Below are 56,284 nucleotides of genomic sequence, written 5' to 3' on the forward strand. Positions count from 1 at the left end.
CGCGCGTCATACGCGCGTGCGGTACGAGCGCCGTTGCGTTACGTTCGGAATCGGTCGCGCAGCTCATCGCGCGTCGGGCTGCATCGGCAGCGGGATCAGGTTGCATCGCAGCGAAACCAGCAGGAAATTCACGCAGTGGCGCAGGCGGGGCGCCGCGTCGCGACCGAGTGCCGCGAGCGCATCGACCGCCGCCTGCTCGGCCGCGCGCAGCGCATCGGTCGACGGTTGCGCGAACAGTCGGGAAATCGACGCGCACAGCGCGCGTTCGTGCGCGGGCCACGCAGGCGGCGGCGACGGCGCGGCAGCGCTCGCGATGCGCAGATCGACGATGCTGCGGCCGATTTCGAGCGACGCGAACGTCCACGCGAACAGTTCGTGCTGGCCGAGCCGCCCGGTTGCCGGTCGTGCAGCGATTTGCAGCATGAAGTCGCGCACGCCGGCATCGAAGCGCGGCATCAGGCCCGTCAGTGCGCCGAAGCACGCATCGTCGGACACCAGGCGCCGCAATCCCCGCAGATAGCGCGTAGTCGCCCAGTCGCCCGCATACGGCGCGACGAGCGAATACGCGAGCGACGCGGCGACGATCCCGAGGATCGACGAGAAGCCCGCATCGAGCGTCGCCGTCGGCGCATAGACGCCCGGATTCATGATGTTGGTCAGGAAGCAGAAATAGATGCTGAAGCCGAGCCCGAACGCGGCAGTCTTCGGAAACGAGTTCAGATACGAGCCGAGCGCGACGAACAGCGCGAGCGCCGCGGCGAGCGGCGCGAAGCCGTCGAGGCGCGGCATCAGTGCGAAATCGAACGTCAGGCTCGCGAGCCACGCGGCGGTACAGCCGAGCGCGACCTGACGCGTCGCGGCCGCGGGTGCCGGCATGATGGAGTAGAGTGCGCTCGCGATCGTCGCGGAGACGACTGCGCCGGCTGCGCCGGTCCAGCCGGACACGATCCAGAACAGCGACACGGCGGAGACCGCGAGCGCCGCGCGCAAGCCAGCGGCGGCCGACACCATCCGGTTCGCCGTGGTCGCGATTCGCGCCGGGCGTACGCTGTCGGGCTGCGGCGCGGCCGGCGCATCCGGGTGCCGGCGCAGTGCGATGAAATCGGTCAGATACGCATGCAGGCTGCCGAGCGCCTGCCGCAGCAGGAACAGGCCCGTGATCGCGTCGCGCGCGACTACCGGATCGGGAAGCGTGCGCTCGAGCGTCGCATCGTCCGGAAGCGTGGCGAGCTCGCGGCCGAGCGCATCGGCAACCTGTTCGACAGCACGCAGCTCGAACGGCCGCGCCGGATCGTCGGGCGGCAGCACGCGCGCGGCCGATTCGCCCAGCGCGTCGAGGAACCGTGCGGTGCGTGCGTCGCCCGCGCGCGCGATCCGGTCGCGGTACTGGTGCAGCGCATGAAAGCGCGCGCTGGCGTCGAGGAATTCGCCGGCGAGGCGCGTCATGATGTCGTTGCGCGCGCGCAGGTCGGGATCTTCGAACACGGCCGCGCTTCGCAGGTTCTCGAGTTGTGCACGTGCCGCGATCAGCCGCAGATAGCGGCGGTTGCGCTCGTCGTCCGGTACGCGCTGCATCAGCGCGACGCGTACGAAGCCGACGAAATCCGCGTAGTGGTCTTCGCCGGTTTTCAGCAGCACCGCACGCACGTGGCGCGGCAGGAGCAGCGCGCTGACGAGGCCGGCCGACACGATGCCGATCGACACCTCGCTCAGCCCGGTGACGACGTTCGCGATGATATCGTACGGCCGGTCGATCGACGGAATCGCCGCGATGCAGGTCGCGTAGCCGGCCAGCACGAATCCGTACGACTGATAGTTGCGGAAGTATGCGGCGCCCCACGTGCAGCAGCCGATCCACAGCACCAGCGCGGACAGGAACAGCACGCGCTCCTGCGGAAACGCGCCGATCAGCACGAGCGCTGCGAGATTGCCGACCAGCATGCCGACGCCGCGATAGAAGCCGCGCGCCATCACCATGCCGCTGTGCTGGTGCATCATCAGAATGACGACGGTCACGAGTGCGGTGCGCGGCGATGCGAGTTCGATACGCATCGATACGCCAAGCGCGAGTACCGCGGCGAGCACCGTCTTCGCGACGTGAATCAGTCGCGCGCCATCCATGCGCCAGAATTCGCGCATCATCCCGCCGAGCGCGCGTGCGAAGCGCGACTCGGGACGATTCGACGACAGCGGTTGCGGAGCGCCGGCCATGATCGTTACGCAGGATCTTCGGACAGCATGTTGGCACGCCGCGCATCGCGCCCGTGTGGCGGTCGCAGCGGATCGAGCAACGCGACGCGCACGTGCTCGATGAACAGCTTCAGCTTGTTGCTGACAAACGGACTGCGCGCGTAGACCGCGTAGACGATCTCGTCCTGCGGTGACGCATCGGCGAGCACGCGCGCGAGGCGTCCGTCGCGCAGCGCGTCGTCGACGATGTAGCGCGGCAGCAGCGCGATGCCGACGCCGTGGATCGCGGCGTCGCACAGCGTTTCGCCGTTGTTCGACAGGAATGCGCTCGTCGGATTGATCGCGCGCGGCTTGCCGTGGCCGTCCGGTGCGGCGAACGACCACGTCGCGGACGGGGCAGCCGTGCTGTAGTTCAGGCAGCGATGCTTGAGCAACTGGTCGATCGATTTCGGCTCGCCGTGCTTCGCGATGTATTCCGGGCTGCAGACGATCACGCGCTCGCACGACCCGATGCGGCGCGCGATCAGTGCGCTGTCCGGCAGGCGCGCGGAGCGGATCGCGACGTCGAACCGCTCGACGTCGAGATTGACGATCCGGTCGTCGGTCTCGAGCGTGACGCGCAGCGGCGGATGCGAGGCCGCGAATGCGGCGATCGCTGAACCGAGCCAGCGGCGCGTGAGGCTCACCGGCGCCGTCACGCGCAGTTCGCCGCATACGCCGTGCGCGCGTTCGGCGATCGCTTCGGACACGTCGACGAGCTGCCGCATCGCTTGCGATGCGACCTGATAGAAGGCTCGACCGGCTTCGGTCGGTATGACGTTGCGTGTGGAGCGCATCAGCAACTGAACGCCGAGCGTGCGTTCGAGATCGCTGATGCGTTTGCTGACGACGGATTTGGACAGGCCGAGCCGACGCGCGGAGTCGGTGATGCTCTGCCGCTCGACTGCGAACAGGAAGGCCTGGATATCGTCCATGTTCAAGGATGTCATGTTGCGTTGTGAGGGTCGTCGGACGCGAATCGGAAGCATGCGTATGCACCGATTCCGTACTGTCCGGATCGAATGCGCCCGGTTGCGTGGCAGGTCGGTTCCGATGACCTTCGCCGCATCGCGCAGCGGTGCGGCGGCGATACGGTGGTGAACGATCGATGGCGCCGCGGTGCGCGTGCGGCCTGCGCGGCGGCATCGTTGTTTGCGTGGTGCGCGGGGCGCGCGCGACGTCACGCGATCTGGCTCAGCCGGTACACGTCGACGTGTTCGACGGCATCCCAGTCGCGCGCCTGAAACGCCTGGATGTGCGGTCCCTCGTTGTGATGCCGTGCATGCGCGTCGGCGGTTTCCCAGCGTTCCACCAAAACGAGGCGGCGCGGATCGGCTTCGTCGAGCAGCAGCTCGTAGCGCAGATTGCCGGGCTCCTGCCGCGACGGTGCGACCAGCTCGGCGAGCCGCGTGCGCAGGCGTGCTTCCTGGCCCGGCTTCGCGTACAGCACGGCGACGATGTGAAGATGGCTCATGGTGTTGTCCTCGATGGCACCGGTGCGGCCGCGGGAATCGGCACGCGCTCAGAGATGGGCGGCCAGACGGCCGGGACCGGCGGCGATCAGCACCATGAAGCCGCCGATGATGCTGATGTGTTCGAGAAAGCCCGTCAGCATCAGCGTGCGCTGCGTGCCGCGCTGGTTCCAGAAGTCGTAGAACACGACAGCGGTCGCGAGCGTGAAGACGGCGAGCAGCGCGGACGCGACGGCGGTATGGAAGCCGATCATGATCGCGAAGCCGCACACGAGCTGCACGACGATCGTGCTCGCGAGCGCGAGACGCGGGAACGGCAGGTTCTTCGCACGCACTTCATCGAGACCGTGGTTGAAAAACAGGAATTTGTTGATTCCGCTCAGTACAAACATCAGCGCGATGAAGAAGCGGCCCGCGAACAACAGGTAATCGGCCATGAACTACTCGTGATCGGACGGAAGGAAAACGACGACGGCAGGCGCGGGTCGCCGGTGCATCGCCGGGTGCGATATGCGGTTGCGGCCGACGTGCGGACGCGCAACCGCGTGGGACGGCCGAGGCTGTCGCCTGTCAGCTCTTGTCGTACGAGAACTGGATGCCGGCCGTGCCGCCGGTTTCGATGAACAGGTTCATGAACGCCGGCACCGTTTCGCTGCGAGCCCAGTCGCGCTGCAGTTCGCAGAACAATTGCGCGACGCTGATCATCTTGCCGCCTGCCTGTTCGATGCGGCGCAGCGCGGCCTCGTGTGCGGCGACCGACGTGCCGCCAACCGCGTCTACGACCACGTACACTTCGTAGCCCTCCTTCAGTGCGTCGAGCGCCGGGAAGGTCAGGCACGCTTCGGTCCACAGCGCGGTCATGATCAGTTTCTTGCGGCCGGTGGCTTCGACGGCCTTGCGGAACTCGACGTCTTCCCACGAATTGATGCTCGTACGGTCGTACGTCGGGATACCTTCGAGCGCCGCGCGCAGTTGCGGGATCGGCGGCTTGTTCAGACCGGTCTTCACGTTGACGGTCGAGTGAATGATCGGCAGCTTGTACGCGATTGCTGCCTTCGATGCGCCGACGATATTGTTAATCAGCAGTTGTCGATCCATCGATGCGATCGAATTGACCTGGACCGGTTGGTAATCGATGACGATGAACGCCGCATTCTGCGGGGTGAGCAGGTGATCGTTCGCGGGGTCGCGAATCGGTTCGCTTGCCATGGTTTTCTCCAGTTCAGGGTGGGTGGAGGGTCGGGAGTGGCTCGCGCCGGCCCGTTATGCGTGCGAGGCGAGGCATCTCCGTGTCGGCGCGAGGTTGACGCGGTCCGGACGCGCAGGGCGCGAAACCGGTGCCCGATGCGTCGCCGGATCGGAACCTTACCGGCGACTGACGTTAGCTTATGCGATTCGCCGTGCGGTGCGTAGCACACGTATCGAGAACATTGTGTTCTGGTTCATCGAACGGGGCGGCTCTCGCGCGCGGCGTGCACGCGTACCGTCGTCGCGGCACGCGTGTGGTAAGGAAGCCTGATGGCTGCGATCGCGCAAGCGATGCGCTCTGACGCGGTGCAGCAGCATGAGGGCGATGGCCGGTTGCGATCGAAAGCGATCGGCATGACGCCTGCGTGTCGGCGTTGCCGTTGTTCGATGCGCAGGCGAGTGCGTGTGTTCGCGTCGTCGGTTGGTCATCGACGAGCATCGGTGACGGCATCAATGCCGAGCCCGGTTGTCGACGTGCGATGAGCCGTGGCCAAGAGGGTGGCGGACGCAATGCGCGGACTTTCGCTGCCGTGCCGGGCGCAACGCTTTCTTTGTCCGCCGCGCGCGATATGGTGCCGACGACGGAGAAGATCGACGTCGGCTTTCGACGTCCGCTTCGCGTCGATGACGACGCACGGGACGGAAAGCATTTCGTAATTTAGCGGGCGGCATCGATCACGCTTATCGCGCGTCCGTCACGCCGCGTGGGCCGCCCGCGCCACCCCAGCCTGCGCGCATGGGGTGCGTCCGCGCCCGCTGCGCTGTCGGCGCCGGCGAAATAGGAGAAAAAATAACATATTGAACATGCTGTTCATATGAACTAATTTCTCGAAAGCCGATACCAAAGCGGCCGGCGGAGCGACCCCGCATCCCATTGCATATGAGCGCCAATTGCATATAAGCGGCGCTCGTGCGGCGGCCGGGGCACCGGGTCGAAACGCCGACATACAAAACGGATCGCGTCGCGATCCCCACAGGAGACACCACTGATGAGCAGCGTTATCGATCCAGGCGCCCGTGCGGGCGCCGCGCCGTTTTTTTCGAAGGAAGCGACCATCGCGCAGCCGGGGTTTTCGCGCTGGATGGTGCCGCCCGCCGCGCTGGCCGTCCATCTGTGCATCGGGCAGGCCTATGCGTTCTCGGTCTTCAACGGCCCGCTCACGAAAGTCATCGGCATCACGGAATCCGCGCCTGACGATTGGTCGCTGACCACGCTCGGCTGGATCTTCTCGCTCGCGATCTTCTTCCTCGGACTGTCCGCGGCATTCGCCGGCAAGTGGCTCGAACGCGTCGGCCCGCGCCGCACGATGTTTACCGCCGCCTGCTGCTTCGGCGGCGGCTTCCTGATTTCCGCGCTCGGCGTGAAGCTGCACCAGATCATGCTGCTGTACCTCGGCTACGGCGTAGTGGGCGGCATCGGGCTCGGGCTCGGCTACGTGTCGCCGGTGTCGACGCTGATCCGCTGGTTTCCCGACCGCCGCGGGATGGCGACCGGGATGGCGATCATGGGCTTCGGCGGCGGTGCGATGATCGCCGCGCCGATGTCGGTCGCGCTGATGAATCACTTCAAGACCGCGACGAGCGTCGGCGTGGCCGAGACGTTCGTCGTGCTCGGCATCGCGTACTTCATCTCGATGTCGATCGGCGCGCTCGCGATCCGCGTGCCGGCCGCCGGCTGGAAGCCGGCAGGCTGGACGCCGCCTGCCGTGACGAAGCACAAGATGATCACGTCGAATCACGTGCACATCGACGAAGCGCTGAAGACGCCGCAGTTCTACCTGATCTGGCTCGTGCTGTTCCTGAACGTGACGGCCGGGATCGGCATCATCGGGCAGGCATCGGTGATGATTCAGGAGAGTTTCAAGGGCGCCGTGAGCGCGGCGGCCGCCGCCGGCTTCGTCGGGCTGCTGTCGCTGTTCAACATGGGCGGGCGCTTCGTGTGGGCGTCGGCATCCGATTGGGTCGGACGCAAGAACACGTACTTCATCTTCTTCGCGTTCGGTGCGGTGCTGTATTTCTGCGCGCCGCTGTTCGCGTCGTCCGGTCAGATCGCGCTGTTCGTGCTCGCGTTCTGTCTGATCCTGTCGATGTACGGCGGCGGTTTTTCGACCGTGCCCGCGTATCTCGCCGACATGTTCGGCACGGCGTACGTCGGCGGCATTCACGGCCGGCTGCTGACCGCGTGGGCCGCCGCCGGCATCGCGGGGCCCGTGCTCGTCAACTACATCCGCGCATATGAAGTCGCGCACGGCGTCGTGAAGGCCGACGCATACACGATGACGGTGCACATCATGGCATCGCTGCTCGTGATCGGCTTTATCTGCAACCTGTTCGTCACGCGCGTGAACGAACGCCATCACATGACCGACGCGCAGCTCGACGCCGGCAAGTAAAACGAGGAGACACGAAACATGAACGAGACCGTTGCTGCCGCTCGGCCGACCAACAAGGCGTTGCTCGCGGTGTTCTGGTTATATGTGCTGATTCCGCTTGCGTGGGGTGTCGTGAATACGCTCGCGACGGCGATGAAGCTGTTCGAGTGAAGGCGGGAATTGCGCGCGTGCCCGGTGCGGCACGCGTGCTGGGTCTAATTTCGCCATCTGGCTTCTATTGCGTAAAGAAGCCCGAGTTCGGTGCGGGTGGCGCCGAGAAGGAATTCCTGTGACCGCTCGAGTTTTGCGTCACAGCGGCTACGAACATCCCGACTGTGCGCTGTCACTGCCCCGATGCCGCCGCCGCGCTTGCTGCCTTGGCCTTTTTCGCTGCCTGATGATGGCCGATGGCGCAGCCTGCCGCCGCGCCTACCGCACCGTGATGACCTGCGACGTGGCCTGCGACGCCGCCGACTGCCGCGCCTTTCAAACATCCCGCTGCCTGTGCAGAAAAGGATGCGGCCATCAGAATGACACTCGTTGCTGCAATCGAAAGGATCTTCATCGTCAATACGCCTTATAAGGAAGTTTCATGCGCGAGCTCTGCCGCGCAGGTGTTTAGCGAAAATCACATACGCCAGCACGAATGGCAGCCGCATTCCGCATGCCCGTGCTGCGATGCTGCGCTAGGCCTGCTGAGCGCATCGGTCAGCGCGACCCGCCGTCGCATCAGATTGCGGAAGCTCGCCTCGTCGACGGATGTCTGATCCGATGATCCCGTGCCCCAAATCGCAGAGAAGCGTGCGATACCGTTCGCGCATCTTGGAGCGGATCCGTTCATGTGCCACGTCGTCGGCGTCGGCCAGGTTGGCGGCGATTCGACCGTTTGCGTGGCACAAACATCGGCTGTAATGGAAGGTGTGCATGCGAGCGGTCAGCGTCAACGAATAGGGTTGTCATTCATCCCACGCCACGACAAAACCGCGCGACCGCTACGCATCAGCGAGCGTCGCATGCATGCGAAGGTAGTCGTTCCGGTAGTGCTTCGCGAGCGCCGTCTTCTCGGATGCCCGCAGAATCTTTCCCGAGATCTGGAAGAATATCTTTTCCTCTTCTTTCAGATGATCGTGCAATTCGGCAGACAGTTTCCTGAGCGTCGCGAGCCACCCGCGCGAACCCGAATCGCGGCCGCGCAACTCGTCGACGATTTCGTCCATCCGGTGATGATCCGCGAGCGCATCGCGGGAGGGGTGGAGGCCGCGATCGTCCATCAGCATCGGCACATACAGGAAGCGTTCCTCGGCCGCTTCATGCGCACCGAGCTCGATGCGCAACTGTTCGAACAGCGCGCTGCGCACTTCACCGGGCTGCGACCGTAACAAGCGGCGCATCATTGAGCGCTGGATTTCGTGACTTTCGCGCAGTGCGTCGAATATCGTTTCCGCCATACGAGCCCCTTTATCTGATTCAAACGCCGAGGCCCCCGAAGAAGCCTCGGCATCGACATCACGCCAGCAGCCGAAGCTTCGGCTCGCGATCCCATTGACGCGTGGCGGCCGCTTCGAGAAATGCTCGCGTGTCGCTTGCCGCCACCACGCCCGCGTCCTCGACTATGCTGCCGGCGTTCAAAAGCGCCTGTCCGCCTTCGTCGCTGGCGATCGCCTTGAGGTGGCCGTATGCGTCGCGCACCCAGTCGACGGCTGCCGCCTCTTTCGCCAGTTGCTCGCCCGCAGCGGCGGACAGCAGCACCGCCACGGCGTCAAACACTACCGACGGCGTGCCGGCGAGTTGTCCGTCCGCGGCGATTCGACGACCGTCGCTGAGCTTGGCGCCGCCCACCTTCGGGGCGACGATCTTGACCGCCGCGCCAGCCGCTTCGACTGCCTTGCGCAGCGCGCCCAGCGTCGCGGCGTCGGTTCCGTCGTCGATCAGTATGCCGACGCAGCGGCCCTGCAGCGTGGGCTTCATCTTGCCGATCAGTTGCAGCGCGGGCGACGGCGGCATATCGATCGGCTCCACGGCGGCAGGCGGTGCAGGCGGCAGTGCGTCCAATCCCAGTCCGGCGGCGACCCGTTTCGCGAGGCTCTCGTCGATATGCCGAAGGTGGCCCACCACGGCCGTGCGTACGTGCTCGGTCTCGACCTTCGACAGTTCGAACACCAGCGCCGAAGCGAGATGCGCTTGCTCCGGCGCAGTCTGGCTGCGGTAGAACAACCGGGCCTGGCTATAGTGGTCGGCGAAGCTTTCCGCGCGCACGCGGCCCTTGGCCCCATCGTCCGCCTGCTGCGGGAAACTGCGAAAGCCGTGCGGCGTTTCGCGCGGACTGTCGGGCATCAGCGAACTCGGCTCGTAGTTCACGCGGCCCTTGGGCACGTGGACCTGCATGTGACCGTCCCGCTGCAGGTTCGCGAACGGGCACTTCGGCGCGTTGATCGGGATCTGATGGAAGTTCGGCGAGCCAAGCCGCGACAATTGAGTGTCGAGGTAGGAAAAGAGCCGCCCCTGTAGCAGTGGATCGTTGCTGAAGTCGATGCCGGGCACGATGTTAGCCGGGCAGAACGCGACCTGTTCGGTCTCGGCGAAGAAGTTGTCCGGCCAGCGGTCCAGCACCATGCGCCCGATGACGGTCAGCGGCACCAGTTCTTCCGGAATCAGCTTGGTCGGATCGAGATGGTCGAACGGGAATTTGGCGGCCTCTTCTTCGGTGAACAACTGCACCGCGAGCTCCCATTCCGGGTAATCGCCGCGCTGGATCGCCTCGAACAAGTCGCGCCGATGGAAATCCGGATCGGCGCCGGCGATTTTCACGGCCTCGTCCCACACGGTCGATTGCAGTCCGAGCTTCGGGCGCCAATGGAACTTCACGAACGTCGACTCCCCTTTGGCGTTGATCAGTCGGAAGCTGTGGATGCCGAATCCTTCGATCATGCGAAGCGAGCGCGGGATCGCGCGATCCGACATCGCCCACATGATCATGTGCATCGACTCGGGCGTCAGCGAGATGAAGTCCCAGAACGTATCGTGCGCGCTCGCTGCCTGCGGAAAGCCTCGGTCCGGTTCCATTTTGACCGCGTGAACGAGGTCGGGGAACTTCATCGCGTCCTGGATGAAGAACACGGGGATGTTGTTTCCGACGAGATCGAAGTTGCCTTCCGTCGTATAAAACTTGACCGCGAAACCGCGTACGTCGCGAGGCGTATCGATCGAGCCCGCACCGCCTGCGACGGTGGAGAAGCGCGTGAATACCGGCGTCTTCCGGTCGGTTTCGGTAAATAGCTTGGCGGTGGTGTAGCGGCTTAGCGAGCGCGTCAGCTCGAAGTAGCCGTGGGCCGCCGAGCCGCGCGCATGCACGATGCGTTCGGGAATCCGCTCGTGGTCGAAATGCGTGATCTTTTCGCGGAGGATGAAGTCCTCGAGCAATGTCGGACCGCGCGGGGTGGCGCGAAGGGAGTTCTGATTATCCGAGACCGGAACGCCCTGATTGGAAGTCAGAGGGGGATGTTTGCCGCCGGCCGTCTGATGCAATTCGTCTCCCGTTCCGAAATGGCTATCGCTGTTCTCGTTGTTCTTATTGGAACGTGTATCGGATCGACTCTTGGCTATCTTTGCCATGCGCAGCTCTCCTTGAATCGGGTTGTTGAAATAACCCATATTTAGATGAAAGCTGATTGAATATACATGGCCTCGCTTCGGTGAAACACCTGCAAATGCACTAGGTAGCCATATGGCACAAGCCGAAATTCGACTGGTGGAGTCTTGTGTCATTCAGACGCGGAGTCCCGGCCGGCGCGGTCGTATCGTCCGGCAGCAAGCGTTTCGCCGACGTCGCGCTTGTACCAGAGTCGCGTGTCAATGAGCTTGCGTTGACATTCAATATCGGACGCGCACGATCGGTCTGTGCCGAACACGCTGCCGCGATTCGGTATGGCAAATACAGGCGGATTGACGTCTGATTGCGGAGAGAATGGAGTCTCGCTTCATAAATTAAATAATTTCGAGAATTATTGTTCAAATATTGGTGTTAGGCCGATGTGCTATAAATAACGCGGCCTTCCGCGTCGCGCGTACGTCCGAGGAGGACAGCGAACGTACGTGTCTCGACGGTGGCATGGCGATGTTTCGTGTCGCGGCTGCCATGCGGCGCCGGCGCCAGATCGGCTGACGGGCACGTTACGTCCAGGCGTCGGCAGCGACGCATCGTCATGCCGTGGAAGGAAGGTGAAGCAGGTGGACGAAGTGCGACTGCAAATCACACTGACATGGAGAGGAAAATGGCAAAGATCGCAATGATGGTGTTGGCTCTGACCGTTGTGTTGACGGGCTGCAATACGATCGCTGGTGCCGGGCAGGATGTATCGGCCGGCGGTAAGGCCATTACGAACACGGCCGAACAGGCGAAGTGACAGACGCTGTACATCGGCTCGATTTGCCGATGATGCAGCGGATGTAGTGTTTCGGGCAGCGGCTCCGCGGGCCGCAGCCCGAACTGCCCGGAAAATTGCGGCCCCAGTTGCGCCGCCTCACCTCCTTCTACCTCGTCACTGACCGCAGCGGATTCCGCAGAGCGGGCGGCGATCGTGCAAATGCACTATCTGGGCTGGCGCATTTGAACATGATGCAGCGAGCCCGACGTCTTTACACTGCGATACGGGATGGCGATTGGCTCTCGCAATGGAACGAGCCGATGGCGTCCATGTATCCGGTTATCCTAAATAAACCAGGAGGTCGATCATGTTCGAAAAGACGACGGGCACGGTGCAAAAACTGGCGGGCAAGGCGCAGGAGGCGGTAGGCGACGTCACGGGCAGCGCCGATATGCAGTTGGACGGAGTGGCTCGCCAGGTGATCGGCGGCGTGCAGGAAACCTACGGCGAAGCGCTCGAACAGCTGCGCGACGTCACATCGCGCAACCCGCTCGCGACGCTGGCGGCGGTGGCCGCAGTGGGCTTCCTGATCGGCACGTTGTGGTCGAAGCGCTGATCGTCCGTAGAGAAGCGGCAGGCGCATGCGGGAGTCTTCAGGGGAGCTCGTCATGGGTTTGTTTTCGAGAGTCAGACGATGGCAGAACAGCGCCCACTTCTCCGCGGCGCGTCTGGTTGACTACGCCACGCTCGCAGCGATCGAGCTGGAAGTCGCGAGGAAGTCGTTCTTGCGCGACATGGTCCTTTATGCGGTCGTCGGACTGAGTAACCGTCTTCCGAGTCAAGCCCGATGAAGTGAATCGTCCCAAGGCGTGTTGGCTTTGACCATGGCATTGAGCATGGTTAGGAGCTTGCGCATGCAGGCAACAAGCGCGACCTTGGACAGTTTGCCGGCGGCCTCCAGGCGTTGATAGAAAGCTCTGATGGCGGGGTTGTAGCGTGTTGCAGTCAATGTAGCCATGTACAGCACGCGACGGATCGCGAAGCGGCCACCTTGAACCCGTCGTCGCCCATTACGTAAGCCGGAATCGCAAGCAATGGGAGCGACGCCAACGAGGGCTGCAATCTGACGGCGATTGAGCCGGCCCAATTCGGGCAGTTCTGCGATCAGGCAGGCGCTGGATACCGGGCCAATTCCATGTGTGGGCTGCAACAGGCGGTCGAGTTCACCGAAGTGCTGGCGTACATGAGCGACCATCTGAGCGTCGATGTCATCGAGTTGTGCCTGGATGGCGGCAATGATAGCCAGCAGACTTGGATGCAGACCAACCGGCGTGATCTGGAGCCGCTGTCGCTCCGAAAGGAGCATGGTGAGTAGTTGGCGCCGCGGGGTCACCAGTGCAGCCAGCCACTGCTGCCGCTCGTCGGGAACGGGACGTAGCAAGCGGGACAGATCGTCCCGACGCAGTAGCACGGAAGCCAGTTCGGCAAGCATACGTGCGTCGATGGCGTCGGTTTTGGCCAGACGTCCCATCGAGCGGGCAAAATCGCGTGCTTGCCGAGGGTTGACGACAGCGACCGGCAAACCCGCACCTTGGAGGTATCCGGAATTTCGTGTGTGAGGCGGGTTGAGATTCAGATTCCAATGTTGAATCGTTCCGGGTAAAGCAGCGCGAACTGGGTCATCGCGCTCTTCCAATCGTGCCGAGAGCCGGTCCACTTGGCCACGACGTTGCGCAGCGCCAGCCAGATCAGTTTGAGCGCGGCCTCGTCCGACGGGAAGTGGCCGCGCGCCTTGATGATCTTTCGAAGCTGCATGTGCAGCGACTCGATCGCGTTGGTCGTATATATAATTTTCCGGATGTCAGGCGCGAAGGCGTAGAACGGAATCACCTGATCCCAGGCCCGGCGCCAGAGCGCGGCAATCGGTGGGTATTTCGTACCCCACGGGCTCGTATCGAACGCGTCCAGCGCCACGGCGGCCGCTTCGGCCGACGGTGCCCGATAGACTTCTTTGAGCGCCGCCGCGACCGATTTCCGGTCCTTCCAACTGGCGAAGTCCAGCGAGTTCCGGATCAGATGCACGATGCAGGTCTGGACCGTCGTTTCCGGGAACACCGTGTTGATCGCTTCCGGGAAGCCCTTCAGGCCGTCGACCACGGCGATCAGAATGTCCTGCACGCCGCGCAGCTTCAGGTCGTTCACCACCCGCAGCCAGAACTTGGCGCCCTCGGTCTGCTCGATCCAAAGGCCGAGCACGTCACGTGTGCCGTCGCGGCGCACGCCCAGCGCCAGGTAGATCGCCTTGTTGCGCACCACGCCTTCGTCGCGGATCTTGACTCGCAAGGCGTCGAAGAACACGACCGGGTACATCGGCTCGAGCGGTCGCTGCTGCCATTCGCGCACTTCGTCGATCACGGCATCAGTCACCGTGCTGATGAAGTCCGGCGACACCTCGATGCCATACATGTCCAGCAGGAAGCCCTGAATCTCCCGCACGCTCATGCCGCGGGCATACATCGCGATGATCTTGTCGTCGAAGCCTGTGAAGCGTCGCTCGCCCTTGGCGATCAGTACCGGATCAAAGGTGCCTTCGCGGTCGCGCGGAATCTCGACGTCGAGCAGGTCATTGTCGGTTGCGATGCGCTTGCGGCTGGTGCCGTTGCGATGGTTCGTGCGGCCCGCCGGCTTGGCTTCGCCCTTCTCGTAGCCCAGGTGGTGGGTCAGTTCGCCGCCCAGCGCGCGCTCGAATATCGCCTTCTTCAGGGCCGCGAATTGCTCGTTGATCGTCGCCCGATCCAGCGTCCCGGGCACCAGTTGCTTGATGAGTTCCGGGTCCAGGTTCAATCCCTTGCCCGGTTCAATCGTCACTTCTTCCTTGCGTTTGCGTGGCATAAAGTGGCTCCTTGGCCATCAGTTTATGCCTCACACACAAAAGTTCGGATAGGCTCCGCACCTTGCAAGGCGCACGCCAGCTCGGTCTCGCAGCCACCGGTCGCCTCCATCACGACCAACTGCACGTTCAGCGGCTGAAGGGCAACAGCCAGGGCCGAGTGGCCCTCGGCATCGTTGTTGAATCGACGGATGTCCAGATTGGCACCCAGTACGGAAACATCGACGTGAGCTTTTGCGACGTCAATGCCGACCGTTACGGCACAAGGAGCAGACATGATCTTCGGATCCCATGCTTGTACATGCGCACTCGATGTAAATGGCGCGCGTAACCGTTCGGGCTTCAGGAAGACCAGCACGGCAACCGTGCGTTTTGTACTCAGTCACGGGCTCCAACACCCAAGCGCGCGGCAAACTGCACGGTCTCGTCTGGCTACCACCAGACTTTACCGTACTGGTCAGTACTGAACATACAAGCGCGACGTTCGGCCTCGCATTCGCGTGCATGGCGGCGATCGTCGCCGCAGTAAGGACGCCGTACCTGACCGAGACTGCGTGGGCCGTCGCCGCTTTCTGGATATTCGCGTCCATCGGTTCCTTCATCACCGTGCGCGTCAGCGCGCGACGCGGCACCTTGTCGATACTGAGAGAGGAATTGCAGCGCGACGTTCGGGCTATCAGGGAGAGTCTGGGATGAAGGCACGAGCGTCGGCCGATGCGCCGGAATCGCAGCGACGTGCGCTGCTCGCGCGGATGGCGGCGACGCGGGCTGAACTGTCCGCGTCGAACCACGTCGTCGGAATGACGGGGCAGATTTCCGGCGGCAGCGGTGCACGGCATGCCTTGATGCGGTTGCCGAGCCTCGGCGGATCGACCGGCGCGGCGATCGCGGTGGTGCTGGCGGGCTTCGCGGTTCTGGGGCCGCGGCGGCTTCTCGCGACGATCGTTCGTGCCGGCCTCGTTTCGCTGATCGGACGCATGGCGCGCGACGTCGTGGCGAAGTGAATGGCGCACACTCACGCCAGACAAAGAAAAAGGGGTTACACGCTTTTGCATGTAACCCCTTGATTCCTTTGGTCGGAGCGAAAGGATTCGAACCTTCGACCCTCTGATCCCAAATCAGATGCGCTACCAGGCTGCGCTACGCTCCGACGAATCGGCGATTCTATCGTCGAACGACGCAGCGGGTCAATCAAATCGTGCAAACGGCCGTCGTCGCGATGGAATCCCGTACAGGCGCTAAAGTACCGGCAGGACCGCATGATGCGCGATTCCCGCACAACGGCACCACCGATCGAAGGAGCGCAACGATGATGAACCTGATCCTATGGCGCCACGCCGAAGCCGAAGATTACGCCGCGAACGACCTCGCGCGGCAGCTCACCACACGCGGCCGCAAGGACGCGCAGACGATGGCGCGCTGGCTGCGCGGCCGGCTCGAGACGAATAGCGTGATCCTCGCGAGCCCGGCTGCGCGCACCGTGCAAACCGTCGAGGCGCTAACCGACCAGTACCGGACCGTCGACGCGCTCGCGCCCGACGCGAGCGTCGACGACGTGCTCGCCGCGGCCGGCTGGCCGGACGGCATCGCGCCGACCGTCATGATCGTCGGCCACCAGCCGACGCTCGGCAGCGTCGCGGCGCGGCTGATCGCCGACAGCGACGACAGCTGGAGCATCAAGAAGGGCGGAATCGTCTGGATCGCCAGCCGCTCGCGAGGCGGCGACCGTCAGGCGATCTTGCGCGCGGTGCTGTCGCCGGAACTCGTTTGAAGGGTTAGATCATACGGTTCTGCAAGCTTTCTGCTAAAGTCAATTCGGCGACACGTCATTGAACGGACACGGTCGTGCCACATAACGGTCATGGCTGGTTACTACATTGGCGGGCATGTCGTCCTCTTCCTTACGACCAGGAAAGCCTAATGCGAGAACTGCCGACGCCTACGCTCCCTTTTGCCTCGCTTCCCCTCGATTCGACGCGGCGCCATCTGCCGCGCGCTGCTGAAACCGTCACATCGGAGTACCGCCTGCGCGCCGCGTGGGCGCGCACGGAAGACGAACTGCGCGAAGCCCAGCGCCTGCGCTACAGCGTGTTCGCCGAAGAAATGGGCGCGCAGGTCAGCGGGCCCGCCGGTCTCGATGTCGACCCGTTCGACGCGTACTGCGACCATCTGCTGGTGCGCGATCTCGACACGCTGAAGGTCGTCGGCACGTATCGCGTGCTGCCGCCGCACGAGGCGGCCCGTGTCGGCCGCCTGTACGCGGAGGGCGAGTTCGATCTGTCGCGTCTCACCCACCTGCGCGGCAAGATGGTCGAGGTCGGCCGCTCGTGCGTGCACAGCGACTACCGCAGCGGCGCCGTGATCATGGCGCTGTGGGGCGGTCTCGGCGCGTACATGATGCAGAACGGCTACGAGACGATGCTCGGCTGCGCGAGTGTGTCGATGGCCGACGGCGGTCACTACGCGGCGAATCTCTACCAGTCGCTGCCGGCCAGCGCGCTGACCGCAACGGAATATCGCGCGTTCCCGCACACGCCGCTGCCCGTCGACGAGCTGCAGACGGGCACCGTCGTCGCGCCGCCGCCGCTGATCAAGGGCTACCTGCGCCTCGGCGCGAAGATCTGCGGCGCGCCCGCATGGGATCCCGACTTCAACTGCGCGGATTTCCTGACGCTGTTCCGACTGTCCGACATCAACGCGCGCTACGCGCGGCATTTCCTCGGCTGAGCGGACCCTGCGCGCGGCGCTCGTCCGTCGGGCGAGCGGGCGCGGACAAACGAACGCCGTCGCGCGGCAATGGCCCGCGCGACGGCGTTCGCGTATCGGTACGTCAGGCCGTAGGATCCGGCCCCTTATCTAAAGCGCACAAACGACGCGCACCGCGCGACGAAAGCGCGGAAGCGTTCCGCCGGCGCGGCGGACGGATCGGCGTGGCGGCTAGCCTAGTGCTTGCGCCGCCAGTCCAGCAGATGGTGTTCGGCCATCCAGTGATGGATCATCCCTTCGCCGCCGTGGCTGCGCTTGTATTCGCGCGATTCGAAATACGACAGCGCGGCAAGGACCATCAAGCCGATGAGCAGGCCGATCAGGCCGGCAATTTCTTCAGAGGACATGGCAGCCTCCTTTCTACGGCACAGCGCCATGGCTACATAGTAGGACATCGTGCGCGCGACCCGTAGGCCGGAAATCCGCTAGACTCGGCGGTCCGGCGCGCAGCGGGCGCGCCGCTTTCCGGAGTCGACCCGATGATCCGTTTTGCGCTGGCCGTGCTGGCCGCGTCGCTGCTTGCCGGTTGCGCAAGCGATCCCCGTCAGGCCCGTCGCGGGCATCCGCCCACCGATCCGGCCGACTATCACGGCGTGCCGACGGACATGACGCCGCCGTCGATGCTCGGCGAACCGCCGCCGCCCGCCGCGCAGTGACGGATCAGGACGCGGCCGCTGCGACCTGCGCGTCGCCGCCAATCTTGCGCGTCAGCGCGGGCAGGTAGCGGGCGAGCGTCACGCCGCGCGCGGCCATGAACAGGAGCAGCGCGAACCAGAGGCCGTGGTTGCCGAACGTGCCGACGGCCGCGAACGTCGCCGCGACGAAAGTCGCGAACGACACGATCATCGCGCGCATCAGCGATTGCGTCTGCGTGGCGCCGATGAAGACGCCGTCGAGCAGGAATCCCCACACCGACACGATCGGGGACAGCGCGGCCCAGGGCAGATAGCGCAGCGCGACGGCGCGGATCTCGGCCTGATCGGTCAGACGCGCGACGATCCAGCCACCGGCCGCCCAGTAGACGAGCGCGAACAGCAGGGCGCCGAGCGCGGACCAGAACAGCGTGATGCGCACCGCCTGCCGGAACGCCGCGCGATCGCGCGCGCCGGCTGCCGCGCCGACGAGCGCTTCGGCCGCGTGCGCGAAACCGTCGAGGCCGTACGCCATGAAGGTCTGGAAGTTCAGCAGCAGCGCATTGGCCGCGAGCGTCGCGTCGCCCTGTTTCGCGCCGAGATGCGCGAACCAGCCGAATGCGCCGAGCAGGCACAGCGTGCGCAGAAAGATGTCGCGGTTCAGCGCGACGAGACGCTTGAGCGCCGCGCGATCGGCGAGGGCACGCGCGGCGAGCGGCGGCAGCCCGCGCGGCCGCAGCTGCCACAGCAGCCAGGCGCCGAGCGCGAACCCGCAGGTGTCGGCGGTCGCCGTCGCGGCACCGATGCCCGCGATACCCCAGCCGAATCCGTACACGTAGAGCAGCACCGCGCCGATGTTCACTGCGTTGATGAACACCTGCGCGACGAGCGCGAGCCGCACGCGCTGCACGCCGAGCAGATAGCCGAGCACGACATAGTTGGCGAGCGCGAACGGCGCGCTCCAGATGCGCGCATGGCTGTAGGCGAGCGCCGTCGTCTGCACGGCGTCGCTGCCGCCGAGCGCGCGCAGTGCGAACGACAGCAGCGGCACCTGCAGCGCGAGCACCGCGGCGCCGAGCGCGAACGCGACAATCAGCGCGCGCAGCAGGTTCAGCCGGATGCCGTCGGTGTCGCCGGCGCCGTGCGCCTGCGCGACGAGCCCGGTGGTGCCCATCCGCAGGAAGCCGAAGCCCCAGAACACGAAGTTGAAGAACAGGCCGCCGAGCGCGACGCCACCGAGATACTGCGCGCCGTCGAGGTGGCCGGCGACGGCCGTGTCGACCGCGCCGAGGATCGGCTGCGTCAGATTCGCGAGAACGATCGGAAACGCGAGCGCGAGCACGCGCCGGTGCGAGACGGCCGTGCCGCGCGGTAAAGCGGAATCGGACATGGCGGACGCGTCAGGCGCGTTCCTGCACGCACACCCACGGCGACACGACGACCGCCCACAGTTCCGGGTTGCGCGCCGCGTAGTCGCTGGCGGTTTCGGCCGGCATGCGCGCGACGAGCCCGGCCGACAGCCAGCGCGAGACCTGATCGGTGTCGTCGCCGGCGATCGCTTCGGCGACGCTGACGAGATCGAGATCGCGCGCGACGGCGAGCAGCTTGCCCTGCGCGAAGAAGCGCTCGAGATCGCACCAGTCGATCTTGGCGGTCTCGCCGAGCAGTTTGGCGTACAGCGGGCTATGCGACGCGCCCGCGGCGGAGTGGTGTTCGGAGGACATCGGATTCTTCGAAAAACTGCGTGTGCGCCACTATAAACCATCCGGCCGGCCGGGCCGTGCGCCGATCACGCGTCACGCAGCGCGCGGCGCACGATCTTGCCGGTCGCCGTCATCGGCAGGCTGTCGACGAACGCGATCGCGCGCGGATATTCGTGCGCGGCAAGCCGCGTGCGCACGTGCGCCTGCAGCGCCTGCACGAGCGCATCGTCGCCGACATGGCCGTCGTTCAGCACGACGAAGGCCTTGACGATCTCGGTGCGCGTCGGATCGGGCACGCCGACGACGGCCGCCATCCGCACGGCAGGATGCGTGAGCAGGCAGTCCTCGATCGGGCCCGGGCCGATCCGGTAGCCGGCGCTCGTGATCACGTCGTCGTCGCGGCCGACGAAGCGCACGAAGCCGTCCTCGTCGATCGCGCCCGTGTCGCCGGTCAGCAGGTAGTCGCCTGCGAACTTGTCGCGCGTCGCGTCCGCGTTGCGCCAGTATTCGATGAACATCACGGGATCGGGGCGACGCACGGCGATGTGTCCGTCGACACCGGGCGGCAGCGGCGTGCCGTGCGCGTCGACGATCGCGACCGTGTGACCGGGCACCGCCTTGCCGATCGCGCCCGGTCGTGCCTCGAACAGCGCCGCGCACGACGACAGCACCATATTGCATTCGGTCTGCCCGTAGAACTCGTTGATCGTCACGCCGAGCGCGTCGCGTCCCCATTCGGTGAGCTCGGTGCCGAGCGATTCGCCGCCGCTCGCGACGGATTTCAGCGACAGCGCGTAGCGCTCGCGCGGCCGCTCCACCGCGCGCATCAGCTTCAGCGCGGTGGGCGGGAGGAATGCGTGCGTGACGCCGTGCCGCGCCATCAGCGCGAACGCCGCATCGCCGTCGAATTTCTCGAACCGGCGCGCGAGCACCGGCACGCCGTGATGCCACGACGGCAGCAGCACGTCGAGCAGCCCGCCGATCCACGCCCAGTCGGCGGGCGTCCAGAACAGTCGTGCGTCGCGCGGAAAGCATTGCTGCGACATCTCGACGCCCGGCAGATGGCCGAGCAGCACGCGATGCGCATGCAGCGCGCCTTTCGGCTTGCCGGTCGTGCCCGACGTGTAGATGATCAGCGCCGGATCGTCGGCGGCCGTGTCGGCCGGCGCGAATTCCGGCGATTCGGCCGCGAGTGCCGCGTCGTAGCGCAGCACGCCCGGCGCGTCCGCCGCGTCGGCGCCGATGCAGTAGCAGGTATGCAGCGCCGGCAGCCGATCGCGCAGCGGCGCGATTTTCGCGTAGCCGGCCGCGTCGGTGACGAGCGCGGCCGCTTCGCTGTTCGCGAGACGGTATTCGAGTGCATCGGCGCCGAACAGCGTGAACAGCGGCACCGCGATCGCGCCGAGCTTGTAGGCGGCCAGATGCGCGACGGCCGTTTCCGGGCCCTGCGCGAGAAAGATCGCGATGCGGTCGCCGCGGCGCAGCCCCGCACGCGCGAACGCGTTCGCGAGCCGGTTAGAGGCGTTCCTCAGGTCGTCGAACGTGAAGCGCGCGACGTCGCCGTCCGCGGCTTCGTGAATCAGCGCGAGGCGGCCGCTGCCGTCCGCCCACTTGTCGCATGCGTCCACGCCGATGTTGTAGTGCGCCGGAATCGCCCACCGGAAGCGGGTGAGCAGGTCGTCGTAGCGATCGGCGGCGGGCAGCATCGCAAGTCTCCTCGGCGTGAATCGTCGAATTCGACACGTAGATTACATCGCCTTTTCACGCGCCCGAAACGACAACGGCGTCTGATGTAGGGATTATGCGAACTCGCCGGAGGGCGGCGGTCCAGTGCACGATTCGACAAACGCGCATAAGATCACGACAAAACAGTGATGTGACCATGGATTTGCTTCTGATAGCTGCGGGGTTCAGCCTGATCGGAATCGGCGCACTGGTGGCATTCGCCCGCCATGTCGATCCGCTGTCCGGCCGTTTCACCGGACGTCTGCGCAAACGCTGACTCGACTTGTCCCGATCGCGGACGCGAACGCACGCGATGCGCATTGCATCGCGTACGGGCGGCCGGTGCTCAGCGCGCCGGTAGATAGCGTGCCGGATCGATCGAACGGCCGCCGTAGCGCAGTTCGAAATGCAGCGCGACGCGATCGCTGTCGCTATCGCCCATCTCGGCAATCGTCTGCCCCTGTGCGACCGACTGGCCTTCCTTCACGAGCAGCGCGCGATTGTGCGCGTACGCGGTCAGGTAATCGGCGTTGTGCTTCAGGATGATCAGATTGCCGTAGCCGCGCAAGCCGTTGCCCGCGTACACGACGACACCCGGCGCGGCCGCCACCACCGGCGTGCCTGCGCTATTCGCGATGTCGATGCCTTTCGATTTCGCGCCGTCGAAACTGCGGATCACGTTGCCCGGCGCAGGCCAGACGAGCGAGATGCTCGTGGCCGGCTTCACCGCGGATTCGACCGGTGCGGAAGGGGCGGGACGGCTGCGGCCGGCCGTGCCGGTGCCCGTCGTCGACGCGGTCGTCGTGCCGGGCGGCGGCGCGACGCGCAGCACCTGGCCGACTTCGATCGCGTCCGGATTCGAGATCTGGTTCCAGCGGACGATGTTCTGGACGGACTGGCGGTTGGCACGCGCGATCTTGTACAGCGTATCGCCGCGCTCGACGCGGTAGAAACCGGGGCCGACCGGCGCGGAGCCGCACGCGACGAGCAGGGCGGCGCAGCCGGCCGCGATGAGTCGTTTCGTTGTTGTTCCGAACATTGAACCTCGCAAAACGCTGCCGCGCATCACGCGGCAGGCGACACAAAACGTCAGATTTTAACGGGTTCGACCCGCGCGCCGCAGTTTGGGCGGGCGCGGGCGCGTTCAGCAACCGTGCGACGCAGCGTCGCGTCAGCTCGCGCGGGGCAGCACGCGGATGCGCAGCACCGCCGTTTCGGTCGCGCCGGGCGCGAGCATGCGCAGGCCGAAGCCGTTGTGAATCGCGTCCGGCAGGCCGAGCCACGGCTCGACGCAGTAGAAGTCGGATTCGGGCTTTTCCGTCCAGGTCGTGACGGCGTACCACGGGATCGAGCCCGGCACGTCGAGCGCGATCTCGACGACGCGGCCGCGGCCCGGCATGTCGATGCGCACCGGCGTCGACGGCGGCGTGCGGTCGAGGCAGTGGAAGCGGTCATGGATGCGCGGATCGTCGAGCGTGTAGCGCGCGTCGCCTTGCTCCGGGGCGCTGATCGAGCCGTCGGCCAATTGCTCGCGGCGGTGCGTCGGCGGCAGTTCGAGCGTCGTCGTCGCGCGTTCGTCGTGCGGCAGCGCGAAATAGAAATGATGGCCCGCGTAGTACGGCAGCGGCGTGCTGCCGCGGTTGGTCGTCGTCAGCGCGACGTCTAGCGTGTGCGCATCGGCGAGCCGGTAGGTCGCGTCGAAGCGGAAATCGAACGGATAGGCGGCGCGCGACGCTGCATCCGCTTCGAGCGTCATCGCGATCGCCGCGCCGTCGGCGGACGGCTGCGCGGCGAACGGCAGATCGCGCGCGAAGCCGTGCATCGGCAGATCGCGCACGACGCCGGCCGCATCGCGCCAGCGGCCCAGTTCGCCGTCGACGCGATGGCGGCCGAGGAACGGGAACAGCAGCGGATTGCCGCCGCGCACGCGCGCGAGCTGGCTCCAGTCGGCGGTGTCGGGCCAGAAGATGACGGGCTCGCCGTCAAGCTCCCACGACAGCAGGCGGCCGCCGAATTGCGGTGCGACGCGGACGACGGATGGACCGGCATGAAGTTCGTGAATCTCGTGTTGCTGGAAGATGGGCATGGCGGATCGAAATGGACGAATGAACGGACGCCGCGACGGCGCGTGACATTATCGGGCGCCCGCGCGACCGGGAAAACCCTTCTCGGGGAAATTGCGAGTTTTTCACAAAGTCCGGTTTCTGGATAATTTCGATACACCGGTGAGATTGCCGGGTCATGACACTTCGAGGAGGCGCCATGGATCTGGCAATGGCAATGGGCATCGCACTGTTCGGCATGTTCACCGGCAGCACCGTTCTGTTTTTCTATCAGCTCGGGCGCTGATCGAGATCCGACCGAGATTTCTTTCGAATCTGAAAGGCCCGCCATGCAATTGGCGGGCCTTTTGCTTTCCAGCGACTTACAAAATGCAAGCGTTTGTGTGCATTGCCGCCCCAAGCGGCCAAATGCCTTGGCGCAGTCATTATCGCTCGGCATAATCGGGGCGCGTTTTCCCGGACGCGCACTGCAGCGTCCGTCATTTCTTCCGCTCCATCTCCACTGAAAGGACCGACGCGTGAGTCTCTGGTTTCTGGTTTTCCTGAGCGTCCTGCAAGGCGTGACCGAACTCTTCCCCGTCAGCAGTCTCGGCCATACGTTGCTCGTGCCGGCGCTGTTCGGCATGCATATCGACAAGCACGCGCCGCAATTGCTGCCGTTTCTCGTTGCGCTGCATCTGGGCACCGCGCTCGCGCTGCTGTGGTATTTCCGCGCGCGCTGGATCGCGCTGATCGGCGGGTTCTTCGCGCACCTCGGCGGGCGCAAGAACGACGACGGGCATCTGATGTGGGCGCTGATCATCGGCACGATCCCGACGGGCATCGTCGGGCTGCTGCTCGAGAAGCGCATCGAACGCGTGTTCCACGATCTGCGGATCGTTGCGATCGCACTGATCGTCAACGGCGTGCTGCTGTGGATCGGCGATCGCATTCAGCGCAGCCGCGCGCATCGGGCGCCCGAGAAGCTGACGTTCAAGCAGGCGTTTTTCGTCGGTCTCGCGCAGATCGGCGCGCTGATTCCGGGCTTTTCGCGCAGTGGCCTGACGATGATCGCCGGCAACGCGGCCGGCTTGACTGCGGAGAAGGCCGCGGAATTCTCGTTCCTGCTCGGCACGCCGGTCATCTTCGCGGCGGGCGTGCTCGAACTGCCGAAGCTGTTCCATGCGCGCGACCAGCTCGCCGACGCGTTGCTCGGCGGCGTGCTGACCGCGATTGCGGCCTATCTGAGCGTGCGATTCCTGATGCGCTATTTCGAAGGGCGCGGCCGGCTCGCGGCGTTCGGCGTGTACTGCGTGATCGCGGGGCTGTTCTGCTTCGGATGGTTCATGCTGCATGGGCAGCCGGTGTGATGCCGCGACGCCGATCGCGCTCGATATTGCGCGGTGATCGGGTATAATTTCGGGCTCGGCTTCATGCCGGGCCCGTTTTGTTTCGGGGCGTCGAATGGAGGGTGTCGGTCATTCGGGGCTTCGGGCGAATGCGGTCCGTGTCGCGAGCCGTGTCATTTTTCCATCGACCGCCCTTAGCTCAGTTGGATAGAGCAACGGCCTTCTAAGCCGTAGGCCGCAGGTTCGAATCCTGCAGGGCGGGCCAGAATTCTTCGCCCGATCAAGCACTTACAATCTCGCCTTAACCGCGTGGTTAGGACTGGATGCAGTTCCAATGTACTCTCACCGTGGCGAGAGCGTGGCGGTATTTTACTGCCATCGGCGGGCATTCAATTGCCCGGCCGAAACTCGCCAGTCGACGCAGAGATGATTTAGCGGCCACCCGCGTAGGCGGGGGGCGGGGACGCACATGTCCCGCCCCGTCCCGGGTAAGCAAGTACAAGCGAGTCGCAAGTGGTCAGAATCGGAATGTAATGTGTGTTCTGCCGATTCGAGCTAGATTTTCAAGCGTGGCGGGCAGGCATTTGGATGCATTGATCGTTATATGGCCTTCATAGTGGGCGACTAGTCGGACCAACGTCTCTAATGTTTGTGGAAGATAGTCGTGCTCGGAGATGTCGAGGTGTACGCCGAGTCGCGCCAGCGTTTCGAGAGTTTGCGGTAACGGGCCCATTGCAGTTCCTTGTGTACGTTCCTCGCTGGTTACTTATTGTTCTTGGGCGGCGGCGGAGGGGGCAGATTCCCTGTCGGGGGCTGGTATCCCGCGCCCGGGCTAGGCCTGCTCGTCGGCTGGTATCCCTTATGTATCGGCTGGAACCCGTCTTTCGCAATTCCCGGCACACTGGTTGGTTTCGTCGTTCCTCTGTTCGTTGCCATTGTAAGGTCCAATAAACTCAATCGATTCGATGATGCTGCCCGAGATCAGCAGCCCCCGCGTTTGGACATGCCGCCGAATGAAACCTTCTGCGTCGTCCACATCCCATGCTTCTTCCACGTAAATCTCTGGATCGGCAGGGTAGCTTGAAGCGAATGAATTCGGGCCATACGTCGCACCGATGCGTTTGCCCGAAGTCAATGTGATTATCAGATAAAACGGCTCGCGCTGACCAAAAACATAGTCCCACGCTCGATCTACCGGATGCGGGAGCCACCGGGCCAGCCATTTGGAGCGGCGCAGCGCGAAGACTCCGAGAGCGCAAAGGACGGGCCCAACGAGTAGGATACAGCCCCACACTAGCGCGTATGCGACGGCATGCAGTGTAGCCCAAGCGCCGCGATACATTGCGTAAATCGGCAAGGCGAAAACAGCATAGTTGCAACGGCTAAATGCAACTGCGTCAATGATTGCCTTTGATGCATCTAAACGCGGACCCGAAGTCAGAATCGCGTACGTCTTCATCGCGACAAAACCGGGTATGACGAATAGAACCACGAGCAGAAGCTTATCAGGAGCGGTGATGTCCATCGGAGCGGCGACTTAGTTAGTGCACGACATTGTATGACCCTCGACCCAATTTCGTTTTGCTCATCTGCGCGGACTTACGCCGCCCGCTCGCGCCCATGCGCCCCCCGTGCGCCCGTGTGTGCGCGTCTTTCCAGCGGGGGACTCTCCTGCCCATCCCTCCCACGCCTTTCAACGGCAGTTGACACATGGCCGCTCGGCCTTGCTGCTAGGGCTTGCGTACAGGACCGCCACCAGCTATGCCTGAGGGTCTCACGGGCTGCGAGCGGCTTTATTCGGCTCGCATGGTGATGACCGGCTGATTGCTGGGCCCAAGCTGGACTCTGGTCGCTAGCCATTCGGAGCGAACGGGCATGCGCACATGTGTCCTTCTTTCGATTTCATGACCCAACAAGAGCACACATACGTACGGCTCGGGCATCTGTTGCCAGCAGCCCTACGAGCAGCCCGCCCAGCGAGCAGCCCGCAGGTCTCTGCCGAGCATCCGCAATGGATGCACGCCATGAGCTGTCAGCCCTGTCCCTCAGATAAACACTGAGGACACGGGCGGCGGTGAACGCACTTGGCCGTGGTGAGTGAAAGATTGCAGCGGCAGTCAATAACGCACCACACTGGCGTTCGGTACAGGGAACGTGTTGCTAGACCTCTCTTGGACTGAGAAGTCGAATCGACTACGTGCCCGTACCGTTGCCCTCGCTGATGATCAAATGTGAAGAACACCGTGACTGCGCCGTCGGCTACGACGCAGTGCGCAATGACGCGTCTGCTTGCGCTAAGTGTCGCCATCGGTCTTGAACTCCTACGTGGGTTATTCGAGCATTGTCCGCCATGCTCAGTTGATTGGTGTGCCTGCTGATAGCTCTAAATAGCGTACCTAATCGAACTAATCGCGTCGGCTCTCCGCCTTGGGTCGAAATTGTTGACAGTGAATTCGAGCCATGCAATTATTCGATCCATGAACTATTTCGATCCGGGTGGCGGCAAGGAGCGGAGCGTGAGACGGATTTACTACGGGCGAATCAGCACGACGGAGGGGCAGACGAGTGCGAGCCAATATGCAGATGCAGCGGCGCACGGCATTGGGCGAGCGGACATATTCATAGACGAAGGCGTGAGCGGATACCACGTAGCGCCAATGGATCGGGACCAGTGGCCCCACGTTGAGCGAGACCTTCGCCACGGCGGCACGCTGGTAGTGCGATGGCTGGACCGCATAAGCCGACGCTACGACGAACTGCACGACACTATGCAGAGGCTCATGAAGGCCCGCGTACGCGTCGAATGCACGTTGAACGGTATGGTGTTCGACGGGGCCGCTACGGACGCGATTAGCAAGGCTACGCGTGACGCCGTGCTGGCATTTATGGCGGCGCAGGGTGAGGCCGACTATCTGAACCGGCGGGAGATGCAGGCGCGAGGAATCGCCGTTGCGAAGGCCGCGGGCAAGTACGAGCACGTCGGGCGGAAGCGCAAGGCGGACTACGCGGAGGTGCGTGCGTGGCGCGAAGCGCATGGGGCAAGTATCGCAGAAACGGCGGCGCACTTCGGTGTCTCGACAGCCGCAGTCAAGCGGGCACTGGCGGAGGCCAAGGGAGGGAAGGCCGACTAAGGCGCTGGCACCGCAGCTACCGCAGATAGTGCCCGGTTCAGTCTTGGCGGATAGACCGGGCTCCACCTAACCGACGCGGGCCAGCGCGCCCGCAGAGTACCGCAAAACGACCATGAATCAAACGAACGTCATCGGTATCCGTAGCTCGAACATCGACGCAGCAGAAGCCTACAAGGAGGGAGCATTCTTCGCTGAGGTGGACTGGCAAGCGGCGCGCAAGGATACGCCCGTCCCGTCCCGAGCAATGCCCGTAGCGCCCGGCTACTCCAGCATGGCCGACCATTGCGAAGCAGCGTGGGACTTCATCCGCCGACATGTGTGCCCGGAGTGGGACCACGCTGACGCGAAGGGCGCATTCTTCGTCGGCTATGAGGATCGGGCGACCGAACTGGCGAACGCAGGCGAGGCTGGCTATGAGACGCTGGCCGAGGCCGGGACGGTTGCCGATACTGAGGATGCGCGCTCTGCGTGCGCTTCAACTCGGGGCTACAGCATGGCGAACGCGGGCCGCAGCGAGCGGCGCGGCTAGTGATCGTTACCGGGCGGAGGAGGCAGAAGCGTCCGCGAAATCCGTCATTGGAGACGTGCTCGCGGCGTGCTGTTTTCGAGAGTGAGGGCGCGTACGACCCGAGCGCAATTTGATTCGTTCGATCCGAAAAGGGGAACCCTGTACTTCTATTCTTCCTTAAAGAATAGTGCAGGAAAGGGGAACCTATTAGGATATTTAGTACAAAGGCTAGGCTGCATAGGGGACTGCGGCCTAGCGGTGTCTAGCGTAGGTTCCCCCGTGATAATCAAGTCAGCATCAGAAAGTAAATGGATTCATCAACCAAGGCTGCTATTTCCGACGCAACGCGTGCCGCTATTCTTGCCGACCAAATCAAGCGCCTTCAGCGGAAGCTAGATCAATCGCGCCGGGAAGTAGTCGCCGAAGCCAAGGCGCTCGGTATCGAGATCGCCATCATTGGCTCGGTCATCGTCCGGCCGAAGAAGCCACAAGCGTACTACGAGGCTATTCGTAAAGGGTTGGCGTTCATCGTGAATCCGGCGCTAGACGGCATGTCTCGGTCGGCGATCCGGGACGCTGTTGCGACGCATGCGGGGTTCGCTGCTGTTGGCATCGGCCCGAAGGCGTGGTCGAGCACGAAGCTGCCGCCGCGCCTCATTAGATACGCCGAGTCCTGCCTCATTGAAGCTGGCCTGATGGCGGATGCTGATCGATGGAATGGTCGCGGGAAGCCCAGATTTGACACATTCTCCAAGGTCGCCAAGTTCCGGCTTTCTGCTCGTAAGGCGGCAGGCGAGACCGGGCAGGACTTCGCCGCCGGCCGATTCGCTTTCCTCGGAAACGATCAAGTGGACTGGTTCGGTTCGGTGCGTACGCTCCGCCGTAAAGGGAACGGAGGCACCTTGGTAGTGCGCAGCGGTGGGAGGGATCATGGCGTCGTTGCAGCTTTGCAGGCTCTGGATAAGACCCTGACCAAAGAAACGATTCTCGGTTGGCTCAGGAATGCCGACAAGGCGGTGCGGGTAGCGCGTGAGCGTGCCGAGGTACGGGCCGCTGCGGAAGCCGCCGATAGGGCCGCTGCTGATGAGCTCGACGCGGCCCTCGGCGACATTCGCGGATACTGAGTGGGTGGGGGCGCTGCGGCGCAGCGCCGGCGGAGATGAAACTGCCCGGCTGGCAGATGAACCAGCGAGGCAAGCATGAGTTCGCCCTGACACCGCGTCAGCAGGCCCGGGACCGGGTTAGCTGCGCCCCCGCCGCGGCACGTTCCACTTCATCTGCTCCTGCCGCGTGGTGTTCGTTACGGTGGCTCTCACGACGCATATCGAATTCCGGGTAGTGACTCGGCCGCGATGGATTCAATTTCATGTCCCAACAAAGACACATGCATGCCGACATTCGTGCCACACCTTCCCACGCGGGCACGGGTTGGCGCAACGAGAGGCCCGCCGCCAAGCGGGCTTCGTCACATAGGAGGATGAGTATGAGCAAGACCCCCCATCATCCGCTCGAACACAACGGCGCCGCGCAATCCTATTTTGAGCGCCTTGAGGCCCGAGCATCGAAAGGGGCCGTAGCTGTATGGCGGGAAGCGGTTGAAGCATGTACCGGCGGGCTGCCAAGCTGGGCTGAGCGGAAGTACCGTGCTCGGGTGAAAGCGTGAGCGGTAAGCAGGACTTTACGGAACAGGAACGTATCGCTCGACTGACGGCGCTGGGCGTTCCAATGGTGCCGGCCGAAGAGCCTGAGCCGGACGTAATCGAACAGGCGGCGCGGCTTCGCGGCATGGATCGCGCTTCGCTCGTGGTAAGCGCGGCTATGCGCGACGTTAGCGTCGAAGACTTCGCACGCGAGGTCATTCGAAAGGCGGCGAAGCGTCCGCCCCCGCTGATCGATCGCCGGTACATCGAGCGGGCGCGGCGAAACTATCGGTTTTCGCGCTGATCGTTGGCAGCATACGGGCGGGCGGCTATCTGTTCTCCATCCTGTAGAACTTTGCGTCGAACGCGGCGAGGTCCGCCCATTGCCACGAGAACACCAACAGGAGGATTCGAACGTGAGCACTACCCGGATACGCGCTTGACGAACGAGCAGGGATACAACCGGGTGGCGGAGGTCTCGCTCGCGTGGTCGGGATGGCCCGTATACAGGCAATTCTGCGAGAGGTCATTGTGGAGCTCTGTAAGCGCGAGCCGGACAGTGTGCGTGTCGCTGACGACGGCGAGCACGCACGCTTTTGAATTCGGCCGCGATCTACTCGAACAGGCGCGGGTCGGTCGAGCAGGGTGATACGCCGGAATATGCTGTGCGGTGCTGAAACTGCCCGACTGGAAACTGCTGTCGCGGGGCGCACGCGATCTAGATCATGGCAGCCAGCCGCGGGCCAGAGAGCGGTTGATGATCAATCAAATCGCGTTCAAGACGACCTAATAATTAAGGAATGCATATGACAATCTCATTTTCTCTCGATGCCGGCGACGGCGGCGTAGTAACTCAACAGAGCACGTTCGGCGGCGGAAGCGCCAACAGCTTCTCCGGCGGCTTGGGCGCGAGCGGACAGTCCAGCGGAGTTCTCGCGGGCGGCGGCTACGCGTTGCATTACGGGCAGCAGGTCGCCTCGCGAGCCCTCGGCACTATCGACGCCCTGAATAAGCTGACGGGCGGAATCCTCCAGTCGTATATCGACAAGCAGAAGAAGATTCAGTACGCCGAGGGTATGGCCCAAGCGGCGCAGGGCAAGAGCCTCATCGAGATCGAGAACGATCAGCCGTGGTACACCAAGCTGTACGGCCCGGACGCGACGGTGCAGGGCGCTCAGGCGTTCAACATGGCGGCTGCTATGCAGGAAGCGCAGTCGCAGTTCATGCAGGCGATGCCGCAGCTCCGGGAGAAGTCGCCCGATCAGGTGCGTGCGTACATCGTCGACAAGATGAGCCAAGTGCAGAGCACCGGCGATGCGGCGTTCGATGCGATGGTGCAGCAGGGGCTCGCGGAGCAGCTCCCGAAGATGCTCAGCGCACACATGAGCCAGTACATGCAGTACACGCAGGAGCAGGCGTACAACGGCTTCACGAACCTCGGGACGACCGGCGCGCAGGCGCTGCAAGACACGCTCAAGGCGAACAACAACCTGAAGCCCGAGGACATCGAACAGGCGCACGCCGAGTACACGAACCTGCTCCAACGCCCGGACAACATGACGACTGAGGCGTGGTACAGAGGGCTGCGCGACATCGCGCTCAGCTCGGCGCAGAACGGCAACTTCCAAGCCGTGCGGGCGATCAAGGCCATGCCGGCGTGGGAGGCAATGCCTACCGAAATGAAGGACAACCTCACCGCGCAGATTCCGAGGCTGGAAGCGGAATGGGCGAACAAGAATCCCGCAGCACGCAACATCTTCAACTCTCGTGCACAGTTGCAGTGGAGTCTGCGCTCCGGGGCAACGGGATTCGACTCGTCGCCGGAAGGCCACGCCAAGCTGGATGCGACGATGGATGTGATTGAGGATTCTAATCGCCAGCTTAACGGTGATACCCCTCCGGTGTACGATAACGCGCAGCGGGCGACGATGCACACGCTGCTCGATGCCGGCAACGCCATCGCTCTGCGGAAGGCGGAGGCGCTCGCGCAGAAGCAGGCGGACTACGACGCAGGCGTGCAGTATGCGACCGAGGCGATGAACTCCAACTCGTTCGCCAAGTACGAGAACCTGCCGTTCCCGCCGGGCTCCCGCGAGCAGGCGGCGGACACGCTGTTCCAGAAGGCGACGAGCCCGCAGTACGCGCAGCAGGCGGACGCGCAGAAGAATATGTGGGACAAGCTCAGTACTGCGGCGCACTACCCGAACTATCAGTCCCCGGCGCTGAAGCAAGTGCTCACGCAACAGCTCGCTGCGCTGCTATCCGGCAACGGCCCGGCCACGCCGGACATGCAGACTGCGCTCCAGTACGCCTCGAACCTGCTGCAAGGACCGGGCGGGGTCGAGGCAGTGCAGGCGTACGTCGGACCGGCTGCGCCTAAGGTGATCGCGCTTCTGAACAGCGGCATCGATATCATGGACCCGGAGCAGCTCAAGCAGCAACGGCACTTGATCGCTTATTCGCAAGGCGCAGTTGCTACACCACAGGACGTGAAGCTGGCGGCCGACATGGTGACGAAGGCCGATCCGGGCTGGTTCAAGCGGATGGTGCCGTGGGCCGGCAACGATGCGTTGACGCCGTTCAACCTCACGGACGGGAACAAGCAGCAGCTTGCCGCGCACGTCGCCCCGATCATCGCGCAGTACAAGACCGCATACCACATGAGCGACGATCAGGCCGCGCAGGCCGCGTTCGGTCAGGTGATGCGTAACGCGGACTTCGTGCCGGGTGCGTTCATCCTGCACAACGAGGCGCTCGGGCAGGAATCGTTCGCAGCCGCGGTGAATGCGCGCTATCCGGGCATGGGCGTGCAGACCACGCACGTATACCAAGACGCCGTGCAGTACGCCATCGATGAGCAGATTAAGAAGGCGGGCGGCGATCCCAAGGACTGGAAGGTCACGTCCGGCGAGAACCTCGGTAACGGCCTCATGACGCTGTTCATGACCGGGCCGAGCGGCGCAATCAAGCTCATCAACATCTCGGCAGATACCGTCGGTAAGCGCATCAAGGACACCTACGGCAACAAGCCCGAGCACGCCGACCAAGACCTCGGCCTCTCCAGCAAGAACGCTTGGGGCTGGGCTTACTAAACGCGTAGCGGCAGCAGCTTCTCACGAGGCTGCTGCCTCATGCGCGTTCAACATTTTAGGAAAGCATATGAATTACGTAGGACCAGTTGGACAAGCTCGCCGAGAACGACCGCGTTATCGGCGCGCCGCTGGGCGCGAGCGCAGCGCAGATTTGGCAGGAGTCGCGGAACAACCCGAACGCGGTCTCGCCGAAGGGCGCGCTTGGGTACGCGCAGGTGATGCCGAAGACGCTGGCGAAGGTTGAGACAGCGCTGGGCCGTCGCCTCGATCCCACGAACTTCGACGACTCGCTGCAAATCCAGCGGTACATCATGACGCAGAACATGCAGCGCTTCGGGAACTACAACGACGCTCTGCGTGCATACAACTCCGGCTGGGACCCGGAGAAGTGGAACAACGACGAAACGAACGCGTACGTGTCCGCGATCACGGGTGAGGATGGCGTCAGCGCCTCGGGCCGACCCTTCGTGGCACCCGGCACGGGTAAGGGCATGCAGCTCAAGCCGGACCCGATCACGCTGGCGCTCCAGCGTCGCGCTAACGCCCAGCCGGTGGCGGACGAACTGGCGGACGGTACTGCGTTCGACGAGACGCCGCTTCGCAACTCGCTGGACAATATGGCCCTCGAAGACGCAGCGACGGCGGAGGCGGCTGCCGGCATCCGAGCGCTGAGCGAGAAGGCGGGCTTCGTCGAGTCGTTCGTACAGGCTGCTCATTGGGATACACTCGCCGGACGCCTGCAAGACGCATGGCAGGCCGGTGCAGATGATCCGAGTTGGAGGATGAGCGATGCTCAGAAGCAGTACGTGGCAACGGAAGCGCCCGAGATTTGGGCTGACGACCATCTCCGCGATTACGTCGGCGGTGCGCGCTCGCAAGCTGACTACGAACGCCGCCTCGGGCTCGCCCAGCAGCAAGCGGACTTCCAACGCCGCGCAGCCAACTCAGGTTGGACTTCGACTGCGGGCCAGTTGCTCGCAGGCGCAGGTGATCCGGTCATGCTGGGCGCAACAATTGGCGCAGGCGCAATTGCGAACGCGGCTCGTGCGGCATTCGCGATTCGCGCAGCGGAGGGCTTCGGCGCAGTAGCGGGCTCGATGGCCGAGGGCGCAGCAGGCAACATGCTCGCCTCGGCGGCTATCACCCGGATGGACAACGGCGGCGATAACTGGCCCGAGCTGTTCCGGCAGGGCGTGCTCGGTGCGCTGCTGGGCGGGCCGGGGCGCGCAGCCGCTCCGGGCCGCCTCGTAGCCAAGTCCGAAAACAGCGCGACGCCACTTCGGAAGTCACTGGACAAGAGGAGTCTAGAAGAGGGTGCTGCCACTGCGTCGGCGCCGAGCATCGGAGATACCAGCAAGAAACTCGCCTATTGATGTAACGGATTGCCGCGCACGGCAGCTTCACAAACACACTGACTAGTAAGCTCACGGACCACGGGCAATGCGCGTTCTGCCGGGTCCAAATACGCTCATCGGCTCCGCGCCCGCGAACGAACTGGAGCAGCGGACGGTAGTGCACCCCGGCAGGTACAGCCCTATTTGGCGACGTGTCCCGTCGGCTACTCGTTCTGGCTGTCGGGTGCCGGTAGCGAGCGATCTGCGTTCGCCAGTAATCGCCGTAGCTTGCGGGCTAGTTGCTCAATCATCGGCGCATTCATGTCTGGATTCTTTGGACCATCCAAGCGTCGGGCCACATCTGCGAGTTGGAGATGGGTGTATCTTTCCAGCATCGTCCATGTCTTGTGCCCGGTGATGCGCGCTACTTCCGGCACCGTCAGCCCGCGCTCGAAGAATCGTGAAGTCGCTTCATGCCGCAGATCGTGGAATCGGAAGTTGGCCAGCCCGGCGCGGCGCGATGCTCGAATGAAAGCGCGCTTCACGGCTTCGCTCGTCGCGCCGACGAATACCGGGCCAGCTCGATTCCCGTCGCTGTCGAGCGCCGCAGGAAGATCCGCAAGAATTTCAACGGCGCGGGATGATAGCGGAATGCCGCGGGCTGTTCCGCTTTTCGTCATGGGCAGATAGGCATAGCGACCGGACATGCTGACGTTCGACCAATCGAGCTGGACAAGCTCGGACTGTCGCAGCGCGGTTTCGAGCGCGAGTTCCACTATCGGGCGCAAGTAGGGCGCACGAGCGTCATCGCACACTGAGAGAAGCGCGGGCTCCTCGCCCGATTTCATGCGCCTATTCCGTGGCGGTCCCTCTAAGGGGCGTCGTACTGTTCGGAACGGATTCTCTACCAACGGTGTATTCCATTCCACCATCCCGATTTTGACGACGTGCGCGAGCAGGATCATGTCCCGCCGAACGGTAGGGCCGGTGACGTTTTGTAGGCGAGCGTCGCGCCATTCCGCCACCCGCTGCCGATCAAGATTGACGATGGGGCAGTCGGCTATCCCGTGCTTGAGAAGCCCATTCATCCGGATGGTTTCTTGATCGGCTGACCGCTTGCTCGGAGTCACGGTCGCGAGGTAGCGGCGCATCAGGTCGCCAAGCGTGCGGTACTGTACGCTGCACTCTGCAGCGATCCGCTGCCGCTCCGCTTCAATCTTTGCTGAGTGGATGCGGCGGTGGATCGATGCCTCATGCTCAGCGAGCCATGCCTCGGCTTCGGTTCGGCTAGGGAAGGCGCGAGACAGCGTGGGGAATCCCTTGATCCGAATCGTTGCTTGATACCGGATCGTGTCGAGCTGACGGGTCCGCGCTTGAATGGTGCCCATACCTGTTCTCCATTGCTGGGTTATAGGTATCGGCAGTCATGCTGCGTCTACTCGGGGGACGAACAGTATGCCACATCGCGAATATCACACCGGCGTCCCCGCGGCTTCGTTAGTCTAGCTTGAGGGCGAGGTCTTCCGCCCGTAGATGCGTGTATCGCTTCAGCATGGACAGCGTCTTGTGTCCCGTGATGCTAGCGACTTCCAGTGTCTGCAATCCCAACTCGAAGAAGCGACTGGTTGCCTCGTGGCGCAGGTCGTGCAACCGGATGCCGACGAGCCATTGAGGATCGGCGGGGCGCTCCAGCACCCGGCAAGTTGATTCGTACAAGCCGCGTGCACGCCGTACGGCACGGCAGAATGCCCGCGTGAGCGAATTCGGGGTGACGGCGAAGGGTACAGTGCATCCGGCGTCCTTGCGTTCTTGTAGAACAGCTGCGGCGACGCTGGACAGAGGCACGGTACGCGGCGTATCGGTCTTCGTCAGCGGCAGGTGCGCAGTGCGCCGTTCGAGGTTGATGTGTTCCCATCGCAGAGACGCGAGTTCACCGCGCCGCATCCCTGTAGCGACGGCGAGTCGGATGAAGTCCCGCAGGTCAGGCGATTCCGTCGCGTCGATGATGGCCTGAATCTCGTCCGGGTGCAGCCGCCGATCCCGGCCTTGCGGCTTCCGGGGCTTGATGACCTTCGGGATACCTGCAGGCAACACGACGCCCCATTCGCGGGTAGCGAGCGTGAGCGCCCGATTCAGCAGGTTCAGCTCATGGATGACAGTCTGAGGCGAGACTTCCTTGAGTCGGGCGTCGCGGTAGGCGACGAGATGGGACGAGGTGAGGGCGGTCAGTTTGTAGTCGCCGAGTTGCTTCTTGAGCTTCGCTGAACGCCCCTTGTCGCTGCTTCCGCTGCGCTTTGTCGGTGATACCTCGCGGATGTACCGGTCGAGCAGGTCGGCGATAGTGGTGCGTTCCGCCTCGTCCCTGCTGACAAAGAGCCCTCGATCCATTTCCGCTTCGACCATCCGGCCCCACTCAGTAGCGTCGGCGCGGGATGTAAATGTTCGGGTGCGGGACGGAAAGCCGGTCTTGCGAACTTGGCATTGCCACTTGCCATCGCGCTTATTGATAGTTGCCATTGCGAACACCTTTCGGTTTCGCGGTGTGGCGAAATTGTGGCGAAGCGCTGCTCAGTTGGATACAAGTCGCGCCCAGCGAGGCGCGGCGACCCACCAGCAACGGCCTTCTAAGCCGTAGGCCGCAGGTTCGAATCCTGCAGGGCGGGCCAATACAGTCAGTGTCTTGGCTGATATTTTCAAATTCCCCATTTTCTCCAGGCGTGCTCGTGTAGGCATGCGTGTACGTATTTGTGGTCAACGCGGATCGCAACCAATCCATGTGAACCGCTGCTCTCAGGTACAAACGCTTGCAATGCCGAGCCGGTTGCGCCTCTGATTGCTAAAAGGCCATGACAGTGCAAGAGCCGAACGTCCGCCCGTTGCTCCGCAACGCTGCCGATCGTGCTGCCGGCCTTGAAGGCGCGATTGCGCGTGTCGATACGCGAGGACAGACAACGCGGACAGCGGATTGCTGAATTGGGTGACGACGGCGCGGTGGTCTTTGCCGGCGCCGGATCGGGCTTGTCCGGCTCACGCGTCAACGATTCAATCGCATTGTTGCAAGTCGTGGCGAGCCTCGGTCCCAGGGAATGCATAGACGCGTTCTTCGAGCTGACTGAACGGCGGATGGCTATCGCTCGATTCGGCGCTGGCCTGGGGTAACGCCAACGGCGATTCGACCACATGGTCGAATACGCACGTGACGGCCGGCAATACGCTGACGATCGAATCGGGCGGTGATACGAATCTCAAGGGCGCCGTTGCGTCCGGTAGGCAAGTCATCGCCGATGTGGGCGGCAATCTGAATATCGAGAGCCTGCAGAATACCGACCACTACGACTCCAAGCAGCAAAGTGCTGGCGTGTCGGTCAGCGTATGCGTGCCGCCGATTTGCGCTGGGTCGTCCAGCGTCTCAGGCAACATTAGTCAGCAGAAGATGCATAGTGACTACGCGGCGGTTGCTGAGCAGTCAGGCATCAAGGCGGGCGATGCTGGCTATCAGGTCGATGTAAAGGGCAATACCGACCTCAAGGGTGGAGTGATTGCGAGTAGCGACAAGTCTGTTCAGGACGGCGTGAACAGCTTGACGACTGCGACGCTCACGTATAGCGATATTCAGAATCACGCATCGTACGATGCATCGTCGGTCGGGATTTCGGGTGGCTACGGCGGCACGATCGGGAAGAATCAGAAAGGCACGGCGGACAACGTCAATCCCGTCGCTGGCACGGCTCTTCCGAATCGTGGCGGATTCTCGGCCACACCTCCCATTGCGTTGAGCGCTTCGGATGACGCGAGTTCGACCACGCGTAGCGGGATCAGTGGTGGCGCGATCACGATTACCGACAATGCCAAGCAACAACAGCTCACGGGGAAGACCGCCGATGAGACGGTTGCTAGCGTCAATCGTGATACGTCCAACACAGGCGGCGCTCTTGCGCGATCTTCGACAAGGACAAGATTCAGGCTGGGTTCGACATCACGAGCCAGTTTATCAATCAGGTCGGAACCTTCGTCGACAATCGTTTGAAGGAAGCGGACGCGGCACGGGCTGCCGCCAAGAACCCGAATTTGACGCCCGAGCAACGATTGCAGGCGCAGCAGCAGGCCGACCAGTTGACGGCGGAATGGGGCCCAGGCGGTACGTACCGGCAAGTGCTGTCCGCACTGACCGCAGCTGCGGGCGGTAACGTGACCGGTGGCGCTGGCCAGTTTGCGCAGGCCGGTGTGGTGAATTACCTGCAGCAGCAAGGCGCATCGTATATCGGCAAGCTCGTCGAAAATGGCACGGTGACGGAAGGTAGCCCGCTGCATGCTGCGCTGCACGCGATTGTTGGATGTGCGGGTGCGGCTGCCAGCAGCCAAAGCTGCAGCGCCGGCGCGATGGGCGCGGCGGCATCCAGTCTGCTGACGAATCTGTTTGCGCCCCCAACTCCTGACATGACCGAACAGGAGAAAGAAGCGAAACAGAATCTGATTTCGTCCATCGTGGCCGGCGTGGCGGCTGAATCCGGGGTGGGCGGCGCCCCGGGCGCGGCCACGGCAACGACCAGTGCTACCGCGGCCGCGCAGAACAATTGGCTTGCGACTGAACAGAAGGTGCAGGCCCAGAAGGAGTTGATGGCCTGTACGAATCTGATGTGCGCTGTCCAGACAACAGGAAAGTGGGCAACAGTATCGTCAGTACAGGATGCCGCGACGCTGGCCGGATTTGGCAAGGGGCTTGCGCAGGCAGGTTGGAACGACGTTCGTGGGTTGGCGGAATTCCTGAGCGACCCGGTGACCGGCCTGAAAGGGATGTATGACTTGATCAACAGCAAGGAGATGCGCGACCAGCTTGGACAGGCGGTCGTTGACAACCTCAATGCCAAGATCGGACAGATTCAGACCGCGCTGCGCGTCGGCGGGACTGATAGGCGCTGCAACTCGGTAAAAATATCGGCGATCTGACTTGGCAGGTCGGGTCAGTAGTGGCTGGCGTCGGCGGTGCTGTGAAGGCCGGCGTGGGTCTTGCCAAGATCGGTATCACGGTCGGTCGCGATATGCTTGATAGCATGGCGCTCGCGGGGCGTAGTGCGACCGTGGTCGATGCCGGCATTACGTGGGGGAAGGGCATTGGTACACAGGGGCTTCCGTGGGAAAATTATCTTGAGACGAAGATGCCTGCGGGATCACGTTTGCCACCGAACTTCAAGACGTTCGATTTCTACGATATTGAAACCCGAACGGCGACAAGCGCCAAGACATTGGACACGACATTGCAATCTCGGGTCACCAACCCGCAGCAGGTATATGCGTCGGTGAAAAGCAACATTGACGCTATGTTGAACTATGACAAACCCTACACCCTGCTTGGCACGAGGGTTGATCCCGCACAAATAGTGAGTAAAGAACTGCAACTTGCAGTGCCGGAACAAACAAACGCGGTGCAGTGGGAGCAGATCAATCGGGCTATCCAGTACGGTGAGAGCCAGGGTGTTAAGGTCGTTGTGACAACGGTAAAGGGGAAGTGAATTGAGTGACGTTAAGCCTTGGCGCGGAGCGGCCATTTATCGAAATCAAGATTTCATTTTCATTGGAACGGAGTCTGGATATAGCGTTTCTATCGCAGATCCGGATGGTGGTTCATATTTTCTCGACACAGGTGCTGATGACGAAACACTCGGTCGTAGTCTCAACGATGCCTTGTTGAAAAGCCGTTTCATTACCCCACAGCAACGTGCGGAAAATCCGCTTTTCTTCGACTTTCGGCTGGTTGGACAGAACTATAAGAAGTGGGTTGATGGCCTTCTTACACGGTTTGGGTACAAAAGAGCCTATCCGAACTTTTGTGTGTGAGGCATAAACTGATGGCCAAGGAGCCACGTTATGCCACGCAAACGCAAGGAAGAAGTGCCGGTAGAACCGGGCAAGGGCTTGAACCTGGACCCGGAACTCATCAAGCAACTGGTGCCCGGAACGCTGGATCGGGCTTCGATCAACGAGCAATTCGCGGCCCTGAAGAAGGCGATATTCGAGCGCGCGCTGGGCGGCGAACTGACCCACCACCTGGGCTACGAGAAGGGCGAAGCCAAGCCGGTAGGCCGCACGAACCATCGCAACGGCACCAGCCGCAAGCGCATCGCAACCGACAATGACCTGCTCGACGTCGAGATTCCGCGCGACCGCGAAGGCACGTTCGATCCGGTGCTGATCGCCAAGGGCGAGCGACGCTTCACAGGCTTCGACGACAAGATCATCGCGATGTATGCCCGCGGCATGAGCGTGCGGGAGATTCAGGGCTTCCTGCTGGAGATGTATGGCATCGAGGTGTCGCCGGACTTCATCAGCACGGTGACTGATGCCGTGATCGACGAAGTGCGCGAATGGCAGCAGCGACCGCTCGAGCCGATGTACCCGGTCGTGTTCTTCGATGCCTTGCGAGTCAAGATCCGCGACGAAGGCGTGGTGCGCAACAAGGCGATCTACCTGGCGCTGGGCGTGCGCCGCGACGGCACGCGTGACGTGCTCGGCCTTTGGATCGAGCAGACCGAGGGCGCCAAGTTCTGGCTGCGGGTGGTGAACGACCTGAAGCTGCGCGGCGTGCAGGACATTCTGATCGCCGTGGTCGACGGCCTGAAGGGCTTCCCTGAAGCGATCAACACGGTGTTCCCGGAAACGACGGTCCAGACCTGCATCGTGCATCTGATCCGGAACTCGCTGGACTTTGCCAGCTGGAAAGACAGGAAATCGGTCGCAGCGGCGCTCAAGGAGGTCTATCGGGCACCGTCGGCCGAAGCGGCCGCCGTGGCGCTGGACGCGTTCGATACGAGCCCGTGGGGTACGAAATACCCTCCGATTGCCGCGCTCTGGCGCCGGGCCTGGGATCAGGTGATTCCGTTCTACGCCTTCGCGCCTGACATCCGGAAAATTGTATATACGACCAACGCGATCGAGTCGCTGCATATGCAGCTTCGAAAGATCATCAAGGCGCGCGGCCACTTCCCGTCGGACGAGGCCGCGCTCAAACTGATCTGGCTGGCGCTGCGCAACGTCGTGGCCAAGTGGACCGGCTCTCGGCACGATTGGAAGAGCGCGATGACCCAGTTCGCGCTGCTTTACCCGGAACGATTCAACATTGGAATCTGAATCTCAACCCGCCTCACACACGGAATTCCGGATACCTCCGTACAAAACCAAGCAAGCCCTGTTCAAGAAAATGATCTTGTGTCACGCAAAAGTCGTTGATGGTGTTCTAACGCTTTATCCAAACCGTCATGACAAGCTCGAAGCGTGGGAAGGGCTGGGCGACGACGCCAAAGTCATCCTTCCATTCGATTCGCCAGAAGCAGAAATCGGCGCTGCTCTGCGAGTCGCGTTGGATCGATGCATTCCATAAATCGACGAACCCGATTGATAAGAACAACATTCATGAGCATCGTCCGACGGGGTAGTTGCATTGCGTCCTCGTTGCTGTCCGTGACAGTAGGCGTAGCTGCACAGGAAATCCCGCAACATACGATCATTCCGGGCAACGATCAGAAGTCCAGACAGCAGGAAGAGGCGCGTGAGCGCGAGCGGGCAATCTCTGCGCCCGGAGTGCGTTCGAGCGTGACGGCGAGCACCGCGTATCCGACGCTGCCGTCGGAGTCGCCCTGCTTTCGCATCGATCGTTTCTCGCTCGATGTACCCGACGCGCTACCCACGTCCGTGAAAGTGCAAGGTGCGTCGGCGTTGCCACTCGATCGATTCGCGTTCGCACGAGAATTTCGCGTTTGCGGGATGGCCGGCAATTGATCGAAAGTGACGCTTGGATAGCACTCGTGATCCAGCCGTAGTCCACGATCACATACCTAGAAAACACATGAGAACTATTCGCCGGGGGAATTCTGCTGCGGCAGCGCTGCTGCTTATCGCGACCAGTGTGTCCGCACAGGAAGCGCCGCGCCTGACCGTTCCGGGCAATGACCAGCAAACCCGACAGCAAGAAGAGGCACGTGAGCGCGAGTGAACCGCACCGCGCCTGGGGTACGATCGAACGTGGCGGCAGGCGCTGGGTATCCGACGCTGCCGTCGGAGATGCCCTGCTTTCGGATCGAGCGTTTCGCACTCGACGTACCCGATGCGCTGCCTGCTTCCCTGAAATCGCAAGGCGCGTCGGCGTTGCCGATGGATCGATTCGCCTTCGCGCGCGAATGGCTTGAGCACTACACTGGGCAGTGTGTCGGCAAACAGTGACTCGACGTGCTAGTCAAGGGCCTGTCGCAAACCATCCTAGCGCGCGGGTATGTGACGACGCGCGTGCTGTTGCCCGAACAGGATCTCTCCACCGGCACGCTGAAGCTCTCGCTAATCCCCGGTGTCATCCGCCATGTGCGCATCGCCGATGAAAAGCTCCGCGGTACCTGGAAAACCGCTTTCCCGACTGGCGACGGCGAACTGCTGAACCTGCGCGACCTTGAGCAAGGTCTGGAGCAGATGAAGCGCGTGTCGAGCCAGGACGTGTCGATGCAGATCGTGCCGGCCGACGTGCCGGGCGAGAGCGACGTCGTGCTCGACGTGAACCGCGGCAAGCCGTGGACCGTCGTCGCCTCGATCGATAACTCGGGCACGCGGGCGACCGGTCGGCTGCAGGGCAATCTGTCGCTCGGCATCGACAATCCGCTCGGCCTGAACGACATTTTCAACGTCGGCGTGAGCCAGGATCTGGAATTTGGTGACAAGCGCCTCGGCTCGCACGGCTGGAACGGCTTCTATTCAATTCCGTGGGGCTAGTGGACGGCCACGCTGTCCGCTTACACGAACACGTACTACCAGCAGATTGCCGGCGTGAATCAGACATTCGTCGCGAGCGGCAATTCAAAGACGGTCGATTTCAAACTGGCCCGCGTGTTGGCGCGCAGCCAGAACGACGTGTTCGGAGTTTACGCTCGCCTGTCGCGCCGTTTCGGGCAAAGCTTCATCGAAGACACCGAGATCTCGCAGCAGCGCCGCAATAACACGATCGTCGAACTCGGCTTGACCGATCGCCACTACTTCGGCGGCGCGCAGTTCGATGGCTCACTCGCATATCGTCAAGGCGTCGGTGGATTGGATGCTCAGGACGATATGTTGGCGGCCGGTGGCGGCCCGATCTATCGCGAGCGCAGTGACGACGCATCGACAGGCCACGCGCAATCCGATCAGCCGCGATAGCGCAGCATCGAGGCCAACCGGCCTCGAGAGAAAGAGGGCGACCGAGCGGCGTGCGGCGACACGCTCCCCGTCGCCTTTCGCGCCGGCGGCCGGCCACCATTGTCGTCTTCGGACCACGACGTACGGTCGACACTCGGATGCCCCACCGCCCCGAACAACAACCTGTTCAGTGCACCTTATTCCGGAATGAGCCGTTCTGCCTTCAGCCGCTCGAAAAGATCGAAGAACGCATCGGGCGTACCCTGGTAATCGAGGAACCCGGCCTTACGGCTTTTGGTCATGTCCGTCACGACTTCCATCGGGCGCCCAAGATCCGCGTCGGTGTGCCACCACGAAGCGAGCCGATCGATGTCGGGCTCCGCGAGGTCGTACTTTGCGGCAACATCGCGCCATTGATGCGCGGCGTCCTGCATCCGACCTTCGAGCGGTCGCACGATGCCGTCGAATGGTGCGGCTTCGATGCCGAAATAATCGGCCAGTTGCCCCCACATCGTTTTCCACCGGAAAACGTCGCCGTTCACGACATTGAAATCTTCGTTTCGCCCCGCGTCGCTTGTCGACGCCCATTCGAGATGCCGTGCAAGAAGGCGTGCATCGGTCATGTCGGTGAGGCCGTTCCACTGCGCAGCGGACCCGGGAAAGACGAAAGGCTGCCCGGTATGCCGGCATAGCGTCGCGTACACGGCGAGCGTCTGCCCCATGTTCATCGCGTTGCCACGCGCATAGCCGATGACCGTATGCGGGCGATGCACGCTCCACGTGAAGCCGTCGCGCGCCGCTGCTTCGAAGAGCCGGTCTTCCTGCTCGTAGTAGAAATTCTCGACCGGCTGCCGTCCCTGCGATTCCCGAAACGGCGTATCGGGAACGGCACCCGACGCATAGGCCTCGAACGGGCCGAGATAGTGCTTCAGCCCGGTCACCAGCGCCGCATGCTCGAGCTTCGTGCGTCGGCCCAGCGAATCGAGGACGTTGCGGATCATCGCGCCGTTCACGCGAATGTTCTCCTTTTCGGTCGCCTGCCGCGCCCATGCAGTGAAAAACACATGGCTCACTTCGATGTTCTGCGTCGCCGCGGCGACGGATTCGGCCGACGTGAGATCCGCGACAACCGGCTGACACCCCGGCACGCTGGCGGTACGTCCGCGCGATAGTCCATAAACGGTCCAGCCGGTCGACAGCAGACGCTCCGCGAGGGCTCGCCCGACAATGCCGCTGGCACCGACGATCAGTGCTCGATGATTCATCGTGACTCCAGGTTCGTTTGTGATACAAGCGTACTTCAGCCCTGGATTCTCATCTTGGATAGTATTTCGCGGTTTAATGGAATTGGATTCAACAATGGCGAGCTTCCCGACCGAGCATCTGAAGGGCATCGTTCCATTCGTCTGTGTCGCCGACGCGGGCGGTTTCACCGCTGCGGCCGAGCGGCTGAACCTCACGAATTCGGCGGTGAGCAAGAGTGTCGCCCGGCTCGAACGGCGGCTCGGCGTCGTGCTGTTCGAGCGGACGACGCGCAGCCTCGTGCTTACCGACGCGGGCCGTGCGTTCTATGAAACCTGCACGCGCATCCTGGCGGAGCTTGCGGAGGCGGAGGCCGTACTCGCCGCGCAAAAGCGCGAGCCGGTCGGCACCGTTCGCATCGCGTTGCCGGCCTCGTTCGGGCGTCTCTGCGTCGTGCCGGTGCTCGTGCGCTTTTCCGAGCAGTATCCGGACGTGCGGCCGCACCTGTTGTTCACGGACCGCTTCGTCGATCTGGCAGAAGAGGGCATCGATCTCGCCGTGCGGATCGGCGGGCCGCCGGGTCTGCCGCCGTCGCTCGGTCGGCGTTTTCTCGGGCGCGAACGACTGATCTTCTGCGCGGCGCCGGCCTATCTCGAGAAAAACGGCATACCGCAAACGATCGACGACCTGCAGGAACATGCCTGCATCGTCTACGGACGGCCCGACGGAGCGCAGTCGCTGTGGTCATATGCCGCGGCGGACGGGCAGGTCGAGCAACGCGTCGTGCGGCCACGCATCGTCGCAGGCGACGCCGAGGCGCAACTCGCATTCGTACGCGCGGGGCTCGGCGTCGCGCAACTGGCGACATGGCTGGTACGGGACGATCTGAAGGCCGGCCGCCTCGTCGCTATCCTCGACGAAGCCGCAACCGACGGCTTGCCGCTCAGCCTGATATGGCCGGTCGCGCGGCAGTTGACGCCGAAGATCCATGTGCTGGTGCAGACGCTCGAAGCTCATCTGCATATCGAATGAACAAGGTCGTCCCGTCTGACGCGCGAGCGGTAGATCGAATCGATGGCGAAGGCCTCGTGTGATCCCGGGTGTCGCTTTAATGAATGTGGACGGGGCGAAGCTTGAGGCAGGGGCGGTTCAGGCCGATGAGGCGCCGGGAGACTGGCGCGATTGGCTGAGGAATGCCGCACGTCAACCTGGCCACAACGCGCTATCGCACGACCACAAGCGAGAACGGGTAGGGGCGGTGTAGGCGAAGGGCGACTGTGTCCGCTCACCACGCCGTCCTACTTGCCCTCTGCCTTGATGAAATCGATAAACGCCCGCAACGGCGCCGGCACGAGGCGTCGCCCCGGGTAGTACAGATACGGACCGGAGAACGGCCGCCACCAGCGCTCGAGCACGGGCTCGAGCGCACCGCTGTCGAGATGCGGACGAAGCCACTCGTCGTAAAGATGCACGATGCCGAGCCCCGAGCGCGCGGCCTCGACGACGAGATCGACGGCACCGCCGATCTGCACGACGAGCGGGCCGGATGGATCGACGCGGACCACTTCGCCGTCGCGCTCGAACTCCCACAGCGGCATCGAGCCGCTGGCAAACCGTCCACGCAGGCACGCGTGATGGAGCAGTTCGCTCGGGTGATTCGGGCGGCCGCGCCGATCGAGATAATCGGGTGCGGCGGCGGTGGCGAACCGCTGCGAACGCGGCCCGATCGGGATCGCGATCATGTCCTGCTCGAGGCGCTCGTCGTAGCGGATGCCCGCATCGCAGCCGACTTCGAGAATATCGACGAAGCTTTCCTCGACGACGAGCTCGAGCCGTATCTCCGGATACGCCGCGAGAAAGCGCGGCACGACGGACGGCAGCACGAGCCGCGCCGCACTGAGCGGGACATTGAGCTTCAACGTGCCGGCCGGCCGCTCGCGGAAGCTGTTGACGACGTCGAGCGCGGCCTCGACCTCGCTCAGCGCGGGCCTCAGCCGCGCGAGCAGCCGCTGTCCGGCCTCGGTCGGTGCCACGCTGCGCGTCGTGCGATGAAGCAGCCGCACGCCGAGTTGCGTCTCGAGCCGACGCACGGCCTCGCTAAGACCGGACGCGCTCGTGCCCGTCGTTCTCGCCGCTTCGCGGAAACCCTTCGCCCGCGCCACGGCAACGAACGCGTTCAGATCGCCCAGATCGGCTTGCATTGTTCGTCCTTTCGTACAGGTCGTGCAGATTGTGACGGATTATCGCGCAGCATAGTGTGGCGTAACCTGCGGCACTCGTTCATCGTCGTCAGAGGAGCTTGACCATGTCCGCCATCGATCAGTCCGGCACGTTTTCTTTCGCAGGTCGCCGCGTGCACCGCATCGGCTACGGTGCGATGCAGCTCGCGGGGCCCGGCGTGTTCGGTCCGCCGAAAGATCGCGAGGCGGCGCTCGCGGTGCTGCGCGAAGCCGTTGCATTGGGTGTCGATCACATCGATACGAGCGATTTTTACGGGCCGCACGTGACCAACCAGCTGATTCGCGATGCCTTGCATCCGTATCGCGACGATCTGCTGATCGTGACCGAAGTCGGCGCGAAGCGCGGCGAGGACGGCGCATGGCTGCCGGCATTCTCGGCGCAAGCGCTTGCATCGGCCGTGCACGACAACCTCCGCCATCTGCGCGTCGACGTGCTCGACGTGGTCAATCTGCGAATCATGTTCGACACGCACGGCCCGGCCGAAGGCTCGATCGAAGCGCCGCTGTCCGCGTTGGCCGAACTGCAGCGGCAGGGGCTGGTGCGGCACATCGGGCTGAGCAACGTGACCGCCGCGCAGATCGACGAAGCGCGACGGATCTGCGAGATCGTCTGCGTGCAGAACCACTACAACGTCGCGCATCGCGACGACGACGCATTGATCGACGCGCTGGCCCGCGACGGTATTCCATACGTGCCGTATTTTCCGCTCGGCGGCTTCAGTCCGCTGCAATCGTCGACGCTGGATGCGATCGCCGCACGGCTCGGCGCGACACCGATGCAGGTGGCGCTCGCATGGCTGCTGCGCCGCGCGCCGAACATCCTGCTGATTCCGGGAACGTCGTCCGTCGCGCATCTGCGCGAGAACGTCGCGGCGGGTGCGCTCGTGTTGCCCGACGATGCGATGCGCGAACTCGATGGGATTGCTTCGGCTCACGATTGATGCACGTGCGATGCGTGGTTCCGAATGTCGATGTCCGATGGACGCGTCGTGTCATCCGCTGGCGCCACGTACACGATCGGTGAAGTCGTCGGCGCAGTGCCGGCGCGGTCGCGAGGCTCTCGGAGCCGTCTCCGTGGCAATTGGCACCGCTGACGCGGCGTAGTTCGGGTCAGTTGCTCGAGGCTGCAGAGCCAAGCGCTCGTCGCCAGAAAGAGGGCCGCGCGACTGTTGACCGATCATTCCTAGGTGTTTCCTCTTGGTTGAATCGTTCAACTATTGCGAACAGAATCTATCGCATGCTCACTGCCCGACGAGGCGACCCATGCGGAAGGCCGACCATCCGATTCTCGAATACCTGACGTTCCGTCTCGACCGGCTCAGCGAACTGACGAAGGAAGCCGGCACGCAGGTCTACGAAAGCGAATTCGGCATCTCGATCCGCGATCTGCGCATCGTGCGGCTCGTCGCGCTCGAGCCGGGCCTGACGCTGACGCGCCTGATCGAACTGACGATGCTCGAAAAGACCCACGCGTCGAAGCTCGTCAGCGCAATGGTCAAGCGCGGCTTCGTGCGCCGCGAAGTCGGCCGCGCGGATGCGCGTCATATCAACCTGTTTCTTACCGCCGACGGCGAAGACCTCGTGAAGCGCACCTACGAACGCGGCAACATGCTCGAGCAGATGATGCTGAGCGCGCTGCCTGCGGACGAGCTGCGCATCTTCAACAGCGTCGTCGACAAGCTCACGGCCGGCCTGATCGAGCATCTGGCCGCACGGAAGGCAGCGGCCAATCCGCCGAAGCGCGTCGCCTGAGCGGTGCACGCGCTGCCGTCGCACTCAAGCTGACAAGCGAAGGAACCGTGACCGACGCACGGCGTCGGCTTCGTCGCGCGCCGCGCGCGCATCACGCCGCGCCTGCCGCGAGCTCGCGGACCCGATGAACCGGTGTTGAAACGCATGCGCGAATGCGCGTCGATCAAGCAGGGGGAAGCCATGTCGGAACACTCGCACGCGAAGCGGGGCTGGCACATCGTCGGTCTGCTGTTCGTATTCATGATGATCAACTACGCGGACAAGTCGGTGCTCGGCTTCGTCGCGCTGCCGATGATGCGCGACTTGCAGCTCAGTCCGACGCAGTTCGGTCTGCTCGGCAGCGCGTTCTATCTGCTGTATTCGATCGCCGGCGTCGCGGGCGGCGTGCTCACACGCTACGTGAAGACGAAATGGATCCTGCTCGCGCTCGCGGCGGTCTGGGCGGCGGTGCAGTTTCCGATGGCGACGCCGGTCGGCTTCGGCACGCTGCTTGTCTGCCGCGTGCTGCTCGGCGCGGGCGAAGGGCCGGCGTATCCGGTCGCGCTGCACGCGGTGTACAAGTGGTTCGACGATCACAGGCGCAGCGTGCCGACGTCGATCGTGCAGACCGGCGCGCCGATCGGCGTCGTCGTCGCCGCGCCGGCGCTGACCGCGATCGTCGCGCACTATTCGTGGCGCGCGGCGTTTCTCGCGCTCGGCGTGGTCGGGCTCGTCTGGGTCGCGATATGGCTCGTGTGGGGCGAAGAAGGGCGCGGCGACCTGCGCGAGCATGCGGCGGCTCGGGCGTCGGCGGCGGAGAACGTGCTCGGTGCGCTCCCGTATCGTCGTCTGCTGCTCGACCGGACGGTCGTCGTCGTGACCGCGCAGTGGTTTCTCGCCGCGCTGATCGCCGTCATCGGGCTCACGTGGGGGCCGGTCTTTCTGACGTCGGTGCTCGGCTACGGGCCGAAGGCGACGGGCTGGATCTTCGCGATTCAGGTCGCGGTGCAGGTGCCGGTCGGCCTCGCCATCAATGCGCTGTCGCAGTCGCTGCTCGGGCGCGGCGTGTCGACGCGCGTCGCGCGCGGGCTGTTCTGCAGCGGCTGCTGCATGGTCGGCGCACTCGCGTATTTCGCGGTGCTGACGGGGCTGAGCCCGGCCGCGAAAGTCGCATGGCTGACGATCGGCGGCGCGTTCGTAATGCAGGTGAACGCATTCGGGCCGCAGATCGTCGCCGAGATGACGCCGGCGTCGCAGCGCGGCACCGTGATCGCGGTCTCGGTATCGATCGCGTCGACGGCCGGCGTACTCGGTCCGATTCTGCTCGGCGCGGTGATGGACGCGATGGGCGGCCTCGGTCACGACAGCGGCGCATTCAGCGTCGTCTATGCATCGATCGGCATCGCGCTGCTCATCGCCGCCGCGTTCGGTGTCGTACTGCTCGATCCGGCGCGTTCGAAGCGGCGGCTCGCCGCGTTCGCGCACGACGCAGCGGTGCGCGAGCAAGCGCGCGTCGCGGCGTGAGCGCGTCGCACGCACACGCCGGCATCGGCACGTTTCCTGTCACAGCGCCGTTCGGCGCGCTCATCGAAAACTCATGACGACCACTCCGCTCCATGAACTCAGTGCCGCGACGCTCGTCGACGGCTATCGCCGCAAGACGCTGTCGCCCGTCGATGTCACGCAGGCCGTGCTGGCGCGCATCGACGAATGGGAGCCGCTGATCCGCGCGACCTATGCGCTCGATCCCGACGGCGCACTCGCGATGGCGCGCGCCTCGGAAGCGCGCTGGCTGCGCGGCGAACCGGCCGGTCCGCTCGACGGCGTGCCGGTCACGATCAAGGAAAACATCGCGACGCGCGGCGTGCCGGTGCCGCTCGGCTGCGCGGCGACGGAACTGACGCCGGCTGCCGACGATGCGCCGCCGGCGGCACGGTTGCGCGAGGCGGGCGCGGTATTCGTCGGCAAGACGACGATGCCGGATTTCGGGCTGATCGGCGCCGCTGCGTCCAGCTTTCATCCGCTGACGCGCAATCCGTGGGATCCGAGCCGCAATACGGGCGGCTCGAGTTCGGGGGCCGGCGCGGCCGCGGCGGCCGGCTACGGGCCGCTGCATCTCGGTTCAGACATCGGCGGCTCGGTGCGCATTCCGGCCGCGTTCTGCGGCGTGTTCGGGTTCAAGCCCAGCTTCGGCCGCGTGCCGGTCGATCAGCCGTATCCGGGCCGCGTGACGGGGCCGCTGACGCGAACGGTGCAGGACGCGGCGCTCGCGATGCAGACGATCGCGTTGCCCGATGCGCGCGATCACATGAGCCTGCCGTATCAGCCGATCGACTGGCTGAATCTCGAGCGTGACGCGAAAGGGCTGCGCATCGGTCTGTGGATCGATCCGGGCAACGGCGTGCAGGTTGCGGACGAGGTGCGCGCGGCGATCGAGCGTGCGGCCGCGGCATTTGCGGCGGCGGGCGCGACGCTGGTGCCGGTGCGCCCGTGGCTCGCACGCGGCGCGCTCGAAGCGGTCGCGCGCTTCTGGGGCGCGCGGCTGCGCGGCACGCTGGCCGCGTTGCCCGCTGCGCGGCGCGAGCTGGTCGCCCCGTTCGTGCGCCGGCGCGCGGACGTCGTTGCGGACGCAACGGGCGATACGATCTATGCCGCCTATGCGCAGATGCTCGCGCTGCGCGCGCAGACGGTCGCGGCGACAGCCGAGTTCGACTACGTGCTGTCGCCGACGTTTCCGCAGCCGCCGTTCGCGGCGGAGGCGACCCATATCGACCAGGACGGGCTGCATCCGATCGAGCAGGTGGTGTTTACGCTTGCGTTCAATCTCTCGGAGCAGCCGGCCGCGTCGATCAACTGCGGCTATACGCGCGACGGCTTGCCGATCGGCCTGCAAATCGCCGGGCGCCGCTTCGACGATCTCGGCGTGCTGCAGCTCGCGCGCTGCTGGGAACAAATGGACACGGTGCGGCGACCATGGCCCGAGGCGGTGGCCGCACGCGCGGCCTGAACGCCACGCGCGGCGTCACGCTGCGTCTTTGGCCGACGCGCGCGCGGATAGCGCCGTGTAGCGCGTCGGCGATACGCCGATGTACTCGCGAAACCCGCGGCTGAAGTTCGCGACGTCGCTGAAGCCGACCTTCGCCGCGATCTGCGTCACCGTCAGCCGGCCTTCGTCGAGCAGTCGGCACGCATGCGCGAACCGCGTGCGCTGGCATACGTCGCGGAACGTGTGTCCCTGGCTGCACAGATAGCGGTTTAGCGTACGCACGGTCACGTTCATCGCGGCCGCGACCTCCTCCCTCGAGAGCCGGAAATCCGCGCTCTGCGTCAGCATCATCTCGATCAGTTCCACGACGTCGTTTGCGTCCGCACGCGCGCGCGTGCGCGCTTCGCACTGCGCTTCCGCCACGCGTTTCGACAGCGCGTTCGCCATCGGCAGCGGCCGCTCGAGCAGCGACGCGGCGATCACGATCGTGACGCCCGGCGTGCTGCGCGCGCCGAACCGATAGCGCGCGAGGCGGCGCCCGAGATAGCGGTGGACGTCGGCGGGCGCCTCCGTCGACAGACGGATTTCGTAGTCGTCGGCCTCCGCGCCGACGATGCCGTCGATCTGCACCTGAAACGCGACCGCGAGCGCCTCGACGAAAAAGCGCAGCGTGCGCGCCTGCATCGCGACGGTCGGCGTGTAGGTAATTTCCGCGAACCGGCCGCGCCGCACATAGCGCATCGTGACGACCGGCACGATCAGATGGTAGTAGCGCGCGGCGAGCCGCACGAGTTCCTCGAGCGTGCTGCAGCTGAGCAGCGCATAGCCGAGCGGGCCGTGCGACGTGAGCCGTGCGTAGCGCCCGGCATCGAGCCCGAGGTGCGCGCAGCCGCTGACCGCGCTTGCCGTTTCGATCAGCCGGTCGAGCTGCGCGAGCGTGAGCGTCGCGGCCGGATCGTGCAGCGTGCGCGGGTCGAACCCGCAGCGCGCGATGAATTCGCTCGGGTCGCGCATGTGTTCGGCGACGATCCGCGCAAGGCGCGCGTAGTAGCGACCAGGCAGGCGATGGACGGTAGGGCGCACGACATGTCTCCACTATCCGGGCGCGCGATGCGCTGTCCCGATTCGATAACGCAGTGTCCCATTTCGACAACGGCATAACAACCGGGGTTGACCATCATAGGTGGACCGGCGCACGCAACGCATGCGCCGGCGCATGGCGGGCGGCGCACGACGGGCGGCCGCACCGCTGTCAGACACCGCGCGCGCCGCGCAGCGATTTCCGGTACGGAACGCGACGACGCGCCATCGACGGAGAAGACGGATGTTCTACGAAAACGTGGCGACCGAATGCATCGACGACGCGTCGATTCCCTGGGTACCGATGTCGGACAAGCTGCCCGACGTGCTGCTGAAGTATTTCAAGCTCGACCCGACGCGCGGCGAAATCATCGCGCTGATGAAGTCGCCGGGTCACGGCCGGCTGCCGAAGCATCACCACACGGGAACGGTGATCGTCTACACGCTGCAGGGGCGATGGAAATACATCGAGCACGACTGGGTCGCGGGCCCGGGCAGCCTCGTGTTCGAGACGGCCGCGTCGCGCCACACGCCGGAAGCGCTGCCGGGCGACGACATCGTGACGCTGAACATCGTGCAGGGCGATCTCGTCTATCTCGACGAGGAGGATCGCGTGCTGTCGATCGAAAACTGGAAGACGGCGATGCAGCGCTACCGCACGCATTGCGAACGCAACGGCATCGTGCCGAAGGACATCTCCGCGTTCGGCGGCTGACCGGCCGGCGCGAACCGTTCCGCCCGCGTCGCGGCACGACGCGCGCGGCTTGCTGACTCTCATTCGAATCGAACGACATGAAATCGAACTCTCTTCGTCTCGCCGGTAAGCGGGCGTTCATCACGGGCGCCGCCGGCGGCCTCGGCAGCGCGATCGCGAGCCGGATGGCCGAGCACGGCGCGCGCGTCTACCTGACCGACAACGGCGACGCCGCCGCCCTCGCGCGGCTCGCGGACCGGATCAACAGCGCGTGCGGCGAGCAGGTCGCATGGAGCGCGGTCCAGGACGTGCGCGACGAAGCGCGCTGGGACGCGTTGCTCGCCGAGGCGGCCGACGCGATGGGCGGCGTGTCGGTACTCGTCAACAACGCGGGCGTCGGCTCGCGCGGCGGCCTCGCGTCGATTGAGCAGAAGGAATGGCGCCGCGTGATGGAGGTCAACGTCGAAAGCATCATGCTCGGCTGCAAGCATGCGATGCCATACCTGCGCGATGCGCAGCCGGCGTCGATCGTGAATATCTCGTCGGTCGCCGCGTTCCGCGTGGACCCGGACCTGATCGCGTACAACACGTCGAAGGCCGCGGTCGCGATGCTGACGAAGTCGATCGCGATCGACTGCACGCGCAACCGCGTCGACGTGCGCTGCAACTCCGTGCATCCGGCCTATGTGCGCACCGGCATGGTCGCGGCCGTATTCGAGCAGCTCGGCGACGAAGCCGCGACGCGCGAACTCACGCGCCACATTCCGATGGGGCGGCTCGGCGAGCCGGACGACGTCGCGTACGCGGTGCTGTATCTCGCGTCCGACGAAAGCCGCTTCGTCACGGCGTCGGAGCTCGTCGTCGACGGCGGGCTGTGTCCGGCGTAAGCGCGGGCCGGCGCGGTGCCGGTCCGTTCGTGCGAGACCGCGCGCGGCGCGCGGCGGCCGCTTCAACGTGCGTGGAGGCTGCGTCGCAAGGCGGCCGTCCGCCGGTTTTCCAGAGGGTGACCATGTCCTCCAGTGCAGGCAAGTATGCGGACGCGGGGCTCGCGCTCGTGCCGCGGCCGCAGATCGATGCGGTGTATGCGAAGGTCACGCGGCGTCTCGTGCCGTTCCTGTTCGTCTGCTATCTGTTCAGCTTCATCGATCGCTCGAACGTCGGCTTCGCGCAGCTGCAGATGAAGTCGTCGCTCGGCTTCAGCGACGCGGCCTACGGAATCGGCGCGACCATGTTCTTCGTCGGCTACGCGCTGTTCGAGGTGCCGAGCAACCTGCTGCTGCAGCGAATCGGCGCACGCGCGACGCTGTTCCGGATCATGGTGCTGTGGGGCGCGGCATCCGCCGCGACGATGTTCGTGCGCACGCCGGCCCAGTTCTATCTGCTGCGCTTTCTGCTCGGCGTATTCGAGGCCGGCTTCTTTCCCGGCATCGTGCTGTACCTGACGTACTGGTTTCCGTCGAACCGCCGTGCGCGCGTGATCGCGCTGATCCTGATGGCGAGCGTCGCCGCCGGCTTCGTCACGGGCCCGGTCTCGGGCGTGATCCTGAAATCGCTGCACGAAGCGGGCGGGCTCGAAGGGTGGCAGTGGATGTTCGTGCTCGAAGGGCTGCCGACGATGATCGCGGCCGGTTTCGTGTTCGTGCTGCTGCCCGACCGGCCCGAGCACGCAGCGTGGCTCGACGACGCGGAGAAGGCGCGGATTCGCGAGGCGCTCGAGGAAACCGACGAGCCGCTCGAGTCGCGTTCGCTGCTGCGCGTGCTGAGCGATCCGCGCGCGTATCTGCTCGCATTCGGCATCTTCGTGAACGGATGCACGGGCTACTTCCTCGCGTTCTGGGTGCCGACGCTGATCCGCGAACTCGGCGTCGCCGATCCGCGCGCGATCGGCCTGTACACGGTGATTCCGAACGCGTTCGGGATCGTCGCGATGATTCTTTACGGCCGCCATTCGGATCTTCGCAACGAGCAGCGGATGCACTGGGCGCTTGCGTTCGTCGTCGCCGCGATCGGCTTCGTCGCGCTCGGCCGCACGGTGCAGCACAGCCTGCCGTGGACGATCGCCGCGCTCGCGTTCGGCGGCTCCGCACTGGTGTCGTCGACGCCGATCTTCTGGGCGATGGCGACCCGCTACTTTCCGAAAGGCCGCGCGGCGGCCGGCATCGCGTTCGTCAATTCGCTCGCGAGCCTGTCGGGCGCGAGCCCGGCGCTCGTCGGCCTCGTGAAGGCGCGCACCGGCAGCCTCGTGCCCGCGATCGACGTGATGGCCGTGATGCTCGTGGTCGCGGCGCTCGCGGTCGGCTACGGAATGCGCAATGCGCTGCCCGCGGCCGCACGCGGCCCGCACGGCCGATGAGCGCGCGCGACGCGGCCGCCGGTCCGGCAGTCATTTGATCAATTGAAGGGGAGCACGACATGAACGAATCCGACGTGAAGCGCAGCGTGTCCGCGCAGGAATGGCAGGCACGCGTCGATCTGGCCGCGGCGTACCGGCTGACCGCGCTGTTCGGTTGGGACGACCTCGTCTATACGCATATCTCGATGCGTATTCCGGGCACGCACGCATTCCTGCTGAACCCGTACGGGATGATGTTCGACGAGATCACGGCCTCGTCGCTCGTGAAGATCGATCTCGACGGCAACAAGCTCGCGCCGTCCGAGTACGAC

56 protein-coding genes, 3 tRNA genes and 4 pseudogenes (2 of these 63 only partly in view) are annotated in these 56,284 nt (G+C 64.1%); 37 read left to right on the forward strand and 26 right to left on the reverse strand.

The features are described 5' to 3' along the window. From NP80_RS19355 to NP80_RS19380, 6 genes are all read right to left on the reverse strand, one after another. A protein-coding gene (locus tag NP80_RS19355; RefSeq protein ID WP_045594342.1) for an efflux transporter outer membrane subunit crosses the window boundary here: on the reverse strand, positions 1-10 show its start. The gene continues 1,463 nt to the left of window position 1, outside the view; only the first 10 of its 1,473 coding nucleotides appear in the window; the start codon lies at positions 8-10; its stop codon lies beyond the left edge, outside the window. Positions 11-63: 53 nt separating this feature from the next. After that, the gene (locus NP80_RS19360) at positions 64-2,211 is read right to left on the reverse strand and encodes an FUSC family protein (protein WP_006405082.1); all 2,148 of its coding nucleotides are present in this window, start codon (positions 2,209-2,211) and stop codon (positions 64-66) included. A gap of 5 nt (positions 2,212-2,216) precedes the next feature. Then, positions 2,217-3,170: a LysR family transcriptional regulator gene (locus tag NP80_RS19365; RefSeq protein WP_006405081.1), complete on the reverse strand. Its 954-nt coding sequence runs from the start codon at positions 3,168-3,170 to the stop codon at positions 2,217-2,219. A 239-nt stretch (positions 3,171-3,409) separates the two neighbouring features. After that, entirely contained in the window at positions 3,410-3,703 is a 294-nt protein-coding gene (locus NP80_RS19370; RefSeq protein WP_006401023.1) for a putative quinol monooxygenase, read from the reverse strand. Between the two features lie 48 nt (positions 3,704-3,751). Then, positions 3,752-4,138 carry a DoxX family protein gene (locus NP80_RS19375; RefSeq protein WP_006401022.1) on the reverse strand — a complete coding sequence of 129 codons (387 nt, stop codon included), beginning with the start codon at positions 4,136-4,138 and terminating at the stop codon, positions 3,752-3,754. A 133-nt stretch (positions 4,139-4,271) separates the two neighbouring features. Then, entirely contained in the window at positions 4,272-4,910 is a 639-nt protein-coding gene (locus tag NP80_RS19380) for a hydrolase (RefSeq protein WP_006401021.1), read from the reverse strand. Positions 4,911-5,329: 419 nt separating this feature from the next. Between NP80_RS19380 and NP80_RS30980 the strand changes: the two genes are divergently transcribed. The 3 genes from NP80_RS30980 to NP80_RS19390 all read left to right on the forward strand — a co-directional run bounded on the left by NP80_RS30980 (position 5,330) and on the right by NP80_RS19390 (position 7,492). Next, positions 5,330-5,611 carry a hypothetical protein gene (locus NP80_RS30980; RefSeq protein ID WP_140401373.1) on the forward strand — a complete coding sequence of 94 codons (282 nt, stop codon included), beginning with the start codon at positions 5,330-5,332 and terminating at the stop codon, positions 5,609-5,611. 327 nt (positions 5,612-5,938) lie between these two features. Continuing rightward, positions 5,939-7,342, forward strand: a complete 1,404-nt coding sequence (locus NP80_RS19385) for an L-lactate MFS transporter (RefSeq protein WP_006405079.1) — start codon at positions 5,939-5,941, stop codon at positions 7,340-7,342. Positions 7,343-7,360: 18 nt separating this feature from the next. Next, positions 7,361-7,492 (forward strand): MFS transporter small subunit, encoded by a 132-nt coding sequence (locus NP80_RS19390; protein ID WP_006401017.1) that lies wholly within the window; start codon positions 7,361-7,363, stop codon positions 7,490-7,492. A gap of 172 nt (positions 7,493-7,664) precedes the next feature. On the opposite strand, the gene NP80_RS30010 is transcribed toward NP80_RS19390, so the two are convergent. From NP80_RS30010 to NP80_RS19400, 4 genes are all read right to left on the reverse strand, one after another. Then, positions 7,665-7,886, reverse strand: coding sequence for a hypothetical protein (locus tag NP80_RS30010; protein WP_006401015.1), 222 nt, complete (start codon positions 7,884-7,886; stop codon positions 7,665-7,667). Positions 7,887-8,007: 121 nt separating this feature from the next. Beyond that, entirely contained in the window at positions 8,008-8,247 is a 240-nt protein-coding gene (locus NP80_RS30015) for a putative zinc-binding metallopeptidase (protein WP_100085603.1), read from the reverse strand. Positions 8,248-8,313: 66 nt separating this feature from the next. Next, the gene (locus NP80_RS19395) at positions 8,314-8,769 is read right to left on the reverse strand and encodes a hemerythrin domain-containing protein (RefSeq protein ID WP_006405076.1); all 456 of its coding nucleotides are present in this window, start codon (positions 8,767-8,769) and stop codon (positions 8,314-8,316) included. Positions 8,770-8,827: 58 nt separating this feature from the next. Next, positions 8,828-10,933: a catalase gene (locus tag NP80_RS19400; RefSeq protein ID WP_035948187.1), complete on the reverse strand. Its 2,106-nt coding sequence runs from the start codon at positions 10,931-10,933 to the stop codon at positions 8,828-8,830. 659 nt (positions 10,934-11,592) lie between these two features. On the opposite strand from NP80_RS19400, the gene NP80_RS19405 reads away from it, so the two are divergent. Both NP80_RS19405 and NP80_RS19410 read left to right on the forward strand, forming a co-directional pair. Next, positions 11,593-11,724 (forward strand): entericidin A/B family lipoprotein, encoded by a 132-nt coding sequence (locus NP80_RS19405; RefSeq protein ID WP_035948185.1) that lies wholly within the window; start codon positions 11,593-11,595, stop codon positions 11,722-11,724. 328 nt (positions 11,725-12,052) lie between these two features. Then, the gene (locus NP80_RS19410) at positions 12,053-12,301 is read left to right on the forward strand and encodes a CsbD family protein (protein WP_006401010.1); all 249 of its coding nucleotides are present in this window, start codon (positions 12,053-12,055) and stop codon (positions 12,299-12,301) included. A gap of 222 nt (positions 12,302-12,523) precedes the next feature. Here NP80_RS19410 and NP80_RS30020 read toward each other — a convergent pair. The 3 genes and pseudogenes from NP80_RS30020 to NP80_RS30990 form a co-directional block, all read right to left on the reverse strand. After that, positions 12,524-13,282 (reverse strand): annotated as a pseudogene (locus NP80_RS30020) (IS110-like element ISBcen8 family transposase); the annotation flags it as partial. Positions 13,283-13,317: 35 nt separating this feature from the next. Next, positions 13,318-14,577 carry an IS256 family transposase gene (locus tag NP80_RS19425; protein ID WP_006409018.1) on the reverse strand — a complete coding sequence of 420 codons (1,260 nt, stop codon included), beginning with the start codon at positions 14,575-14,577 and terminating at the stop codon, positions 13,318-13,320. A gap of 56 nt (positions 14,578-14,633) precedes the next feature. Further along, positions 14,634-14,852 (reverse strand): annotated as a pseudogene (locus tag NP80_RS30990) (IS110 family transposase); the annotation flags it as partial. A 277-nt stretch (positions 14,853-15,129) separates the two neighbouring features. Between NP80_RS30990 and NP80_RS19440 the strand changes: the two are divergent. Then, complete coding sequence (locus NP80_RS19440; protein WP_226823118.1) at positions 15,130-15,579, forward strand: hypothetical protein; 450 nt, start codon at positions 15,130-15,132, stop codon at positions 15,577-15,579. A gap of 69 nt (positions 15,580-15,648) precedes the next feature. Here NP80_RS19440 and NP80_RS19445 read toward each other — a convergent pair. Further along, positions 15,649-15,725 (reverse strand) — tRNA-Pro (locus NP80_RS19445). A 159-nt stretch (positions 15,726-15,884) separates the two neighbouring features. Between NP80_RS19445 and NP80_RS19450 the strand changes: the two genes are divergently transcribed. Further along, the gene (locus tag NP80_RS19450) at positions 15,885-16,346 is read left to right on the forward strand and encodes a SixA phosphatase family protein (protein WP_006401004.1); all 462 of its coding nucleotides are present in this window, start codon (positions 15,885-15,887) and stop codon (positions 16,344-16,346) included. 149 nt (positions 16,347-16,495) lie between these two features. Further along, positions 16,496-17,302, forward strand: coding sequence for a GNAT family N-acetyltransferase (locus tag NP80_RS19455; protein ID WP_006401003.1), 807 nt, complete (start codon positions 16,496-16,498; stop codon positions 17,300-17,302). 215 nt (positions 17,303-17,517) lie between these two features. Here NP80_RS19455 and NP80_RS31460 read toward each other — a convergent pair whose 3' ends face one another. Continuing rightward, entirely contained in the window at positions 17,518-17,688 is a 171-nt protein-coding gene (locus NP80_RS31460) for a hypothetical protein (RefSeq protein ID WP_006401002.1), read from the reverse strand. Between the two features lie 132 nt (positions 17,689-17,820). Between NP80_RS31460 and NP80_RS31465 the strand changes: the two genes are divergently transcribed. After that, complete coding sequence (locus NP80_RS31465) at positions 17,821-17,997, forward strand: hypothetical protein (protein WP_006409019.1); 177 nt, start codon at positions 17,821-17,823, stop codon at positions 17,995-17,997. A gap of 4 nt (positions 17,998-18,001) precedes the next feature. Here NP80_RS31465 and NP80_RS19460 read toward each other — a convergent pair whose 3' ends face one another. The 5 genes from NP80_RS19460 to NP80_RS19480 form a co-directional block, all read right to left on the reverse strand. After that, the gene (locus tag NP80_RS19460) at positions 18,002-19,363 is read right to left on the reverse strand and encodes an MATE family efflux transporter (protein ID WP_006409028.1); all 1,362 of its coding nucleotides are present in this window, start codon (positions 19,361-19,363) and stop codon (positions 18,002-18,004) included. 10 nt (positions 19,364-19,373) lie between these two features. Next, the gene (locus tag NP80_RS19465) at positions 19,374-19,697 is read right to left on the reverse strand and encodes a DUF2288 domain-containing protein (RefSeq protein WP_006405071.1); all 324 of its coding nucleotides are present in this window, start codon (positions 19,695-19,697) and stop codon (positions 19,374-19,376) included. A gap of 65 nt (positions 19,698-19,762) precedes the next feature. After that, entirely contained in the window at positions 19,763-21,382 is a 1,620-nt protein-coding gene (locus NP80_RS19470) for an acyl-CoA synthetase (protein ID WP_006400998.1), read from the reverse strand. Between the two features lie 365 nt (positions 21,383-21,747). Beyond that, positions 21,748-22,440, reverse strand: a complete 693-nt coding sequence (locus NP80_RS19475) for a peptidoglycan DD-metalloendopeptidase family protein (RefSeq protein ID WP_006400996.1) — start codon at positions 22,438-22,440, stop codon at positions 21,748-21,750. 132 nt (positions 22,441-22,572) lie between these two features. Beyond that, the gene (locus tag NP80_RS19480) at positions 22,573-23,487 is read right to left on the reverse strand and encodes an aldose epimerase family protein (protein ID WP_006409023.1); all 915 of its coding nucleotides are present in this window, start codon (positions 23,485-23,487) and stop codon (positions 22,573-22,575) included. A gap of 155 nt (positions 23,488-23,642) precedes the next feature. Here NP80_RS19480 and NP80_RS31605 point away from each other — a divergent pair, with 155 nt between their 5' ends. The 3 genes from NP80_RS31605 to NP80_RS19490 all read left to right on the forward strand — a co-directional run bounded on the left by NP80_RS31605 (position 23,643) and on the right by NP80_RS19490 (position 25,057). After that, entirely contained in the window at positions 23,643-23,750 is a 108-nt protein-coding gene (locus NP80_RS31605) for a UDP pyrophosphate phosphatase (RefSeq protein WP_190972317.1), read from the forward strand. Between the two features lie 232 nt (positions 23,751-23,982). Continuing rightward, the gene (locus NP80_RS19485; protein WP_006405069.1) at positions 23,983-24,813 is read left to right on the forward strand and encodes an undecaprenyl-diphosphate phosphatase; all 831 of its coding nucleotides are present in this window, start codon (positions 23,983-23,985) and stop codon (positions 24,811-24,813) included. Positions 24,814-24,980: 167 nt separating this feature from the next. Beyond that, positions 24,981-25,057: transfer RNA gene (locus NP80_RS19490), tRNA-Arg, on the forward strand. A gap of 594 nt (positions 25,058-25,651) precedes the next feature. On the opposite strand, the gene NP80_RS31000 is transcribed toward NP80_RS19490, so the two are convergent. Next, entirely contained in the window at positions 25,652-26,317 is a 666-nt protein-coding gene (locus tag NP80_RS31000; protein WP_140401764.1) for a DUF6338 family protein, read from the reverse strand. Between the two features lie 991 nt (positions 26,318-27,308). Here NP80_RS31000 and NP80_RS19495 point away from each other — a divergent pair. From NP80_RS19495 to NP80_RS19520, 7 genes are all read left to right on the forward strand, one after another. Beyond that, entirely contained in the window at positions 27,309-27,923 is a 615-nt protein-coding gene (locus NP80_RS19495; RefSeq protein ID WP_035489526.1) for a recombinase family protein, read from the forward strand. A 112-nt stretch (positions 27,924-28,035) separates the two neighbouring features. Further along, complete coding sequence (locus NP80_RS19500; protein ID WP_035945876.1) at positions 28,036-28,452, forward strand: hypothetical protein; 417 nt, start codon at positions 28,036-28,038, stop codon at positions 28,450-28,452. 287 nt (positions 28,453-28,739) lie between these two features. Next, positions 28,740-29,555 carry a hypothetical protein gene (locus NP80_RS19505; protein WP_006409029.1) on the forward strand — a complete coding sequence of 272 codons (816 nt, stop codon included), beginning with the start codon at positions 28,740-28,742 and terminating at the stop codon, positions 29,553-29,555. A 359-nt stretch (positions 29,556-29,914) separates the two neighbouring features. Continuing rightward, positions 29,915-30,094 carry a hypothetical protein gene (locus tag NP80_RS31005; RefSeq protein ID WP_140401763.1) on the forward strand — a complete coding sequence of 60 codons (180 nt, stop codon included), beginning with the start codon at positions 29,915-29,917 and terminating at the stop codon, positions 30,092-30,094. Then, the gene (locus tag NP80_RS19510) at positions 30,091-30,375 is read left to right on the forward strand and encodes a hypothetical protein (protein ID WP_226823120.1); all 285 of its coding nucleotides are present in this window, start codon (positions 30,091-30,093) and stop codon (positions 30,373-30,375) included. The genes NP80_RS31005 and NP80_RS19510 overlap by 4 nt, the downstream gene beginning before the upstream one ends. 502 nt (positions 30,376-30,877) lie before the next feature. Continuing rightward, positions 30,878-33,163: a hypothetical protein gene (locus NP80_RS19515; protein WP_035945880.1), complete on the forward strand. Its 2,286-nt coding sequence runs from the start codon at positions 30,878-30,880 to the stop codon at positions 33,161-33,163. A gap of 86 nt (positions 33,164-33,249) precedes the next feature. Beyond that, entirely contained in the window at positions 33,250-34,536 is a 1,287-nt protein-coding gene (locus tag NP80_RS19520; RefSeq protein WP_006409021.1) for a lytic transglycosylase domain-containing protein, read from the forward strand. 185 nt (positions 34,537-34,721) lie between these two features. On the opposite strand, the gene NP80_RS19525 is transcribed toward NP80_RS19520, so the two are convergent. Together NP80_RS19525 and NP80_RS19530 are read right to left on the reverse strand one after the other, a co-directional pair. After that, entirely contained in the window at positions 34,722-35,885 is a 1,164-nt protein-coding gene (locus NP80_RS19525; protein ID WP_006409020.1) for an integrase, read from the reverse strand. Positions 35,886-35,994: 109 nt separating this feature from the next. After that, entirely contained in the window at positions 35,995-37,014 is a 1,020-nt protein-coding gene (locus NP80_RS19530) for a site-specific integrase (protein ID WP_035945877.1), read from the reverse strand. Positions 37,015-37,082: 68 nt separating this feature from the next. Here NP80_RS19530 and NP80_RS19535 point away from each other — a divergent pair. The 9 genes and pseudogenes from NP80_RS19535 to NP80_RS19560 all read left to right on the forward strand — a co-directional run. Then, positions 37,083-37,163, forward strand: a tRNA-Arg gene (locus NP80_RS19535). A gap of 232 nt (positions 37,164-37,395) precedes the next feature. Then, a complete protein-coding gene (locus tag NP80_RS31275; protein ID WP_157160114.1) occupies positions 37,396-37,656 on the forward strand; it encodes a hypothetical protein in 261 nt (86 codons plus the stop codon). Next, a pseudogene (locus NP80_RS30030) lies at positions 37,652-39,072 on the forward strand (hemagglutinin repeat-containing protein); the annotation flags it as partial. The gene NP80_RS31275 and the pseudogene NP80_RS30030, both read left to right, overlap by 5 nt. A gap of 425 nt (positions 39,073-39,497) precedes the next feature. Further along, entirely contained in the window at positions 39,498-40,007 is a 510-nt protein-coding gene (locus NP80_RS28465) for an endonuclease toxin domain-containing protein (protein ID WP_201776353.1), read from the forward strand. A gap of 1 nt (position 40,008) precedes the next feature. Next, on the forward strand, positions 40,009-40,332 hold the full coding sequence (locus tag NP80_RS30035) for a contact-dependent growth inhibition system immunity protein (protein WP_080596226.1): 324 nt from the start codon (positions 40,009-40,011) through the stop codon (positions 40,330-40,332). A 30-nt stretch (positions 40,333-40,362) separates the two neighbouring features. Beyond that, positions 40,363-41,622, forward strand: coding sequence for an IS256-like element IS1356 family transposase (locus NP80_RS19550; RefSeq protein ID WP_006401211.1), 1,260 nt, complete (start codon positions 40,363-40,365; stop codon positions 41,620-41,622). Beyond that, positions 41,612-41,872: a contact-dependent growth inhibition system immunity protein gene (locus tag NP80_RS30040; protein WP_158334742.1), complete on the forward strand. Its 261-nt coding sequence runs from the start codon at positions 41,612-41,614 to the stop codon at positions 41,870-41,872. Before NP80_RS19550 ends, NP80_RS30040 begins: the two co-directional genes overlap by 11 nt. A 32-nt stretch (positions 41,873-41,904) precedes the next feature. Further along, on the forward strand, positions 41,905-42,270 hold the full coding sequence (locus NP80_RS31010) for a hypothetical protein (RefSeq protein WP_226823122.1): 366 nt from the start codon (positions 41,905-41,907) through the stop codon (positions 42,268-42,270). 67 nt (positions 42,271-42,337) lie between these two features. After that, a pseudogene (locus NP80_RS19560) lies at positions 42,338-43,614 on the forward strand (ShlB/FhaC/HecB family hemolysin secretion/activation protein); the annotation flags it as partial. 230 nt (positions 43,615-43,844) lie between these two features. Here the strand turns inward: NP80_RS19560 and NP80_RS19565 are convergent. Further along, positions 43,845-44,912 carry an SDR family oxidoreductase gene (locus NP80_RS19565; RefSeq protein WP_006410557.1) on the reverse strand — a complete coding sequence of 356 codons (1,068 nt, stop codon included), beginning with the start codon at positions 44,910-44,912 and terminating at the stop codon, positions 43,845-43,847. 94 nt (positions 44,913-45,006) lie between these two features. Here NP80_RS19565 and NP80_RS19570 point away from each other — a divergent pair, with 94 nt between their 5' ends. Continuing rightward, on the forward strand, positions 45,007-45,921 hold the full coding sequence (locus tag NP80_RS19570) for a LysR family transcriptional regulator (protein WP_006410545.1): 915 nt from the start codon (positions 45,007-45,009) through the stop codon (positions 45,919-45,921). Between the two features lie 266 nt (positions 45,922-46,187). Here the strand turns inward: NP80_RS19570 and NP80_RS19575 are convergent, their stop codons facing one another. After that, a complete protein-coding gene (locus NP80_RS19575) occupies positions 46,188-47,090 on the reverse strand; it encodes a LysR family transcriptional regulator (protein WP_006410547.1) in 903 nt (300 codons plus the stop codon). Between the two features lie 104 nt (positions 47,091-47,194). Between NP80_RS19575 and NP80_RS19580 the strand changes: the two genes are divergently transcribed. The 4 genes from NP80_RS19580 (at position 47,195) to NP80_RS19595 (ending at position 51,867) form a co-directional block, all read left to right on the forward strand. Then, positions 47,195-48,070 carry an aldo/keto reductase family oxidoreductase gene (locus tag NP80_RS19580; RefSeq protein WP_006410556.1) on the forward strand — a complete coding sequence of 292 codons (876 nt, stop codon included), beginning with the start codon at positions 47,195-47,197 and terminating at the stop codon, positions 48,068-48,070. A gap of 322 nt (positions 48,071-48,392) precedes the next feature. After that, positions 48,393-48,881, forward strand: coding sequence for a MarR family winged helix-turn-helix transcriptional regulator (locus tag NP80_RS19585; protein WP_006410546.1), 489 nt, complete (start codon positions 48,393-48,395; stop codon positions 48,879-48,881). Positions 48,882-49,061: 180 nt separating this feature from the next. Beyond that, positions 49,062-50,384, forward strand: coding sequence for an MFS transporter (locus NP80_RS19590; protein WP_035947261.1), 1,323 nt, complete (start codon positions 49,062-49,064; stop codon positions 50,382-50,384). A gap of 73 nt (positions 50,385-50,457) precedes the next feature. Continuing rightward, the gene (locus NP80_RS19595; protein ID WP_045594068.1) at positions 50,458-51,867 is read left to right on the forward strand and encodes an amidase; all 1,410 of its coding nucleotides are present in this window, start codon (positions 50,458-50,460) and stop codon (positions 51,865-51,867) included. A 15-nt stretch (positions 51,868-51,882) separates the two neighbouring features. Here NP80_RS19595 and NP80_RS19600 read toward each other — a convergent pair whose 3' ends face one another. Next, on the reverse strand, positions 51,883-52,929 hold the full coding sequence (locus NP80_RS19600) for an AraC family transcriptional regulator (protein ID WP_006405045.1): 1,047 nt from the start codon (positions 52,927-52,929) through the stop codon (positions 51,883-51,885). A gap of 241 nt (positions 52,930-53,170) precedes the next feature. Here NP80_RS19600 and NP80_RS19605 point away from each other — a divergent pair, with 241 nt between their 5' ends. The 4 genes from NP80_RS19605 to NP80_RS19620 form a co-directional block, all read left to right on the forward strand. Continuing rightward, positions 53,171-53,641, forward strand: coding sequence for a 2,4'-dihydroxyacetophenone dioxygenase family protein (locus tag NP80_RS19605; RefSeq protein WP_006403016.1), 471 nt, complete (start codon positions 53,171-53,173; stop codon positions 53,639-53,641). Positions 53,642-53,718: 77 nt separating this feature from the next. Further along, a complete protein-coding gene (locus tag NP80_RS19610) occupies positions 53,719-54,507 on the forward strand; it encodes an SDR family oxidoreductase (RefSeq protein WP_006409798.1) in 789 nt (262 codons plus the stop codon). Positions 54,508-54,629: 122 nt separating this feature from the next. Continuing rightward, positions 54,630-55,973: an MFS transporter gene (locus NP80_RS19615; RefSeq protein WP_006409795.1), complete on the forward strand. Its 1,344-nt coding sequence runs from the start codon at positions 54,630-54,632 to the stop codon at positions 55,971-55,973. 59 nt (positions 55,974-56,032) lie between these two features. Further along, positions 56,033-56,284 carry the 5' end (the start) of a class II aldolase/adducin family protein gene (locus NP80_RS19620; protein ID WP_006409796.1) on the forward strand. 507 nt of this gene lie beyond the right edge of the window, so 252 of the gene's 759 nt are visible here — the first part of the coding sequence; its start codon is at positions 56,033-56,035; its stop codon lies off the right edge, out of view.

Origin of the sequence: Burkholderia multivorans ATCC BAA-247 (genome assembly GCF_000959525.1) — a bacterium.
In the GTDB taxonomy this organism is placed as follows: domain Bacteria; phylum Pseudomonadota; class Gammaproteobacteria; order Burkholderiales; family Burkholderiaceae; genus Burkholderia; species Burkholderia multivorans.

Coding starts and splice junctions, on each gene's coding strand:
- NP80_RS19360 (WP_006405082.1), bottom strand. CDS start 2,211: ATGGCCGGCGCTCCGCAACCGCTGTCGTCGAATCGTCCCGAGTCGCGC.
- NP80_RS19370 (WP_006401023.1), bottom strand. CDS start 3,703: ATGAGCCATCTTCACATCGTCGCCGTGCTGTACGCGAAGCCGGGCCAG.
- NP80_RS19375 (WP_006401022.1), bottom strand. CDS start 4,138: ATGGCCGATTACCTGTTGTTCGCGGGCCGCTTCTTCATCGCGCTGATG.
- NP80_RS19380 (WP_006401021.1), bottom strand. CDS start 4,910: ATGGCAAGCGAACCGATTCGCGACCCCGCGAACGATCACCTGCTCACC.
- NP80_RS19385 (WP_006405079.1), top strand. CDS start 5,939: ATGAGCAGCGTTATCGATCCAGGCGCCCGTGCGGGCGCCGCGCCGTTT.
- NP80_RS19390 (WP_006401017.1), top strand. CDS start 7,361: ATGAACGAGACCGTTGCTGCCGCTCGGCCGACCAACAAGGCGTTGCTC.
- NP80_RS30010 (WP_006401015.1), bottom strand. CDS start 7,886: ATGAAGATCCTTTCGATTGCAGCAACGAGTGTCATTCTGATGGCCGCA.
- NP80_RS30015 (WP_100085603.1), bottom strand. CDS start 8,247: ATGCACACCTTCCATTACAGCCGATGTTTGTGCCACGCAAACGGTCGA.
- NP80_RS19395 (WP_006405076.1), bottom strand. CDS start 8,769: ATGGCGGAAACGATATTCGACGCACTGCGCGAAAGTCACGAAATCCAG.
- NP80_RS19400 (WP_035948187.1), bottom strand. CDS start 10,933: ATGGCAAAGATAGCCAAGAGTCGATCCGATACACGTTCCAATAAGAAC.
- NP80_RS19405 (WP_035948185.1), top strand. CDS start 11,593: ATGGCAAAGATCGCAATGATGGTGTTGGCTCTGACCGTTGTGTTGACG.
- NP80_RS19410 (WP_006401010.1), top strand. CDS start 12,053: ATGTTCGAAAAGACGACGGGCACGGTGCAAAAACTGGCGGGCAAGGCG.
- NP80_RS19425 (WP_006409018.1), bottom strand. CDS start 14,577: ATGCCACGCAAACGCAAGGAAGAAGTGACGATTGAACCGGGCAAGGGA.
- NP80_RS19450 (WP_006401004.1), top strand. CDS start 15,885: ATGATGAACCTGATCCTATGGCGCCACGCCGAAGCCGAAGATTACGCC.
- NP80_RS19455 (WP_006401003.1), top strand. CDS start 16,496: ATGCGAGAACTGCCGACGCCTACGCTCCCTTTTGCCTCGCTTCCCCTC.
- NP80_RS31460 (WP_006401002.1), bottom strand. CDS start 17,688: ATGTCCTCTGAAGAAATTGCCGGCCTGATCGGCCTGCTCATCGGCTTG.
- NP80_RS31465 (WP_006409019.1), top strand. CDS start 17,821: ATGATCCGTTTTGCGCTGGCCGTGCTGGCCGCGTCGCTGCTTGCCGGT.
- NP80_RS19460 (WP_006409028.1), bottom strand. CDS start 19,363: ATGTCCGATTCCGCTTTACCGCGCGGCACGGCCGTCTCGCACCGGCGC.
- NP80_RS19465 (WP_006405071.1), bottom strand. CDS start 19,697: ATGTCCTCCGAACACCACTCCGCCGCGGGCGCGTCGCATAGCCCGCTG.
- NP80_RS19470 (WP_006400998.1), bottom strand. CDS start 21,382: ATGCTGCCCGCCGCCGATCGCTACGACGACCTGCTCACCCGCTTCCGG.
- NP80_RS19475 (WP_006400996.1), bottom strand. CDS start 22,440: ATGTTCGGAACAACAACGAAACGACTCATCGCGGCCGGCTGCGCCGCC.
- NP80_RS19480 (WP_006409023.1), bottom strand. CDS start 23,487: ATGCCCATCTTCCAGCAACACGAGATTCACGAACTTCATGCCGGTCCA.
- NP80_RS31605 (WP_190972317.1), top strand. CDS start 23,643: ATGACACTTCGAGGAGGCGCCATGGATCTGGCAATGGCAATGGGCATC.
- NP80_RS31000 (WP_140401764.1), bottom strand. CDS start 26,317: ATGGACATCACCGCTCCTGATAAGCTTCTGCTCGTGGTTCTATTCGTC.
- NP80_RS19500 (WP_035945876.1), top strand. CDS start 28,036: ATGAATCAAACGAACGTCATCGGTATCCGTAGCTCGAACATCGACGCA.
- NP80_RS19505 (WP_006409029.1), top strand. CDS start 28,740: ATGGATTCATCAACCAAGGCTGCTATTTCCGACGCAACGCGTGCCGCT.
- NP80_RS31005 (WP_140401763.1), top strand. CDS start 29,915: ATGAGCAAGACCCCCCATCATCCGCTCGAACACAACGGCGCCGCGCAA.
- NP80_RS19515 (WP_035945880.1), top strand. CDS start 30,878: ATGACAATCTCATTTTCTCTCGATGCCGGCGACGGCGGCGTAGTAACT.
- NP80_RS19525 (WP_006409020.1), bottom strand. CDS start 35,885: ATGGGCACCATTCAAGCGCGGACCCGTCAGCTCGACACGATCCGGTAT.
- NP80_RS19530 (WP_035945877.1), bottom strand. CDS start 37,014: ATGGCAACTATCAATAAGCGCGATGGCAAGTGGCAATGCCAAGTTCGC.
- NP80_RS19550 (WP_006401211.1), top strand. CDS start 40,363: ATGCCACGCAAACGCAAGGAAGAAGTGCCGGTAGAACCGGGCAAGGGC.
- NP80_RS31010 (WP_226823122.1), top strand. CDS start 41,905: ATGAGCATCGTCCGACGGGGTAGTTGCATTGCGTCCTCGTTGCTGTCC.
- NP80_RS19565 (WP_006410557.1), bottom strand. CDS start 44,912: ATGAATCATCGAGCACTGATCGTCGGTGCCAGCGGCATTGTCGGGCGA.
- NP80_RS19570 (WP_006410545.1), top strand. CDS start 45,007: ATGGCGAGCTTCCCGACCGAGCATCTGAAGGGCATCGTTCCATTCGTC.
- NP80_RS19575 (WP_006410547.1), bottom strand. CDS start 47,090: ATGCAAGCCGATCTGGGCGATCTGAACGCGTTCGTTGCCGTGGCGCGG.
- NP80_RS19580 (WP_006410556.1), top strand. CDS start 47,195: ATGTCCGCCATCGATCAGTCCGGCACGTTTTCTTTCGCAGGTCGCCGC.
- NP80_RS19585 (WP_006410546.1), top strand. CDS start 48,393: ATGCGGAAGGCCGACCATCCGATTCTCGAATACCTGACGTTCCGTCTC.
- NP80_RS19590 (WP_035947261.1), top strand. CDS start 49,062: ATGTCGGAACACTCGCACGCGAAGCGGGGCTGGCACATCGTCGGTCTG.
- NP80_RS19595 (WP_045594068.1), top strand. CDS start 50,458: ATGACGACCACTCCGCTCCATGAACTCAGTGCCGCGACGCTCGTCGAC.
- NP80_RS19605 (WP_006403016.1), top strand. CDS start 53,171: ATGTTCTACGAAAACGTGGCGACCGAATGCATCGACGACGCGTCGATT.
- NP80_RS19610 (WP_006409798.1), top strand. CDS start 53,719: ATGAAATCGAACTCTCTTCGTCTCGCCGGTAAGCGGGCGTTCATCACG.
- NP80_RS19615 (WP_006409795.1), top strand. CDS start 54,630: ATGTCCTCCAGTGCAGGCAAGTATGCGGACGCGGGGCTCGCGCTCGTG.